The sequence below is a fragment of the Streptomyces sp. NPDC057307 genome, assembly GCF_042667665.1.
Classification (GTDB): Bacteria; Actinomycetota; Actinomycetes; order Streptomycetales; family Streptomycetaceae; genus Streptomyces.
The window spans coordinates 55,827-112,268 of the sequence record NZ_JBHUZM010000003.1 but is presented as its reverse complement, the minus strand read 5'-3'; the positions used below and the strand labels follow the sequence as shown (position 1 = coordinate 112,268).

Sequence of the window (56,442 nt, the reverse complement as noted above, 5' to 3'; positions counted from 1 at the left end):
GAGGAACGGCTGCGGACCCTGGAGCGCGCCTGCGACCTCAAGCTGAGGCTCGGCCGCTGCGGCGAGGCGCTGGTGGAGCTGTGGAGCGCCAGCCGGGCCCACCCCGGACACGAACGGTTCCGGGAACAGCTCATCGAGGCGCTGTACCGCACGGGCCGGCAGACCGAGGCGCTCGCCGAGTACCGGCTGGTCAAGGACTATCTGCACGACGAGTTGGGCGTGGACCCCTCGCCCGCGCTGCGCAGGCTGGAGATGGCCATCCTGCGCGGCGAGGACCTGGGACCCGCCGACGACCGGCACCCCGCCGGTCCCGCGTACGTCTCCGGCGGCGGCGAGCGGCAGCACCCGGCTGTCACCGCCACCACCGCCACGGCCGCCGTGACCACCACGAAGCGGGCCGCGCCGCCGACGGCCATGGTGGGGCCGGTCGCGGCCGTGCACTCCTTCACCGGGCGCACCGCCGAGACCGCCGCGCTGCTGGAGCGGCTGACCGCGCCCGGCCACGACCCCGTCACCCTCCTGGTGTCCGGGGCCCCCGGAATCGGGAAGTCCGCACTGGCCAGACACCTCGCGCACCAGGTCAAGGACGCCTTCCCCGGCGGGCTGTTCATGGTGCGGATGGTCGGCCCGGACGGTACGCCCCGCAGCCCCGACGACGCGGCGGCCGAGGTGGCCGACGCCCTGCGCGACCAGGTACGCGGCGAACGCGCACTGCTCCTGCTGGACGACGTGGTCGACGCCGACCAGGTCAGGCCACTGCTGCCGGCCGGCGCCGACGGCGCGGCGATCGTCACCAGCCGGCGCGGCCTCGCCGGTCTCGTCGCCACCCACGGCGGCTGGGTGCTGCGGCTCGGCACCTTCACCGAGGAGGAGTCGTACGCGCTGCTGCTCGCCGTCCTCGGTGCCGAACGCGTCGAGGCGGAGCCGGAGGCGGCCCGCGGTCTCGCCGACGCCTGCGGCCACCACCCGCTCGCCCTGCGCATCATGTCGGCCCGGCTGCTCACCCGGCCGGCGCTGCGGCTGGCCGACTCCGTGAGCTGGCTGGCCGAGGACCCGCTGGCGCGGCTCTCGCTCGCCGACTCGCCCGAACTGTCGGTGCACCGGGTGCTCGGCGGGGCGCTCGACCGGCTCGACCCCCGGCTCGCCGACGCCTTTCTGAAGGTCGCCGCGCAGATCCCCGACCACTTCACGGCCGAGGACAGCGTGCGCGTACTGGGGATGTCCCCCGTCGAGGCGGACGACGTACTGGACCGGCTCGCCGACGCCGGACTGCTGGAAGAAGGGCCGCCCGGCCCGTACCGGGTGCACGAACTGCTCCGTGTGTACGCGCGCAGAACAGCGCCGTATCGATCCCGACCGATACAGAAGGTGTGAATCCCATGGCTGCAGAAGCGACAGCGACCCCGACGGCCGTCGCGCCTCCGGCGGGTCAGGGAACGGCGGTTGAGGGAACGGCGGTTCACGAAGCGGCGGTTCACGAAGCGGCGGCGCAGGACACGGCCGCGACCGCCGTGTCCGCCTTCGACGCCCTGGCCGGCACCAGGCCCCGGGTCCGCCGGGACGTGCTCTTCACCGAGACGCCCGGCGGGGTCCTCTTCCACAACGCCGACGGCGGTTTCCACCTCACCGGCCGCACCGCCTACCGCTTCGCCTCGCTGATGGTGCCGCATCTCGCCGGCCACCACCGGCTCGCCGACATCTGCCAGGGCTTCGGCCCCGCGCAGCAGGCCATGGCCGCCGAACTGGTCAAGACGCTGTACGAGCGCGGCTTCGCCCGTGACATCCCCGAGGACGAGACCGCCGCCCCCGAGACCGCCACCCCCGAAACCTCCGACGCCCGCACCCCCGTCCCCAACAATCTCCCCCGCACTCTCCCCGACCCCCTCACCGACGCGGTCACCACCCGATTCGCCGCCCAGATCGCGTACGCCGACCACTACGCCGACGGCGCCCTCGCCCGCTTCCGCCGCTACCGCACCACCCGCGTCGCGATCCTCGGCACCGGACCCGTCGCCCGCTGGTGCGCGCTCAGCCTCGTCCGCAACGGCGGAGCCCATCTCGCCGTCGAGGGAGAAGCGGACAGCGACCGGACCCTGCTGGCCGAGATCGCCGAACTGGCCGCCCAGGACTGCCCGGTGACCGTCGACAGCCTCCCCGCCGACCCCGACTGGGCCGCGCTCGACGGCTACGACATCGTCGTCGTGACCGGCGCCGACGCCTCCGCCCGCACCCACGCCCTGCTGTCGGCGGGCGTGCCCGAGGGCATCACCCTCATCCCCGCCTGGACGTTCGGCCGCAGGTCGGTCACCGGGCCGCTCAGCAAGGCCGGTTCGACCGGCTGCTGGTCCTGCGCCGTGCTGCGCCTCGGCGGCAACACCGACGCCGGAACCGCCGCCGACATCTGGAGCGAGGTCGCGGGCGGCGCCACCGCCCGCGCCGCCGGACGCTCCCCGCTGACCGGCCCCGTCGCCGCGATGTCCGGCAACCTCCTCGGCTACGAGATCTTCCGCCTCACCACCGGCGTGCTGCCCGCCGAGACCGACGGACAAGTCCTCGTCCAGGACCTCGAATCGCTCGACGTCATGGCCGAACCCGTCCAGCCCCACCCACGCTGCGCGCTGTGCGCCCCCGCCACCGAGACCCCGCGCCCCGCCCTCCCCGGCGGACTGACCCTCCCCGTCACCCCGACCGTGGAGAGCGCGGGCGAGGCGGAGGCCCTGGTCGAAGGGCTCAACCGGATCAGTACGGCCCTGGTGCGCCCCTTCACCGGCATCTTCAGCCGCTACGAGGACGAGAGCCTCACCCAGACCCCGCTCAAGATCAGCCGTGTCGAACTGGCCGTCGGCCACGGACCGCGCAGGCGGATCGCCGCCTTCGACGTGCACCACCTGGCGGGCGCCCGGCTGCGCGCGCTGTACGCGGCGGCCGAGACGTACGTCGAGCACGTCGTGCCCGTGACGCCCGACACAGGACCGCCCGGAGCGGGTGCCGCCGCGCTCGCCCCCGACAGCCTGACCACGGGCAGCGGCACCGGCGCGGGCGTCGACACGGTGGGCGCCTGGCTCACCGCGACCTCGCTGCTCACCAAGGAGCCCGTGCGGGTACCGGCCGCCGCCGTACGGCCGTTCGGCCCGTACAACGCCGAGCGTCTGCACCAGGCGACCACCGCCGGCGCGGGCGCGGGCCCCAGCCCGCAGGAGGCGGCGGGCCGCGGCCTGCTGTCGGCGCTCGCCCACGGCGCGCTGCTGCGGGCGGTACGCGGCGAGGCGCGTGGCGCGCTCGTCACCTCCCCGGCGGCCGGCGAGCCGGACGCCGACCCGGAGCTGGTCTTCCTGCTCAAGTCCGTCCCGAACGTGGGGATACGGGCCGAGCTGGTCGACCTCGGCGAGCAGGAGCACTCCGGCGCCCATGTCGTCCTGGCCCGCGAGACGGGCGGCCCGGACACGGCCGGACCGGGAGCCGGACCGGGAGCCGCGGGAGCCGGACCCGAAGGGCGGGGACGCTGGGCCGTCGCCGCCGGGCTCTCCCGGACGACCGCCGCGTGCGCCGCGCTGCGCGACCTCATCGGCCAGGTGCAGCTCGACACCGAGGACCCGGACTCCACCGTCGACACCGGCGACCCGCTGATGGGTGAACTCGCCTCCGCCACCGTCCTGTTGACCGCCGAGCCGGTCGCCGCCGACGCGACCGCCACCACGTTCGACGCGGTCCTCGACCGGCTGCGCGCGGCCGGACGCGACGTGCTGTACGTCGCCACCACCCCGGCCGATCTGCCCGCCGGCGGCATCAGCACGGCACGCGTGCTGCTCACCACCGGCGCGGAGGGTGCCCCCGATGCCGGCTGAGCCCGAGCCCGAGCCCTGGGAGCGGTCCGCCCGCGACCTCGCCACGCTGATGCGCCGCAGCTTCGACGCGGCCGACGGCACCGCCCCCGCCCCCGCGCTCGACATCGCGCCGCTCGGCGTCCACGACGCCTTCGCGGACGCGGACCCGGGGGAGGCGTGGGCCGCAAGCGTGCCCGTACGGTTCTACGGCCGCCAAGCCGTCGTCGGACCCTTCCCGGACAACGCCGACAACGCTGACAACGCCGACAACGCCGAAAAAACCGTCGGCGCGGCCACCCACCGCCCCTGCGCCCGCTGTCTCGCCCGCCGTTGGCAGGGCGTGCGCTCCGTCGCGCTGCGCGAGGCCCTGGAGCTGGGCTCCGGCACCAGGGCCGCCGGGGAGTCGCCGTACATCACCCCGTTCACCGCCGACGCCCTCGCCGGGATCGTCGAGGCCCGACTCGCCGGGCAGGGGCCGTCGACCGGCTCCTTCCCGGCGGTTCACCTCGTGGACCTGCAGACCCTTCAGGTACGGCACTACCCGCTCGTGCCGGACCCCGAATGCCCCCGCTGCGGACGCGGCGAGGAGGACACGCCCGAGGCGGCCGTCCTCACCCTGAAGCCCGCGCCCAAACACAAGCCGGGCAGCTTCCGGCTCCGCGACATCAGCGCGTACGAGCTGCCCGTGGAGCCGTACGCCAATCCGGTCTGCGGCTCGCTGGGCCCCTCCGTCGTGCAGGACGTCTCCTCCACCTCCACCTCGGCGACCATCGGCTGCTTCTCGATGCGCTCCGGCGAGTATCTGCGCGAGACGTTCTGGGGCGGCCACGCCGACACCTTCGCGCAGAGCGTGCGCATCGGCGTCCTGGAGGGACTTGAGCGGTACGCCGGAATGCGCTCGCGCGCCAAGGCCGCGGGCACCCGTGGCTCGCTCAACGGCCTGCGGGCCGCCGGTGAACACGCACTGGATCCGCGTGAAGTCGGCCTGTACTCCGAGGAGTTCCACCGCGCCAACCCGCGCGTCACCCCGTTCCACCCCGACCGTGAACTCCCCTGGGTCTGGGGCTACTCGCTCCGCGACCACCGGCCCGTCCTCGTGCCGGAAGTGCTGACGTACTATCACGCGCCCGGCCTGGAGAACCGGTTCGTGCAGGAGAGCTCCAACGGCTGCGCGTCCGGCGGCTGTATGGAGGAGGCCGTCTACTTCGGCCTCATGGAGGTCGTGGAACGCGACGCCTTCCTCCTCACCTGGTACGGGCGGGCCGCCCTCCCCGAACTCGACCCGCGCACCAGCACCCGCGCCGCCACCCGGCAGATGGTCGACCGCCTGGAGATGTACGGGTACGAGGCCCGCTTCTTCGACACCCGGATCAGTTTCCCCATCCCCGTCATCACCGGCGTCGCCGTCCGTCCCGACGGCGGCCGGGGCCGGATGTGCTTCGGCGCGGGCGCCGGGCTCGACCCGGAGTCGGCACTGGCCGGGGCGCTGTGCGAGATCGCCACGGACGCCGTCAACCTCCAGGGCCGCACCGAGCGGGACGAGGTCCGGCTGCGCGCCATGGCCACCGACTACGACAAGGTCGCCGCGCTGCACGACCACCCGCTCGCCTACGGCATCCCGGAGATGGGGAACAACGCCCACTTCCTGATCGGCGAACCGGGCGCGCCCCGGCCGCGGAAGCGGTCACTCACGGAGGCGTACGGCGACGGCCAGGCCCACGCCCACGCCCACGCCCACGGCGACCGCCACGGCGACGGCCACAGCGCCGGATCCCCGCCGCCGCCCGTCTCCGACGATCTGCGCGACGACCTCATGCGATGCGTGAGTGCCGTCACCGACAAGGGATTCGACGTGGTCGTCGTCGACCAGACCATGCCCGAGCAGCGGGACCTCGGCCTGACGACGGTCTCGGTGATCGTCCCCGGCCTGCTGCCCATCGACTTCGGCTGGACCCGGCAGCGCGCGCTCGGCATGCCCCGGCTGCGTACCGCCCTGCGCGAGGCGGGGATGCGTGAACACGACCTGACCGACGCCGACTTGAACCTCGCGCCGCACCCGTTCCCCTGAGAGGAGCACCACCATGGGGTACGCCCATGACTACGCCGCCGCGATCATGCAGCGGGGCCGGGTCCCGATGCCTCCGGCCGATTTCGTGCCGAACTGGTCCGACGGGCCGCGCAAGGCGAAGTACTACCCGGGGGTCGACAGCCTGCCGCTGCCCGTCGCCGACTATCCGGCGGACGCGAGCCTGGACCGCGCCTTCGGCGACGGCGGGGGCACTGAGGGCACCGAGGGCGGGACGTTCGACCTGACGTCGCTCTCCGGGATGCTCCTCGACTCGTACGGCCTGACCGGCCGCCGGCTCGGCGTCCAGGCCAACACCGATCTGAGCGCCCTGCCCTTCTATCCGCTCGCCAACTGGTCGCGCGGCTCCGCCTCCGGCGGCGGCCTCTACCCCGTGAGCGTCTACTGGGTCTCCGGACCGAGCGGCCCCGTCACACCGGGCGTGCACTACTACTCGACCCGCCACCACACCATGCAGCGCCTGCTCACCGGAGACGTGTCCGGCGAGGTGCGCGAGTCGCTGGGCGGGCCCGGCGCGGACACCGACCAGTACCTGGTCCTGGGTATCAAGTACTGGCAGAACTCCTTCAAGTACAACAGCTTCTCCTTCCACGCCGTGAGCATGGACCTCGGCGCCGCCGTGCAGACGTGGCGCATGTGGGCGGGCGCGCGGGGGCTGGCCGTCGAGCCGGCGATGTGGTTCGACGAGGCGCGGCTCCAGAAGCTGCTCGGGGTCCGGGGCGAGGAGGAGGGCGTGTTCGCGGTCGTCCCCCTCAAGTGGGCCGGAACGTCTTGGAGTTCAGGTGCCGTGCCCACGGGGTCGGCCCCCGCGAACGTCTCCGTGCGGCGCCGTGACGTCGAGCGCTCGCGCGAGGTCTTCACCTTCGACGCGCTGCTGAAGATGCAGGCGACGACCTCCGCGCACGCCACCGAGCGGCCGGCCCCCGGGGCCCTCGCCCCGGCCGCCGCACCCCCGGCCGACCCGGACCGGCCGGTCGCGCCGCTGCCCGCCGCGCGGCCGATGCCCGGTGACGTACGGACCGTGCTGCGCCGCCGTCGCAGCAGCTTCGGCCGCTTCGACGCGAGCAGGCCCGTCACCGGCGAGCAACTGGCGGCCTGCCTCGCCGCGTCCAGCGCGGGCTCACGCCTCGGCGGCGACACCGGTACGGGTACGGGTACGGGCACCGGCACGGGTACGAGTGCGGAGGAGGGCGTGCGACTCGCGAAGCTGTACGCGTTCGTCAACCACGTCGAGGGCCTGGCGCCGGGCGCGTACGAGTACGACCCCGACGCCCATGAGCTGCGGCTGGTCAAGGCCGGGCGCCCCGGCGAGTTCCTGCAGCGCAACTACTTCCTCTCCAACTACAACCTGGAGCAGGCCGGCGCCGTACTGGTGCCCACCATCCGTACCGCCGCCGTCCTCGACGCCGTCGGCGACCGCGGCTACCGCCTCGTCAACGCGACCATCGGCGCCGTCGCCCAGTCCGTCTACACCGCGTGCAGCGCGCTGGACCTGGGCTGCGGCGTGGCCCTGGGCTTCGACAACGTCTCGTACATCGAGGAGTTGGGCCTCGACGCCACCGGCGAGGCCCCGCTCCTGATCATGATGGTCGGCAACGAGCGCCCCGCCCCCGCCGACTTCCGGTACGAGATCGCCTGAGCCGATCACCAGATGACCACCGGATGGGGGAGCAGGATGCCTGATCAGGACCCGCACGACCACGACCCGCACGACCAGAACTCGTACGACCAGAACTTGTACGACCAGGACCCGCACGACCACGACTCGCACAGCCACGACCCGCACCGCCAGGACCCGAGGCGCGCGTTCATGCTGCGCGTCGCCGGGCTGCCGATCGAGACCGTGCGCGCCCTGCGCTGCCCGGCGAGCCGCCGCTGGGCGGAGATCGTGCTCGCCGAGGACGAGCGCCTGCGGGCGGCGGGGGAGCGCGTCGGCGATCTGCTGCACGACCTCGTCGGCCGCACCGGCGACGGCGCGGGCGCCGCGCCCCGGGAGGCCGCCGACCGGCGCGCGCTGCTGAAGCTGCGCCGCGAGGTCTTCAACAACCGGCTGCCCGGACAGCCCGGCGTCGCCATCGCGTTGGTCGCCGGGCGCGACGCGGCGACGGGCGAAGCCCTGTCGCGCTGGCTGATCGACCGGCGGGAGCTGGCCGAACTGCGCGCCACCGGGGCGGAGTTGTTCGCGAGCGAGAGCGCCGAGGCGCGCGCCGCGCTCCGCGGGATCGCGGGGGAGGAGCGGTTGCGCAAGGGGCTGCTGCTGGCCTCGCCGACGCTCGACGCGCAGATCGACACGTATCTGCGGCAGGGCGGGGACGGCAAGGCCGACAAGCGGCGCAGGAAGATCGAGCGGTCGCTGCTGTCGTACCTCTACCGCACGGTCTGCAAGACCAGCCCGTTCTCGACGTTCACCGGTGTCGCACTCGGTGAGTTCGAGGAGGGCCGTCCGGCCGGCGGCGACGGCTTCGAGGTGCGGGTCGCCGAGAAGTGGACCGGTCACGCGCGGCTCAACGTCGTCGCACTCGGCCGCCTCGCCGAGTGCGTGATCGCCGACCCCGTACGCCGCGCGGATCTGCCCGTCGCCCCCGCCTCCGGCTGGGGCCGGGACGACGACCGGGTGCGTTACGTACGCCGCTGGGTCACCACCGGCGACGACGACACGGCCGTCACCTTCGACGCGGTGAAGGACCGGCTCTTCTTCCTGCGCCGCAGCGGCACCCTGGAGCGGCTGCTCGACTTCTTCGAGCGGCACCCGGCCCTGCGCTACGGCGAGTTGGCGGCCTGGCTGGCCGACGACGCGCAGGCCGGGGCCGACGAGGCGGAGCAGTATCTCGCCGCGCTGATGGACCTGGGTATGGTCCAAGTACCCGCGCTGCGTACGGCGGTTCATGACACCGACCCGCTGCGTGCCTTCCAGCGGTCGCTGCGCGAGCTGGGCCGGCCGTGGGCCACGGAGCTGGCCGGGCGGCTGGCGGAGGCGGTGGCGCTGACCGACCGGTTCGCCGGGGCGGAGCCCGCCGAGCGCCGCGAGGTGCTCGCCGCGCTCCGGACCACGCTCAGTGACGTCCAGTCGGAACTCGGTGCCGAGAAACCCCGTGTGCCGCAGACCCTGCTGTACGAGGACGCGGCGGCCGGACGCGAGACGGCGATGGGCCTCGGCGCCTGGCGTGAGCTGACGGCCGGGCCGCTCGGCCGGGTGGAGGGCGTACTGCCGGCCTTCGATCTGACGCTCCCTCAGCGCGTCACGTTCAAGGGCTTCTTCCTGGCCAGATACGGACAGGGCGGGCGCTGCGACGATCTGCTCAAGCTGGTGCACGACTTCCACGAGGACTTCTTCGACCAGTACATGACGTTCACCGCGAGCCGTACGACCTTCGACGCGGACGGGCGGTACGTGCCCGAGGTCAACTGGCTCGGGCTGCCGCAGCTCAAGGCGATCGACACGGCGCGGCAATTGTTCATCGAGCGGATGCGCGCCCTCTGGGCCGCGGAGGGCGACAGCGACGAGATCGACCTCGACGCCGGCTTCCTCGCCGACGTCGCCGCCGAACTCGCCCCGGCCGCACCGACGTTCGCGCCGATGAGCCACCACATCCAGCTCGCCGACCGCCCGCACGACCCGCTGGTCGTCCTCAACCGCTCCTACGGCGGTCTCTCCTTCCCCTTCAGCCGCTTCACGCAGTGCTTCGAGGGACTCGACACCGCTCTGCTGGCCGGGGCGGCCCAAGTGCAGCCGCCGGGAGCGGTGTTCGCCGAGGTCACGGGCGGACCCGTCACCAGCAATCTCAATCTGCACGGGCGACTCACCGAGTACGAGATCGTCTGCCCCGGCGAGACCGGCACGCTGCCGGAGGCGTACCGCCTGAGTCTCGACGACCTGTACGTCGAACACGACGAGACGGCCGACCGGCTGGTGCTGCGCTCGACCCGGCTCGGCCGCGAGGTCGTTCCCGTCTACCTCGGCTATCTCGTGCCGCTCGCGCTGCCCGAACTGCCCCGCACCCTGCTGCTCCTCTCGCCCACCTCGATGGCCCCGCTCAATGTGTGGGGCGGCGTCCCGGAGGGCGCGCCGGTCGGCGGAGTCACCCGCAGGCCGCGCGTGCGGCACGGCAGCGTCGTCCTGAGCAGGCGCAGTTGGAGCGCGCCCGCCGCCGGGCTTCCGCTGCACGCGCCGGGGGTCTCGGACGACGAATGGTTCCTCGGCTGGCACCGCTTCCGGCGCGCGACCGGGCTGCCCGACCGGGTCTTCGTGACCGTCTCGGACAGCGGGGCACGCGGGGCGACCGGCGCCAAGCCGCAGTATCTGGACTTCGACAGCGCGCTCTCGCTCACCGCGTTCGAGGCGCTGCTCAAGACGGACGGGGCGCGCGTCGTGTTCCGCGAGATGCTGCCCGACGAGGACGGGCTGCACGCCGTCTCCGCACGTGGCCGCCATGTCGCCGAGCTGGCCGTGGAAACACTGGCCGGCGCCCCTCCCACTCGTAAAGAACTCGTCTCCGCACGGAGGGATGCCCCATGACAGTCCCCGCCGACTGGCAGGCCACGCACGTCTTCTACGCCGCCAACCCCCGCCCCTTCCTGCTCCAGTGCGTGCGCCCGCTCGTCGCCGAGCTGGAGGCGGAGGGCCTGATCGACAACTACTTCTTCATGAACTACTGGCTGGAAGGCCCGCACGTACGGCTGCGCCTCAAGCCGGCCGACGAGGCGGCGGCGCCCGCCGTCCGCGCCCGCACCGAGCAGGCCGTCGACGCCTTCCTCGCCGAGCGGCCCGCGCTGTACGAGGTCGACTCCGGCTTCCTCAACGACTTCTACAACACGCTGTTCGAGATCGAGTTTCCCGGCAGCGAGCGCGGCCACTACATGGACGACCAGGGCCGGATGAATCTGCGCCCCAACAACTCGCGCAGCGCCGAGCCGTACGAGCCGGAGTACGGCAAGTACGGCGGGCCCGCCGGGATCGAGCTGGCAGAGTGGCACTTCCGGCACTCCAGCGATCTCGTCATCGAGGCGCTGCGCACCAAGAACCTGCATCTGCGGACCGTACTGCTGGGCACGTCCGCGCAGTTGATGATGGTCATGTCGGGGACCTTCCTGCCCGGCGACCGGGAGCTGACCGAGTATCTGGAGAGCTACTACGAGTTCTGGCACACGGCGTTCCCCGGCACCGGCTTCATCGGCACCGTCGAGTACGACAAGAACTACGCGGCAATGGCTCCCGGGCTCACCAGCCACTTCGCCCGTATCAGGGCCGCCGTCGGCGCCGGTGAGCCCGCCCGGCTGCCCGGTTTCCTCGCGGGCTGGGCCGAGCACTGCGCCGAACTGAACGACCGAGCGCGGAAGTTGACGCTCGACGGCGACCTGGTCTTCCGGTCCTGGGACGGTGAGCGGGACGAGCGGGTGACGGACCCGGCTGTCGCGCTGCCGCTGCTGCTCTCCCCGTACATGCATATGACGAACAACCGGCTGCATGTCACCATCCGCGACGAGGCGTATCTGTCGCACGTCCTGGGCCGGACACTGCGGGAGTCCGTCGTGCCGCCACAGACAGAGTCACAGCCGGGGCCGCAGCCGGAGCCGGAGTCACAGCCGGAGCCGGCGGCGGTGACCGCGCCATGACCGCCCCCACGGGCCGCGTCCCCGGAGGCGAAGCCCCCGCAGGCCAAGCCCCCACCGACCGGTACCGGCCCTGCCTGCGCCCCGACGTGCTGGTCAGCGACGCGTTCCTGCTCGGTCCCAGGACCGTGCACCTCGTCAAGAACCCGGGGAGCGGCAAGTCGTACGAGGTCGGGGTCAAGGAACACTTCCTGATCGCGCGCATGGACGGCACACGCGGTCTCGACGAGCTGGGCGCGGAGTACGCGGCGGCGTACGGCAAACGCCTGGGCGACGCCAACTGGCAGCAACTGCTGGGCCTGTTGGGCGTCCGGGGCCTGCTGGAAGGCGGCCCCGAGGTTCCCGCGACAACCGTTGCAGAGCTGCCGAGGCGCACCCTGCTGCGCGGCACCCTCCCCCTGGTCGCCGACGCGAACGCGACGGCCGAGCGGCTCCACCGCGCCGTCGGCTTCCTGCTCGCCGCGCCCTTCATGGTCCCGCTGCTCCTCCTGATCACCGCCATGGAGGTCGTGGCGGTGGCGCGCCTCGGCGAACTCGTTGACGGCGCGGTGGCGTTGTTCACCAACCCGGTCCTGCTCGCCGGCGCCGCCGCGCTGCTCTGGTTCAGCACGGCGCTGCACGAACTGGCCCACGGGGTGGTGGCGAGACGCTACGGCGGGCAGGTCGCCGAGATCGGACTGCGCTGGCGCCTGCCCGTCGTGATCATGTACTGCACGGTCGACAACTACCTCTATCTGCACACCCGTCGGGACCGTGTCGCGACAGCCGTCGCGGGCGCGGTGATGAACCTGGCCGTCCTGCTGCCGTTCTGCGCGGTCTGGCTGTTCGCCCCGGTGGACGACGCCACCGGCGAGGCGCTGGCCGGGCTGCTGTTCCTCGGCAGTGTGCAGGCGCTGGCCATGCTCGTACCGTTCCCGCCGCTCGACGGGTACAAGATCGCCGCGCAGCTGTGCGGCGCGACCGGACTCGCCGCGTCCAGCCGGGAGTACGTGCGCCTCGCCGTGCGCCGCGACCCGGCGGCGAAGGCGTACCCGCGCCGGGCCCGTACCGCCTACCTCGGCTACACGCTCGGCTCGCTGCTCGTCCTGGCCGGGATCGTCGCGGCCGTCGTCGCGCTCGTCGTCCACCTCCTCGCCACGTAAGTCCGCACGCCACGCACGCCATCCGCTCTCAGGGAGACCCGCATGACCCCCACACCCACCGACGGCCAGGCCGACGGCCCCGCCGTCGTCCTCGACACGATCCACAAGCGGTACGGGGAGAAGCACGCGGTCGACGGCATCTCGCTGACCGTCCCGCGCGGCGAGTTCTTCGGGCTGCTCGGCCCCAACGGCGCCGGCAAGACCACGCTGGTCGAGATCATGGAGGGCCTGCGCCGCCCCGACTCGGGCACGGTCACCGTCCTCGGCCGGCACCCCTGGCCGCGCGACCCCGAGCTGCTGCCCCGGCTCGGCGTCCAGACCCAGGCGTCCGCCTTCTTCGTACGGCTCACGGCGCGCGAGCACCTGGAGACGGTCGCCGCGCTCTACCGGGCCGACCGGGAGGCGCCGGCGCGCGGCCTCGCCGCCGTCGGTCTCACCGAACAGCGGGACGTGCGCGTGGACGACCTCTCCGGCGGCCAGCGCCAGCGTCTGGCCATCGCGTCCGCGCTCGTCCACGACCCCGAGCTGATCTTCCTGGACGAGCCGACGGCCGCGCTCGACCCGCAGGCCCGCCGCGCGCTGTGGCAGGTGCTGCGCGCGCTCAAGGGCGCCGGGCGGACCATCGTCTACACCACGCACCACCTGGACGAGGCCGAGGCGCTGTGCGACCGCGTCGCGATCGTCATCGACGGCCGGATCGTCGCGCTGGACACGCCGGGCAGGCTCGTCGCCGCCAGCAGCACGGTCACCCGACTGCTGGTCCCCGCCGACCGGCTCTCGCTCGCCGACGCCGAGGCCATCCCCGGTGTGCTGCGGGCCTCGGTGGACGGCGACCTGATCGTGCTGGAGACCGAGGACTCGGGCACGGTGCTGTCGGCGGTCGACGCGCTCGCCGGGCTCCACGGCGTACAGACCCGGACCGCCAGCCTGGAGGACGTGTACCTCGAACTGACCGGCAGCCCGCAGGCGTAGCCCGCCGCCCCCGGACCCTACGCCCGCCCCCGGACCCGACGCCCGCACTGAGAGACGGAGCACCGACACGATGAGCACCACGAGCACCCCGCCCGGTTCCGGTACGACCACGGCGCGCACGCGCCCCATGAGCGCCTACTCCGCGCTGAGCCGGGCCGGTTACCTGGCGTACACGCGTGACAGGACGACCCTCTTCTTCACCTTCGCCTTCCCGCTCCTCTTCCTGGTCGTCTTCGGCCTGATCTTCCACGGCATGACCGTCGAGGAGAGCGGTCGCCCGTACATCAACTACATCGCCCCCGGTGTGCTGTCGTGGGGCGTCGCCAACGCCGCCGTGTTCGGCGTCGGGTTCGTCATCATGCAGTGGCGCCGCGACGACATCCTGCGGCTGATCCGGATGACGCCGACCCCGCTGCCCACGATCCTCGGCTCGCGCTACGTCCTGGCCCTCGCCATCGGCACCGTGCAGGCGGCGATGTTCGTGCTCGTCGCGATGCTGCCGTTCTTCGGCCTCGAACCGGCGGGGAGCTGGCCGCTGGCGCTGCCCGTGCTGTTCCTCGGCATCACCGCGTTCCTCGCGGTCGGTGTGATCGTCGGCTCCTTCGCGAGGACGCCGGAAGCGGTCGCCGCCGTCGCCAACTGCCTGATGGTGCCGATGGCGTTCCTGTCCGGGTCGTTCTTCCCGCTGGACGCCATGCCGGGGTGGATGCAGAACGTGTCTCTCGTCCTGCCGCTGCGCTACTTCAACGACGGCATCTCCGCGGCCGTCACCGGTGACGGAGGCGGCGGCGACATCCTGGTGGCCTGCGGCGGCATCACCGCCTTCGCCGTCGTCTTCGGCGCGGTCGCGCTGAAGACCTTCCGCTGGAGCGACCAGTCATGACGACAGGGACAGTCGCGGGGGCGGCTGTGGTCCTCGCCGACGGCACCCTCGCCGACGGCACCCCGCTGGAGCGCGGTCGCGCACACCTCCAACAGGCCCTGACCGTACGGCACACGGCCCACGGCGCGGCGAGCGTGCCCGCCCCGCTCGTGGTGCCCCTCGGCGGCGCCGACGTCCTCGGCTTCGGGCACCCCGACCCGTACGCCGCCGTACGTCCACGGGCCAACGTCCAGCTCACCTCGCGCGCCGCCCTCGTCGGCCCCTGGGGCGGCACGACGGGCACCGCCACCGACACCGCCGCCCACTCCGCCTGCGGCCAGTGCCTCGCCATGCGCTGGCAGCGGCTGCGCAGCCGATCCGAGCGCGAGGCGCTGGAGCTGGGCCACGAACCGCACGGCGCGGCCGACTGGCCGCTGCTCACCGACTACGCGGTGGACGCGGTCTGGGCGGCGTATCTCGCCGTCCGTACGGGGGAGTTCACCCCGCCCGCCGCCACCGCCGCCGACCGTGAACTGCCGCAGGTCACCCGCGTCGACCTCGGCACCCTCGCCGTCGCGACCTTCCCGCTGCTGCCCGAACCGCTCTGCCCGTCCTGCGTCCCCCTGCGCCCCGACACCGCCGACGCCGCCCGCATGCGGCTGACGGCCCGGCCCAAGCCGGACCCCGACGGTTACCGCCTGCGTTCACTGGGCGCGTACCCGCTGCCGACCGCCGCGCTCGCCAACCCAGTCTGCGGCGCGCTCGGTTCGGACACCTGGATCAACCCGGCGTCCACGACGACGGCCCCCGTCGCGGGCACGCACTTCGTACGCGGTTACGCCGGCCTCAACGACGTCACCTGGAGCGGCCAGGCCAACAGCTACTCCACCAGCCGGACTCTGGCGTTCCTGGAGGGACTCGAGCGGTACGCGGGCACCCACCGCCGCCGTGGCACGACCCCGGTCGTCGACTCGTACAACAACCTCGCGGCCGACGCGCTGAACCCGGCGGACTGCGGCTTCTACGCGGACGTGACGTACGAGAAGGACCACCTGGTCAGCCCGTTCGACCCCGACCGGCCGATCCCCTGGGTGTGGGGCCACTCGCTGCGCGACGAGCGCCCGATCCTGATTCCCGCGCGCCTGGCGCACTACAGCGCGGGCGTGGACGCCGACAACTTCGTCTTCGAGTGCTCCAACGGCTGTGCCACCGGCGGGAGTCTGGAGGAGGCGATCCTCTTCGGCCTGCTGGAGCTGATCGAACGCGACGCGTTCCTGCTCGCCTGGTACGGCCGCGCCAAGCTCACCGAGATCGACCTCGGATCGTGCCGGGGCGGCACGATCCGCACGATGCTCGACCGGGCCGCGCTGCACGGCTACGACGTGCACGCCTTCGACACCCGGATGGATCTCGCGGTGCCCGTCGTCACGGCCCTCGCCGTGCGGCGCGACGGCGGTCTCGGCACGCTCTCCTTCAGCGCCGCCGCCGGCTTCGACCCGGAGGGCACGGTCGACGCCGCCCTCTCCGAAGTCCTCACCTACATACCGCACCTGCCCTACCAGGTCGCCGAACGCGAGCGCGAGCTGCGCGAGATGGCGGGCGACTACCGCAAGGTCCTGCACCTCAAGGACCACGCGCAGCTGTACGGCCTGCCGGAGATGACGCACCACGCGCGTGAGTATCTGGAGCCGACGGCCGTGCGTTCGCTCGACGAGACGTACGCCGACTGGGCGCCGCTGCGGCCGCGCACCGGTGACCTGCTGGACGATCTGCGGCTGCTGCGCGACGAGTTGGCGGGCGCCGGGTACGACGTGATCGCCGTCGACCAGACGACGCCGGAGCAGCGGCGGATGGGGCTGTACACGGTGAGTACGACCGTGCCCGGTCTGCTGCCGCTGGACTTCGGCTGGACCCGGCAGCGGGCCCTGCTGATGCCGAGACTGCGCACGGCGCTGCGGGCGGCCGGGCGGCGTACGGACGATCTGCCGGAGTCCGCGGTCAAGGCGGTCCCGCATCCGTTCCCGTAACACCCCGCGCGCGCCGGGCACGACGGCAGCCGGCCCCTCTCCCGGTGGGTGGTTCCCACGGGGGAAGGGGCCGGTTGCTCGCTGCGAAGCCGGATCAGGCGGAGCAGGAGGTGGTGCTGGTGGTGCTGGAGCAGGTGGAGGTCGAGGAGGACGACGTGGAACCGGCGAGGACGACCTCGACCGCGTCCGAGTAGTCCGAGATCTCGAAGGTCTCCGACTCGAGCTCCAGGATCTCGTCGGCGAGGGTGGCGAGTCCGGTCTTCGGGGCCATGGGGGTTCTCCTTCGTTCACCGGGGCTTCACCGGCTGGTCCGGCGGCGCTCCCTTGCGGTGGCTTCATTCCACCGGTGCCCGCTGTCAGTTCGGCCCGGCTTTCGCTGTCACACCGCTGACAGGTGGTGTCAGCGGAACGTGTGTCAGGTGCGCGTGTCCTGCCGCACCCTCGAACCTCAAGGAATGCTCAAGCAAGGAGGTGAGCGGCGCGTGATCGAGGCGCTGAACGGGGAATCACTCCGAGCCGGACCTGAAGCCGCGAACGAACCGGAAGCCGCAGCCCGGCCGGAAGCCGCGCGCGAACCGGAAACCACGACCGAAGCGGAAGCCGCAGCCCGACCGGATCCGGTACCGCTCGGGCCCGCCGCCGTACCGCGCGAGACCCTGCGGGACGCCCTCGGGCTCTATCTCGAACTGCACGCCCACCCGGAGCTGTCCGGCGCCGAGGCCCGGACCGCCGAGCGCTTCGCCGCCCGACTGGCGGGCGACGGCGCCACCGTCACCCGTGGCGTCGGCGGCCACGGCGTCGTCGGCGTCCTGCGCAACGGCGCGGGCCCCACCCTCATGCTGCGCGCCGAACTCGACGCCCTGCCCATCGAGGAACGCACCGGCCTGGCGTACGCGAGCACCGTCCCCGGCACCATGCACGCCTGCGGCCACGACCTCCATCTCGCCTCCGCCGCAGGCGCGTTCGCCCTGCTCGCACGGTCGGCGGAGAGCTGGAGCGGTACCCTCCTGGTCGTCGGCCAGCCCGCCGAGGAGACCCTGGAAGGGGCGGCCGCGCTGCTCGCCGACGGTCTCTACGAGCGGTTCGGCACCCCCGACGTCGTCCTCGCCCAGCACACCGCGCCCCTGCCGGCCGGGTCACTCGCGCACGGCCGGGGGCCGATGATGGCGGCGAGCGCCGCGCTGGACGTCGTGATCCACGGCTACGGCGGGCACGCCGGCACGCCGCAGCTCACCGTCGACCCCGTCGTCACCGCCGCCGCGACCGTCATGCGCCTCCAGACGGTCGTCTCCCGCGAGACGGCGCCGTCCGACCAGGTCGTCCTGACCGTCGGCTCCCTGCGCGCCGGCCGGCTCGGCAACGTCATCCCGGACGACGCCGAACTGAGCATCACCGTCCGCGCGGCGACCGACCAGGCCCTGGAGCGGGCCGTGGCCGCGGCGGAACGCATCGTACGAGCCGAGTGCGCCGCCTCGGGCTGCCCCCGGAACCCCGACGTCACGCTGGTCTCCCGCTCCCCGGCCCTGCTGCCCGACCCGGCGGCCACGGCGACCGTACGGGCCGCCCACGAGCGGGAGTTCGGCCCGCACCGGGTGACGGACTGGCCGGGCTCGATGGCCACCGAGGACTTCCCGCGCTTCGCCGTCGACGGTGTGCGGACGGCATACTGGATGGTCGGTACGGTGTCCCCGAGCCAGTGGCGCGCCGCGCGCTCGGCCGGCCGGCCGGTGCCGCCGAACCACTCGGCGGAGTTCGCCCCCGACGTACGGACCGCTCTGCCGGCGGGTATCGCGGCCATGGCGACGGCCGCCGGGCAGCTGTTCAAGGAGACAGGTTGATGATGACGGCCCAGTGGCACGGGTGCGCGGACATCGGGAACGCCCCCGGATACGTGGAGGTCGTGACGGTCCGCGAGGACAGCGCGGCCCCGTCCGCCGAGACGACGGTCATCCGCCTGCTGGGGCTGCTGCCGGGGCACTTGAGATGTGTCCCGGAGGTCGCCGAGGTCGCGGGCGACCGGGTGCGGTTGTGGATCGCGCGGGACGTCGCGACGACCGACACCGACATCCGCCGCGCGGTCCGGGCGGTCCTGGCGGACGCGGCGCTGTGGGGCTGGACGGAGCAGCGCTGACCCGCCCCTCCCGCCCGGCCGCCGTCAGATCCAGCCCGTCAGATCCAGCCCCGTTCGCGGGCCAGCAGCGCCCCCTGCGCGCGGCTCGCGGCGCCGAGCGCCTGAAGCAGATCGGCCACGTGTCTTCGGTACGTACGGACCGAGATCCCCAAGTCCCGGGCGCCCGCCTCGTCCTTGCCCACCGTGCACATCGAGATCAGCACCTGCTGCTCGATCTCGCTGAGCCCGCCCACCGCGTCGGCGGTCTCCTTCGTGACGGTGTGCAGGTCGTCCGCCTGCGTCCAGATCTTCTCGAACAGGGCGATGATGTTGGCGACGAGCCCGCTCTTGTGGGCCAGCAGCGCCCCGCGCGCGGTGTTCTGCGGGTCCACCGGCACCAGGGCCGTACGGCCGTCGTACACCAGGATCCGCTCCGTGATGTTCTCCGCGACCCGGATCTGGGCACCGCGCTTGACCAGTTCGCGCAGATAGTCACGGGTCGGCAGGTCGTCCAGCGCGGCGGCGAGCACCACATTGCGGATGCGCACCCCGCGCCGCAGACATCGCAGGTCCAGCGGCCGGGACCGTTCGATGTTCTCGGCCGAGAGCTTCGTGTACGGCTCCACGGACAGGATCTCGTCGCGCGCGAAGAACGCGAGGTCGTCGATCCGGTTCCGTATCTCTGTCAGGCCCTCCAACTGCTCGATGCCCTGCACCGGGGGCAGCCGCGAGCCCTGCTCGGCGCGCAGTCCGTCCACGAGGTCACGGGCCTGCATGACCCGGCGCAGCTCCTCGTGGAGCGCGTTGAGCCGCGCGTCGGTCAGCCGGCCGATGGCCACGCCGGGGTCGGCGGGGGAGACGCGGTCGTGACTGCTGTCGGGGTGGAGCAGGCCCAGCTTCCGCAGCCGGTCCAGGCTGAGCCTGGCGTCGTCCTGTTCGGTGTGCACCAGCAGATGGATGTCGTCCGCCGACGTGTCCGGATTGCGGAGAAAGTGCCGGTAGATCTCTTCCTCGGTCGGGGAGACACCGAAGACGGACATCTCGTTGTCGCCCAAGACTTGGCCTCCGCTACTTGGTCAGTTCACGCCGAGGAAGGGGTGGGTTGTCGGTGCCGGTGCGGTCCGCCGGGCTCGCGGCGCGGCTCGGTGGGGACCCTGCAGAGAGTAAAGGCAATGCCATGACTCTGTATCTGATCTTGCGAGGAACTGTGCCCTGGATATGGGTGAACCGTGGACGTCGTGACTGACCGCTGTCCGCCCGGCGCGCCGGGTTGCGAAACGGCTCGGCGGACTCACGTCAGTCTCCCCGTGGTCATGCCCGCCTACGCGGCGGGAGGCGCGTACGGCGGAACTCGTTGACCCGCGGCGTGCTCCATCGCGCCGGTGCGACCGAATGTACGTGCTCGGTAACGTGGTTGATGGCGACATCATGCGATGTCGCACCACAGGCCCGCTTGCTATCTGAGGGGATCGGAATGGGAAGCCACGGATCACCACCGCCACCGTCACCGCCGACCCCACCACCGTCGCCTCGTGATTCGGACGGCCAGCACCCGGATGTCTCCAAGCCCGGAGGCGGCACGCACCGCAAATGACCGGCCCCGATCTTGACGCGCTGAGCGTCCGCACCGCCGATGAACTGGACGCCGCCGGGGGCTTTCAACAGCCCTGGATGCGCGGCCTGTTCCTCAAAGTCCCGCGGCACGCGTTCGTGCCCGACCGGGTGTGGGTGTGGTCGACGGACGCCTACCGGCCGCTCGACCGGACCGTCGACCCGGTCGGCTGGGCGCAACTCGTAAGCGATGCGACCCGGTCGGTGGTGACGCAGGTCGACGACGGGCGTCCCGGCCCCGACGGCGGGACCCTGCCCACCAGTTCGATCAGCGCGCCGAACGCGGTGTTCACGATGCTCGCGGCAGCGGACCTGGAGTCCGGTCACCGGGTGGCGGAGATCGGCACCGGTACGGGATACAACGCGGCGTTGCTCTGCGAGCGGGTCGGGGCGCGGAACGTGGTCAGCGTCGAGATCGACCCCGTCGTGGCGGAGAGCGCGCGAAGAGCCCTGCGGGCGACCGGATACCGGCCCACTGTCGTCGTCGCGGACGGCGAGGCCGGGCACCCGGCCGGGGGGCCGTACGACAGGTTGCTCTCGACGGCATCGTCGCACCGCGTGCCGGGCGCGTGGGTCCGACAGGTGCGGCCGGGCGGGCTGATCGTGACTCCGTGGCGCACCACCCTCGCGACGTCCGGCATGGCGGTACTGCGCGTCACCGAAGACGGTCGGGCGCAGGGCCACTTCGGCCACCCGATGGCCTTCATGGACCTGCGGGGCCAGCGCCGTGACGACTGTTCGCCGCTGCGCGACGTCTACACCCACGACGCGTGGGAGGACAGCCGCGCGAGACCGGCCCGGTCGGCCCCACGCTGGCTGGACGACGACTACCACGCCCGATTCGCGGTGGGCCTGATGCTCCCGGGCGTACACGTCGACCGCCAGGACGCGGACTCCGGCGACGAATTCGCGTGGTGGCTGTCGACCCGTACGTCGTGGGCGTACGTGGCCGGCGGCACGGCCCGGCAATGGGGACCCCGCGACCTGCTGGACGAACTCGACCGGGCCCACGACCACTGGACGGGGGCCGGTCGCCCCGACCTCTACCGTTACGGACTGACGGTGACCCGCGACGGTACGCAACGGCCGTGGCTCGACACCCCGGACGCCCTGCTCCCGCGGCCGTTCAGTCGCGGGGTGACGCCGGCGCGGCGAAGTGGTCGAACTCGCCCGCTTTGACGCCGAGGATGAAGGCGCGGAGCTTTTCGGGGGTGGTGGTGACGACGGTGTCGGGGTCGTCGCTTTCGCGGAGCTTGATGGTGCCGTCGTCGGCGGCGGAGACGTAGACGCAACTGTTCGCCTTTGCGCTGAACGAGGATTTCCGCCAGTTGTGGACGGACATGGGTGACCCTTTTCGCAGATTTCTTCCGCGATCCGGCGGATCAGCACGCGAGACGCCGCTGGCTTGAGGCTGCAACCCTCCATGCGGTCCAGAAGGGCCTGATACTTCGCCAACTGCGGTGGGGCATCAAGGAACTCGGCACCATGTTCCGAATCGAGTCGAACCGTGTCGAGGGCGGAACCGTGTCGGCCATGTAGTGGATGTTCTGGCCCGAACCGGGGAGAGCGCCGACACCGAACGGGATCACCAGGATGGTGATGTGTCTCCGTTCGCTCATGTCGATGAGGCTGCGCAGTTGTGCACGAGCCACCTCCGATCCGCCGAAGCCCATACGTAGGGCGGCCTCATGGATGATCGCCGTGAGTGGTGTCGGATTCTCGCCCTAGAGCACGGCTTGTCGCTTGATGCGGTACGAGACGCGGTGTTCGACGTGCTCCAGCTCCGCGAGGTCGAGGGTGTCGGGCGGCAGCATGTCGCGGTACTCGTCCCACCAACCGCGGGTCCGTCCCCCGGTCATCTTCGCGAGCGCCTCGATCAGGGCCTCGTCCGCACACGTGTAGCTACGGGCCATGGAGCGGACCCGGTCCGCGCTCACGGCGAAGCGTCCCGTTTCGACGCTGCTGATCTGCGGCTGCGACGAGCCGAGGAGCGCGGCTGCCTTCGTCACGGACAGATCCATCTGCTCGCGCAGCCTGCGCACTTCGGTACCGAGGCGCCGCTGCCGCATCATGGGTATTAGCGGTTCGGCCACCGTGTGACTCAGGCCACTTCAACTGGCCTCGCCTCACGGCGCCTCACGGCGCCTTACTCGCCATGCCCAACGGCATCAGCCGGGCTGGCGTCACCCTCTCGCCGACAGGGGAAAACCATGACGACCGTATTGCCGCAGAGCCCTGCCCCGGAGCCGATCGACTTCGCCCGGGAGGTGTACGAACTCCTACGTGACACCGCACCACGCCTCTTCGCGGTCGTGGAGGAGTTCCGTCCAGTCACGGAAAAGCCCGATGCCTTCGTCGTCGCCTGGGGCCTCGCGTACGCGGACGGCGCTGCCGAGGCATGCGCCGCCTGATCGTCAAGGTCCCCGGACCTGCGCTGACGGTCAAATCCGTCCACCGCCAGTGCCCTTACGCGCTCCGCTCAGCGAGTCGTCGGCGCATGGCCGTCGCCCGGCTGTCGTCGTACAGGGCGATGAGCCGCAGCGCTTCGGTCTCCCCGGGGCCGGCGGGCTCGTCCAGTGCCGAGGCCAACGCTTCCAAGGCCAGCGCCTCGTGCCAGGAGTCGCCGAGGTCGTGGTGGACGGCAGCCGCCCGGCGGTGGAAGTGCGCCCCTTCGTCCGGCCTGCCGAGCGCGCCGTACGCCTCGCCCGTGCCGTACCACGCCATCGCCTCGCGGCTGCGGTTGCCGAGACGCCGGTGCAGGTCGGCCGAGCGCTGGTACGACGCTAGGGCGTCGGCGGGCCGGGCCTGGGCCAGTTGGGCATCGCCAAGGGTGAGCAGCCAGTAGCCCTCGTAGATCTGGTCGCGCAGGACAAGGGCGATGTCCATGGCCTGTTCGGCCAGGCGCAGCGCCTCGTCCAACTCGCCCCGTTCGCGGTGCAGACAGCTCAGGATGCGCAGCGCGTTCCCTTCGTTTCCGGGGTTTCCGAGAGCGCGGTGGGCGGCCAGTGCTTCTTGGGCGGAGACGACGGCTTCTTCCAACCGTCCCGCGTTGTACTGCGTGGTCGCCAGGTTCGACAGGGCCGAGGCCGCCCAGCCGTGGGAGTCCGCCGCCCGCCACAGTGTCGCGGCCTGTTCGAAATGGGTTGCCGCGTCTTTCAATTGACGTCGCCTCAGGTGAATGAGTCCGATCAGATTCAGTGAGTCCGCCTCACCGGCCCCATCTCCATTGGCTCGGCGGATCGCCAGCGCCCGCTGATGACAGTCCAGGCTCTCGTCCCACGCATTGATCCGGTGGTGGGCCATACCCAGACAGCTGAGAAGCTCCGCCTCGGCCGTGGGGTCACCCACCCGGTGAGCCGCTTCCAGCCCCGCAGTCCCCACGGCCACCCAGTCGGTCATCGACGCGGAAGGCGGCTGCATGTACCACAGGACCAACGCCAACTTCCATGCCAGCGTGTCGTGTTCGCCGGCGGTTGCGGCGCCGACCGTCCGGAGCAGGTTGGTCTGCTCGCGCTCAGCCCAGTCCATTGCCGCGTCGTAGTCCGCGAACTCCAACGGACTGACGGTCTGGGGCAGTTCCGGCAGCGACACGTGCTCCTCCGAGGGAGCAAGTATGACCCGCGCCGCCTCCGCGCTGCACAGGTACCAGCTCAGCACCCGCTGGAGGGCGGCTCGCCCCTCCTCCTGCGGCTTCTCCTGCCGGGTGAGCCCGGCGGCGTACGCGCGCAGCAGGTCGTGGAACTGGTAGCGGTCGGGCCCCGTCTGCTCCAGCAGGTGGGCCCCGACGAGGGAGTCGAGCAGTTGGCGGGTCTGTACGGCGGGCAGTGCGGCGAGCGCGGTGGCGGCAGGCAGGCCGAACTCGGGCCCGGGGTGCACGCCGAGCTGCCGGAAGAGCGTCGCGCCCGGTTCGGACAGGGCGCGGTACGACCACGCGAACACGGTGCGGACGGCCTCCGCCTCATCCGCGTCCCCGATGCTGAGTGCGTCCCAGAGGGCGGATTCGTCGCGCAGTTCAGCGATCAAATCGGCCAGGCGCAGATGTGGATTGCTCGCGGCGCGTTCACCGGCGATGCGCAGGGCCAGCGGCAACGCGGCGCACAGCCTGGCGAGTTCGGCGAGTTCGCGCTGGTCGTCCTCCGGTCGGTAGCCGGCGGTCACCGCCCGAAGAAGGGCGACGGCCTCGGGCTCGGGCAACGTGCCGAGTGTCAGCCGGTGCGCTCCGTCCCTTATGGCGAGCCCGGAGAGCCTGCTGCGGCTCGTCACCAGCGTCAGGCACTTCGAGCCGCCCGGCAGCAGCGGGCGGACCTGCGCGACCGTCGCCGCGTTGTCCAGGATGATCAGCATCGTCCGGTCGGCCAGCAGCGAGCGGTAGAGAGCTGCGGCGGCGTCGAGTTCCTGGGGCACGGAGTCGGCGTGCACCCCCAGGGCGGAGAGAAATCCGCGAAGGGCCTCGTGGGCGCTCAGCGGCTGACCGGGGTCGTAACCGCGCAGATTGACGTAAAGCTGTCCGTCGGGAAAATGCTCACGGACCTGGTGGGCCCAGTGCAGTACGAACGAGGTCTTGCCCGCACCGGCGGTGCCCGCGACGACGCAGACGGAGACGACGACGGGGGCGCCGCCCTCGCCGTCCTCGCCGGGCAGAACGGCGTGCAACTGGCCCAGTTCGGCGGTGCGGTTGACGAAGCGGTGAATATCCCCGGGTAACTGGCGTGGCACCGGCCCTTCGCGTCCCGCGTCGCCCGCAGCGTGCCGGTGAAAGTGGATCCCGCCGGTGACGCTCCCGGACTGGACGACGTCGTGGGACGTTCCCGACAGGTCGTTGTGCGAGCTGTCGGGAACGTCTGATGCACCGTTGTGCTCGTTGATGATGTGCTCCGGTTACGGGACAGGTGCGGGCAGGGGCGCGATCTCACGGGCGAAGTACGTGGCGATGTCCTCACCGATCTCGAAAAGCGATCGGATGTACTGTTCCCAGGAGTGGACGTGTTGCTGATCGGTGAAGCGGATCGAACCCATTGGTACGCCAGAGTCGCTGTAGATGACGTTGTAAAGGGTTTGGCCGCCGAGGACTACCATTTCCGGGAGTTTTTGGGCCGTCTCGGCGTCCGCCACTTGCTCTGCGGTGACGATCCGTACGCGGCTGCTGCCCAGTTCGTCCTCCTGAACCAGCGAATGCATTTCCCATTGCACGTACGGGGTGAAGGGATATTCGACAACGCGCACTCGGTGAAAGGTGTACCTACGACGCCTGTCCTCCGCCGCGTTGGCCAGCCAGGATTCCCTACGCTCGCCGAGGAGGCGAAGCGCTTCCTGCCAGTCGCCGCGAGTGAGTACGTCCCTGCTAGGGGAGTTCTGCTCCTCGAAGTACTGCCGCCGCTCCAGCTTCCATGATGTGCCGTCATGGATCGCTGCGTCGAGTTCCCTGAAGTCGCGCTTGTAGTCCTTGCTGACGAGGCGTTCACCCAGTTTGGGGTCGATCGTCGGCACGTTCAGATCAAGCATCCGGAATGTCTTTCTTCGCGGCGCTGAGCATATTTCCGGGGATGACGACGAGACGCTCGTCCGCCGCCAGGGAGACTCCGTCGGGAAGGTTCGCCGAATAGGATGCTGTCAGATCGCGGCCGATAACTGCGACATCGCCATTGCTGAGCTGCCAGATGTCCGGGCAGTCGTCTTTGTCCTGTGAATTTCCCAGTTCCCACGCTGTCTTGCCGAGGCGCCGCTCGAATAAGGCGGACGGATCTGCTTCCCAGGAACGGTCCATTTGCTACCTCCGAGTGTGAGGATTCCGGCGGACAGACATCACAGATTCTACTGGCCTTGATTACGCAGAGCAACGTCAGTCCGGCGGCGCCTTCTCGCCAACATCCCCGGGCCCCGCACCGGCCGTCGCCCCCGCCCCACCCGTCCCGCGCGACGCCCGCCCGCCCGGAGTCGTACGCTGGGGAGCCCCGGCCCGTGACACGTGTCGGGCCCTTCGCGTTGCTCCCGCAGCACCTCGCGTCGGTCGTCACCCCGCACCACCACCCCCGGAACCGGACGGAAACACCCTTCATGAGCCTGCACGGTCTGCTCGACGCCGTTGTACGAGACCCGGCGCTCGCCGAAGCGGTCGGCGCCGCCGCCGACGGGCATCGCACGCATGTCGATCTGGTCGGCCCGCCCGCCGCCCGCCCCTTCGCGGTCGCCGCCCTCGCGCGCGACGCGCGCCGTACCGTCCTCGCCGTCACCGCGACCGGACGCGAGGCCGAGGACCTGGCCGCCGCGCTGCGGTCCCTGCTGCCCGCCGACTCCGTCGCGGAGTTCCCGTCCTGGGAGACGCTGCCCCACGAGCGCCTGTCGCCCCGCAGCGACACCGTCGGCCGCCGGCTCGCCGTACTGCGCCGGCTCGCGCACCCCAGCGCCGACGACCCCGGTGCCGGGCCGGTCAGCGTCGTCGTCGCGCCCATCCGCTCCGTACTCCAGCCGCAGGTCAAGGGCCTCGGCGACCTGGAGCCCGTCTCGCTGCGCGGCGGCGGGACCGCCGACCTGAACGAGGTGACGCAGGCGCTGGCCGCCGCGGCGTACTCCCGCGTCGAACTGGTGGAGAAGCGCGGCGAGTTCGCCGTACGAGGCGGCATCCTGGACGTCTTCCCGCCCACCGAGGAGCACCCGCTGCGCGTGGAGTTCTGGGGCGACGACATCGAGGAGATCCGCTACTTCAAGGTCGCCGACCAGCGCTCACTCGAAGTGGCCGAGCACGGACTGTGGGCGCCGCCCTGCCGTGAACTGCTGCTCACACCGCAGGTACGGGAGCGGGCCGCCGCGCTCGCCGAGGTGCACCCCGAGCTGGCCGACATGCTCGGCAAGATCGCCGAGGGCATCGCGGTGGAGGGCATGGAGGCGCTGGCCCCGGTCCTCGTGGACGACATGGAGCTGCTGCTCGACGTACTGCCCAAGGGCTCGATGGCGCTGGTCTGCGACCCCGAGCGGGTCCGCACCCGGGCGTCCGACCTGGTCGCCACCAGCCAGGAGTTCCTCCAGGCGTCCTGGGCGGCCGGAGCCGGCGGCGGCGAGGCACCCATCGACGTCGGCGCGGCCTCGCTGTGGGGCATCGCGGACGTCCGCGACCGGGCCCGTGAGCTGGGAATGATGTGGTGGTCGGTGGCGCCGTTCGCCGCCGACGAGGAGCTGTCGGCCGACACCCTCAAGCTGGGCATGCGCGCCCCGGAGACCTACCGGGGCGACACCGCCCGCGCCCTCGCCGACACCAAGGGCTGGCTCGCCGACGGCTGGCGCACCGTCTATGTCACCGAGGGCCACGGCACCGCCGCCCGTACCGTCGAGGTACTGGGCGGCGAGGGCATCCCCGCCCGACTCGACACCCCCGAGGCGCACGGCGGCAAGGGCCTGGGCGAGATCACCCCGTCCGTCGTGCACGTCGCGTGCGGCTCGATCGAGTACGGCTTCGTGGACCGCGCGCTGGGACTGGCCGTCCTCACGGAGACCGACCTGTCCGGCCAGAAGGCGGCGGGCAAGGACGGCGTGCGGATGCCGACCAAGCGCCGCAAGACCATCGACCCGCTGACCCTGGAGGCGGGCGACTACATCGTCCACGAGCAGCACGGCGTCGGCCGGTACGTCGAGATGGTGCAGCGCACCGTCCAGGGCGCGACACGCGAGTACCTGCTCGTCGAGTACGCCCCCGCCAAGCGCGGCCAGCCCGGCGACCGCCTCTACATCCCCACCGACCAGCTCGAACAGGTCACCAAGTACGTCGGCGGCGAGGCCCCCACCCTGCACCGCCTCGGCGGCGCCGACTGGACCAAGACCAAGCAGCGCGCCAAGAAGGCGGTCAAGGAGATCGCCGCCGACCTCATCAAGCTCTACTCGGCCCGCATGGCGGCCCCCGGCCACGCCTTCGGCGCGGACACCCCCTGGCAGCGGGAGCTGGAGGACGCCTTCCCGTACGTGGAGACGCCCGACCAGCTCTCCACCATCGCCGAGGTCAAGGAGGACATGGAGAAGACGGTCCCCATGGACCGCCTGGTCTGCGGCGACGTCGGCTACGGCAAGACGGAGATCGCCGTACGCGCCGCCTTCAAGGCCGTCCAGGACGGCAAGCAGGTCGCCGTCCTCGTCCCGACGACGCTGCTCGTGCAGCAGCACTTCGGGACCTTCTCCGAGCGGTACGCACAATTCCCCGTCGTCGTGAAGGCCCTGTCCCGCTTCCAGAGCGACAGCGAGGCGAAAGCGACCCTCGAAGGGCTGCGGGAGGGGTCGGTCGACATCGTCATCGGCACGCACCGCCTCTTCTCCTCCGAGACCCGGTTCAAGGACCTCGGTCTGGTCATCGTGGACGAGGAGCAGCGCTTCGGCGTCGAGCACAAGGAGCAGCTGAAGAAGCTCCGCGCCAACGTCGACGTGCTGACGATGTCCGCGACACCGATCCCGCGCACCCTGGAGATGGCGGTGACCGGCATCCGCGAGATGTCGACCATCACCACCCCGCCCGAGGAGCGGCACCCGGTGCTGACCTTCGTCGGCCCGTACGAGGAGAAGCAGATCGGCGCGGCCATCCGCCGTGAACTGCTGCGCGAGGGCCAGGTCTTCTACATCCACAACCGCGTCGAGTCGATCGACCGCGCCACGGCGCGGCTGCGCCAGATCGTCCCCGAGGCGCGGATCGCGACCGCGCACGGCCAGATGTCCGAACAGGCCCTGGAACAGGTCGTGGTGGACTTCTGGGAGAAGAAGTTCGACGTCCTCGTCTCCACCACGATCGTGGAGTCCGGCATCGACATCGCCAACGCCAACACCCTCGTGGTGGAGCGCGGCGACAACTTCGGCCTGTCCCAACTCCACCAGTTGCGCGGCCGGGTGGGGCGCGGCCGGGAGCGCGGCTACGCGTACTTCCTCTACCCGCCGGAGAAGCCGCTCACCGAGACCGCGCACGAACGCCTCGCGACGATCGCCCAGCACACCGAGATGGGCGCCGGCATGTACGTCGCGATGAAGGACCTGGAGATCCGCGGCGCGGGCAACCTGCTCGGCGGCGAGCAGTCCGGGCACATCGCGGGCGTCGGCTTCGACCTGTACGTACGCATGGTCGGCGAGGCCGTCGCGGACTACCGCGCGGCCGTCGACGGCACGGTGCAGGAGGAGCCGCCGCTGGAGGTCAAGATCGAACTCCCGGTCGACGCGCACGTTCCGCACGACTACGCCCCCGGCGAGCGACTGCGCCTCCAGGCGTACCGCGCGATCGCCTCCGCCAACTCGGAGGCCGACATCACCGCCGTACGCGAGGAGCTGACGGACCGTTACGGCAAGCTCCCCGAGCCGGTGGAGAACCTGCTGCTGGTGGCGGGCCTGCGCATGCTGGCCCGCGCCTGCGGGGTCGGCGAGATCGTCCTCCAGGGCCCCAACATCCGCTTCGCGCCGGTGGAGTTGCGGGAGTCGCAGGAGCTGCGCCTCAAGCGCCTGCACCCCCGTACGGTGATCAAGCCGACGGCCCACCAGATCATGGTCCCCCGCCCGACGTCGGGCAAGATCGGCGGCAAGCCGGTGGTGGGCCGCGAACTGCTGTCATGGACGGGGGAGTTCCTGGCGACGATCCTGGGGTCGTGACCGCTCTCAGACGCAACTCCCCGCGCACCGCCGCCCGGCCGGTTCTTCTCGCCCTCGTCCTCGCCTCCGCGCTGCTCGCCGGGTGCGACGCCATCGATTCCGTCGACCCCGCGGCCTCCGGGACCTCCGGGACCTCCGAGTCCTCCGGGTCCTCCGACGGATCGGCCGACGCCGACGGCGGCGCCCCGGACGGGCGGGCGACCAGCCCCCTCAAGAACGAGGAGGGCACCGCGCCCGGCCTCGCGCCCCTCACCGGGGACGCGGACCGGGCGGCGGCGCGCAAGTTGATCGGGGCGCTGGAGGTGAAGGGGCGCGGTCCCAGGACCGGTTACGACCGGGACGAGTTCGGCTACGCGTGGATGGACTCCGCCGACGGCGTCCCGTTCGCCCGCAACGGCTGCGACACCCGTAACGACCTGCTGAAACGCGACGGCCAGGACATCGAGTTCCGGTCCGGCTCGAAGTGCGTGATCGTCTCGATGACGCTGCACGACCCGTACACCGGCAAGGACATCGCCTGGAAGAAGAAGCAGGCGACGGCCGTCCAGATAGACCACATGGTGCCGCTCTCCTACAGCTGGCAGATGGGCGCGGCCCGCTGGAACGAGGAAAAGCGCGAGCAGTTGGCGAACGATCCGCTGAATCTGCTGCCCGTCGACGGCCCCACCAACAGCGGCAAGCGCGACTCGGGCCCCGCCTCCTGGCTGCCGCCGAACAAGCCGGTCCGCTGCGCGTACGTGGTGCGGTTCGCGCAGGTCGCGGCCAAGTACGAACTCCCGGTGACCGCCGCCGACAGGAAGACGATGCTGACCCAGTGCGGCGGCTGACACCCGCCCTCTCCGGAAGGACACTCATGGGATCCTCCACCGCTCGCCGGATCAGGGTCGCGGCGGGCGTCGTCGCCGTGGTCGCCGGCGGCTTCGGCCTGCAGGCGGTCGGCTCGGGCGCAGACGCGGGGGACGGGGCGCCGTCCGCTCCCGACTCCGGGACCACCGGCGTACGGACGAACCAGGACCCGGCGGATGTCGAGGAGTACTGGACACCCGAGCGCATGGAGAACGCGGAGCCGGCACCCATGCCCGAGGACGACTGACCGCCGCGACTGACCGCGCCGGCAGAGGGCGGTCAGCTGCCCGCGCGCGCGACCGGCCGCGCGCAAAAGCAGTGGGAGCATCCCGCCGCGCGCCGCTAACGTGCCCGCATGGATCTCACCGCCACCAACCTGACCGCCACCAACCTCACCGTCACCACCCTCGCCGAACGCCCCGAGCTGGTCGACCCGATGTGGCGGATGCTCGACACCTGGCCGGAGTTCATGCTTCACGACCCCGTGGGGTGGGCGAACATCGGCCGGATCGTCAGTGAGCTGCCCGAGTTCGCGCTCGTCGGCACGGACGAGGCGGGCACTGTCGTGGCCCGCGCCTTCAGCGTCCCGTTCCGGCTCCACACCGAGGGACGCGGGACGCTGCCGGCGACCGGCTGGGACCAGGCGCTGCTGTGGGCGTTCTCCGATCTGCGGCACGGCAGGAAACCGGACACCGTCAGCGCGATCGAGATCACGGTCGCCACCGACCGGCAGGGGCGGGGCCTGTCCGGCACGATGCTGGCGGCGATGCGCGCGAACACCGCGCGCCACGGCTTCGCCGAACTGCTCGCGCCGGTACGGCCCAGCGCCAAGCACCAGGAGCCGCACACCGCGATGGAGGAGTACGCCCATCGCGTACGGGACGAGGACGGACTGCCGTACGACCCCTGGCTCCGCGTCCACGTACGCGCGGGCGGTGTCATCGACTCGGTGGCGCCCGCTTCCATGACGGTCACCGGATCGGTCGCCCAGTGGCGCGAGTGGACGGGGCTCCCGTTCGACACGGACGGGCCCGTCGTCGTACCCGGAGCCCTCATGCCCGTGCACTGCGAGGCCACACGCGGCTACGGTGTCTACGTCGAACCCAACGTGTGGGTGCGTCACCGGATCTGACGTTGGGGACAGATGCGGGGGCAGGGGGAATCCACCCGAAAGGGTTCGGCGGCGGTGCCGCTGTATACCCCGATACGCTTTCGCCGACGTCCCCCCTGGCCTGTCAGGAGCAGCATGCACGGCCCCGGAATAGCGCACCCGCAGTCGCCCCGCACACCGACGCCGGGGATGCTCGCGCTCCTGCGGGTGCTCTTTGTGGTGCTGCCGCTGCTGACCTGCGGTTTCCTCTCCTGGGCGGCGACGCTGCGGGTGGCGGTCGTGACCCGGTCCGTCCTGAACTGGTGGCTGTTCGTCGGGAACGTGGCCCTCAGCATCCTGTGGATCGTCTATCTCGCCCAGGACAACACCAACGACTTCAGCAGCGCCGAAGGCAACATCGGCATGATCGGCATGCTGTCGACCGGCGCCGCCGCCATCTCCTACTTCCTGTACGCGGACTTCAAGCACTACCGGGTCCCGGCGGGGGCGTACGCGGGCTACTACCCGCCGCCCGGCCCGCAGCACGGCTACCAGCCGCCCGCCAACGCCGGTTACGGCTACGGCGGTCCCACCCGGCCCGTGGCCGCCCCGGAGCAGCCGTATCAGCAGCCCGGCCCCGGCCCCGCGGCCCCCGTCCGGGCGCAGCGCAACCACGCCACGCCGCCGCCCCGGATCGACCAGGTGCGCGCCGAGCTGGACGAGCTGAGCGACCTCCTCCGCCGTGACAGCGGCAACGGCCGCGACAGCGGTAACAGCGACGGCGGGGGCGGGAACAGCGGCGAGGGCGACAAGCGGTGAACGCCCGCGTCGTGGCGGGCCGTTACGAGATGGCCGGCCTCATCGGCCAGGGCGGCATGGGCCAGGTCTGGACGGCGTACGACCAGCGCCTCGGCCGCCGCGTCGCCGTGAAACTGCTGCGCCCCGACAAGATGGCCGCCGACGCCGGCGCCGAGGACCTGCGCCGCAGGTTCATCCGCGAATGCCGGGTCACCGCCCAGGTCAACCACCCCGGTCTGGTCACCGTCCACGACGCGGGCAGCGACGGCGACGAGCTGTACCTGGTCATGCAGTACGTCGAAGGCACCGACCTCGCCGCCCACTTCACCGGACACGCGCCCTACCCGTGGCAGTGGGCGGCCTCGGTCGCCGCCCAACTGTGCGGCGTCCTCGCCGCCGTACACGCGGTGCCCATCGTGCACCGCGACCTCAAGCCGCGGAACGTGATGGTCAAGCCCGACGGCACCGTCCTCGTGCTCGACCTCGGCGTCGCCTCCGTCATCGACACCGACACCACCCGCCTCACCCACACCGGATCGGTCATCGGCAGCCCCGCCTACATGGCCCCCGAGCAGGTGATGGGCGGCGCCGTCGGCCCGTACACCGACCTCTACGCACTCGGCGTGGTCCTGCACGAACTCCTCAGCGGCACCGTCCCGTTCCCCGGGACGACCGCCCTCGGCGTACTGCACCGGCATCTGTACGAGCCGCCCGTCCCGGTCCGCCGGATCCGCCCGGAGATCCCCGAGACGCTGGAGGCGCTCGTCCTGCGCCTGCTCGCCAAGGATCCGCAGCACCGGCCGGCCGGAGCGCAGGAGGTGTACGAGGCACTCGCCCCGCTGCTCCCCACGCGCGGCGTGGTCGGCGCGCCCCACTCCGGCCGGGCCGGCACACCGCTCGACCCGAGCCGCCCGTTCCTGCGCCCGCACGCGCCCTGGCCCGACCGCGCCACCGCCCCGCCGTCCGCGCCGGTGCCGGTGCCGAAGCCGGAGCACGTCCCCGCCCGGCGACCCGACGTCGCGGCGGCCGTGGACGAGGCCAAGCGCCTCCTCGGCGAGGGCAGCATCACGCAGGCCGTGGACATCCTCGGCGGGATCCTCCCGGCGGCGGCGGCCGAGCACGGCGAACGCTCACCGGTCGTCCGTATCCTGCGCAAGCAGTACGCGACGACGCTGATGGACGACGGCCAGTACCGCCGCGCCCTGCCCGAGCTGCGCCGTCTCGCCGACGACCGCGCGGCCGAGGCCGGCCCCGGCGACCCGCAGACGCTCCAGTTCCGCTACGACGCCGCGCAGTGCCTGGAACAGCTCGGCGAGGCGGGCGCGGCGCTCGACGAGTACCGCGCGGTGCTGCCCTTCTACGAAGGCGTCGGACAGCCGGGCGCCGACCAGTCGCGTGCCTTCGACATCAGACACCGCATCGGGCATCTGCTGCTCGCGGTCGGCGACCACTCGGGGGCGCAGCAGCAGTTGCAGTACCTGCTGTACGACGCGGAGCGCGTGTACGGCCCCTACCACCCGCTGCCCGTCGAACTACGGCGTGGGCTCGACCGAAGGCAGCAGTTCCGGGGCACCACCCGGGGCAGATAGGGCCCCTGCCGGGCCGGGCTCTTCGCGACCTCCCGGCAGTTCGCGCCCCTCGGACTCTTCGCGGTCTCCCGGCTGTTCGCCACCTCCCGGCCGTTCGTGACGTCGCCTCCGTACGGAGAGCGCCGCGATGCCCAGCAGCACGAGCAGCGACACGCCTCCCAGGGCGGCGCCCGACCGCAGCCCCGGCGGCCGGAAGGAGCAGTCGACCGAGGTCGTCGTGCCGTCCGGGTCCAGCGGGACGGCGACCAGGCCGAGGGACGAGTCGGCGGGCTTCCCGGCGCAGCTCCAGCCGGCGATCCGGGGTGCGGCGAGGACGGCCGTTCCCGTGCTGCCGGGCGGCAGTTGGGCCCGTACGCCATGGTCCGAGACCTGTACGGACACGGCGCCGGTCCTCTTCATCCGGTCCACGGCGGCGTCGAGGCGGGTCCGGTCGAGGCAGGCCACCGTCCGCGTCGTCGGCGCCTTCCGGTCGAACGTGATCCGCTCACCGGCGCGTTCGGCCGTTCCGAGCGAGGTCACGGCCGCGCGCCAGCGGGGCTTGTCGCCGCGCAGCATGACCGGCGGGGCGTCGCCGAGCCGGGCGGTGCCGTAGTAGTCGGGCGCCCAGAGGAAGACCTCGCGGCCGACGGGGCAGGCGCCCGCCACGGGGGCGGAGTAGACGCGCGAGCCCAGCAGCAGTTCCTGGTTGCGGAAGGGCGAGGGGCCGTAGTGGGGCGGCGTCCGTTCCGGCGGCCGTACGGTCACCAGCGGCGGCACCTCCGCGCGGCTCACCTCCGGCGACCCGCCCGCCGTGGACGCCCCGGCCGGTGATCCGCCCTCCTCCGTACGGAGGCGCGCGCCGACCGCGAACACCGCGTCCACGACCGGGTTGTCCAGGCTCTGCACCGCCCGCCCGTTCGACGTCCAGCCGGCGCCCAGCGCGCCGAGCGTGCGCGTCAGCACGTCGGGTGTGTGACTGCTGTAGTAGGAGGAGCCTTGCCCGCCCAGCAGCAGCGGATCGTTCGCGGTGATCTGCGTACGCCCCGGATCGGTGCGGTAGTTCGGCCACCCGTCCACTTCCGCGATCGCGTCGGCGCGCTTCTCGTGCGCCTCGTCCCACGCCGGGTAGTGGTCGAGCCGGTCCAGCCGCGCCCGGTCGGCGTACGCGGTGGTCGCCGCCGCCTGCCCCGCGAGCCCGCCCACCAGCAACAGGGCGGCCAGCGCCGTGTGACGGCGCCGGGGGAGCCGTACCACCAGCAGCGCCGCCACGGCCGCCGCGAGCCCGCACGCGAAGAGCGCGAGGGCGCGCCGCCCGGTCAGCGCGTCGGTGGCGGCGACGAGCCCGACCACGACGAGCAGACCGGTGCCGGCGAGCAGCGGGCGGCGGTCCGGCCAGCCGTACGCCAGACACCGCCAGGCCGCGATCACCAGCAGTCCTGACAGCACGAACGTCTGCCGGAACGGGCTGCCGTTGGGCGTCGCGAACGCGTGCCACACCAGATGCGTGGGTCCCCACTGCAAGGACAGCGCGACCGCGCCGGCGAGCCCGGCCCACGCCAGGCGCTCCCGGCCGGGGACCTTGCCGTTGAACGGCAGCACGACGGCGAGCAGCAGGGCGCCGCCGCCCAGGAAGACGGCGGGGGTGAAGAAGTCGTACGTCGCGGGCAGCGCCCGCGCGAACACCTCGCTCCAGCCGGCCGCCTCGAACTCCGTGGTCCAGCCCGGATACGCGTGCCGCGTCCCCAGCACGACCGGCAGCAGCACGGGCGCGGCGAGCCCGATCCCGAGGAGCACAGTGACCGCGCCGCGCACCAGGACGCGCAGCCGATCGCGCAACACCCCGCCGTCGAGAAGGAGTTGGACGCAGAGCACGAGTACGGCGCCGAGGGTCGCCATGTACGCGGTGTAGAAGTTGGCGATCCAGGCGAGGGCGACGACGAGCGGGCCGAGGACCGGCCGACGCCCCGCCCGTACCCACTCGCCGACCAGGCATAGCAGGGGGAAGGCGATGAGCCCGTCGAGCCACATCGGGTTGTACGACGCCTCGATGACCGACCAGCCGCAGAGCGCGTACGTGGCGCCGAGCACCCCGGCGACCCACCACGACGTGGAGACCTGCCCCGGTCGCCACGACGTGGGGACCCGCTCCGGTCTCCACGTCGTGGGGACCGAGGCAGGCCGCCTGTTCACGAAGGACAGCAGCAGCCACGCCATCGCCGCGCCCGCCGCCGCCATCTTGAGCACGGTGATCACATACACGGCGAGATCGATCCGGTCCCGTGGAAACAGCCCCACCAGCAGGGCGAACGGACTGGTCAGATACGTGCCGAGGTCGGGCAGGAACGCCGTGCCGTACCCCGACTGCCAGTTGAGCAGCAGCCCGCCGTCCCCACGCCCGTGCAGCAGGTCCCACAGCTTGGCGTGGAAGGGGACGAACTGATTGCCCAGGTCGTTGACGCTCCGGGTGCCGGAGCCGTACGGGAAGCTCCCGGCCACGGCGTCACCCGCGCAGACGGCGGTCACGGTGATGAGGGCGGCGAACGCGGCTGCCCGGCCACGCACGGATTCCAGGGTCGGCATAGTGATCGAATATGTCAGCGTGCATCCCGACAAAAGGGTCGTTGGTGATTCAGTTCATGCGATGGCCGCCCGCAATTCACGTGGGGACTCCAACGCTGACATTCCTGTCGGATGTGGTTCTACGGTGCTGATCTCGATAGTGGTCCCGTGCTTCAACGAAGAGGAGATCGTCGACCGCTTCCACGACCATGTGACCGATGAACTCGCGCTGCTCGAAGGGGAACTCGGGCATGAATTCGAGCTGGTCTATGTGGACGACGGAAGCCGGGACGGCACTCTGCGGCGGCTGGAGAAGATCGCCGCGGGCGACTCCCGCACCCGTTACGTCTCCTTCAGCCGCAACTTCGGCAAGGAGGCGGCGATGCTCGCCGGCCTCCAGTACGCGAAGGGCGAGGCCGTGGTCATCATGGACGCGGACCTGCAGCACCCGCCGGAGCTGGTCCGGCGCATGCTCGCCCTCCACGAGGAGGGCTACGAGCAGGTCATCGCCCGCCGCACCCGCAAGGGCGACCGGGTCACCCGCACCCTGGCGGCCCGCGTCTACTACCGGCTGATCAACCGCCTGATCGATGTGGAACTGGTCGACGGCGTCGGGGACTTCCGGCTGCTCTCCCGCCGCGCGGTCGACGCGGTGCTCGGCCTCGCCGAGTACAACCGCTTCTCCAAGGGAATCTTCGCCTGGGTCGGATTCCGCTCCACCACATTCGAGTACGAGAACGCGGTGCGTGAGCAGGGCCGCTCCAAATGGAGCTTCGGAAAGCTGCTCAACTACGGGCTCGACGGCATGCTCTCCTTCAACAACAAACCGCTGCGGGCCGCGCTCTACCTCGGACTGATGCTGGTCACGCTCGCCTCCCTGTACGCGGCGTGGATTGTCGGCGACGCCATGGTGAACGGGGTCGAGTCCCCCGGCTATGTCACACTTCTGGTGGCCGTCACGGCGCTGTCGGGCGTGCAGATGGTGATGGTGGGAGTCGTCGGAGAGTACGTCGGCCGCATCTATTACGAGGTGAAGCGGCGCCCCCACTATCTGGTGGCGGCGACTGACGCGGACCGCCCGCGCCGGACACTTTCCACCTCGGAGCAGGAGCAGGAGCTCGTAGGCACATGACGGTCCGGGGCCAGCTGATCAGATTCGCGCTCGTCGGCGTCGTCAACACCGGTTCGTACTACGCCTGTTATCTGGTGCTGCTGACCTGGCTCCCGTACGTCGCGGCGCATGTCGTCGCCTTCGTGCTCAGCATGATCGGCTCCTTCTTCCTCAACTCACACTTCACCTACCGCACCCGGCCGACCTGGCGGAAGTTCCTGCTGTTCCCGCTCACCAACGCGGCGAACTTCACCATCACCACGTGCGGCGTCTATCTGCTGGTCGATGTGCTCCACCTCGGCAGGACGTACGCGCCGCTGATCGCGGCGGCGGCGGCGATCCCGATCACGTTCGTGGTCTCGCGCACGATCATGCTGCGCCCGGAGCCGGCCGCCTACACCGAACCGTCGCCGGCCCCCGCCCCCGTCCCGAGCCGCGCGGCCCGTATCGACAAGTAGCGGTGCTCGGGCGTGCTCGTCGTACGCGCGGCGGCGGCCCGGTAGTTCTCCGCCGCCGCCTCCCGGTCGCCCGCCATCTCCAGCAGATGCGCCCTGACCACATACAGCCGGTGATGCCCGGCGAGGCGTCCAGCCGCTTCGAGCCCGTCCACGGCGGCGAGCCCCGCCGCCGGACCCCGCACCATCGCCAGCGCGACCGCGCGGTTCAACGAGACCACCGGATTGTCGACGAGCGCGTCGAGCACCCCGTACAGCGCCAGGATCTGCGGCCAGTCCGTCCCGTCCGCCGACCCCGCCTCGTCATGGACGGCGGCGATCGCCGCCTGCACCTGATACGGGCCCACCGGGCCGTACGGCAGCGCCGCCGTGATCAGCGCGACGCCCTCGGCGATCGCCGCGCCGTCCCACCGCCCCCGGTCCTGCTCGGCCAGCGGGATCAGCTCACCACCCGGCCCCGTACGGGCCGCGCTGCGGGCCTGGGTGAGCAGCATCAGCGCCAGAAGCCCGGTGATCTCACCGTCGTCCGGCAGGAGTTCATGGACGGCGCGGGTCAGCCGGATCGCCTCCTGGGACAGCTCGACCCGCTGGAGTTCGGGCCCGGCACTCGTCGCGTACCCCTCGCTGAAGATCAGATACAGAACGTGCAGTACGGCTCCGAGCCGGCGCGCCCATTCCTCGTCGTCCGGCCCCGGCATCCCGAACGGCACCCCGGACGCCCTGATCCGCTGCTTCGCCCGGCTGATCCTCTGTCCCATCGTCGCCTCGGGCACCATGAAGGCGCGGGCGATCTCCCCCGTACCGAGACCGCCCACGCACCGCAGCGTCAGCGCGACGGCGGCGGCCGGCGACAGCGCCGGATGGCAGCACAGGAACAGGACGGTCAACGAGTCGTCCCGGTCGGCCGGTTCGTCCGCGTCGGCGGGCGGGGCCACCAGCCGGTCGGCCGGCTCCCGCCCCGTCGCCAGGTCCTCACGCCGCCGCCGCGCCTGCTCGGCGCGTACCAGCTCGGTCATCCGGCGGCTCGCGACCTGGATCAGCCAGCCTCGCGGATTGCCGGGCACGCCCTCGTCCGGCCACTGCGTCGCCGCCGCCAGCAGCGCCTCCTGCACGGCGTCCTCGGCGGCGGCGAAGTCCCCGAAGCGCCGCGTGAGCACGCCGACGACCTGCGGCGCGAGCGTGCGCAGCAGGTCCTCGTCGTAGAAGGTGATACGGCTCAACGCGGGCTCCCCGGAATTCCCCCGGAACTCCGCACTCCGCCGGAACTCCCCACGGCCCCAGAACTCCTCACCCCTCCGGAACTCCCCACGGCTCTAGAACTCCTCGGGCGGTCCGGCCATGATCTGGCGGGCCTCGATCGCCATGTTCAGCGGTCTGCCGCCGGGGCCGGGGGCCGCCGAGATGTGCGCGGCGATCTCGTCCACCCGCTCGGGCGTCTCGCAGTCCACGAACCAGAACCCGGCCAGGAACTCCTTCGTCTCCGGGAACGGCCCCTCCGTCACGACGGGCGTGCCGCCGCTCCCGGCCCGCACGATCCGCGCCGTGTCCGGCCCCGCGAGGCCCTGCGCGTCCACGAATTCGCCCGCGTCCTTGAGCATCTGATTCGTGTCGCCCATGAAGGCGATGTGCGCCCGGATCTCCTCGGGGGTCCACGTCGAGATCTCCGGGAAATCCGTGGTCGCCGCGCTGAACTGCATCAGCAGCATGTACTTCATGGCTCGCTCCTCTTCGTAACCGCCCAGTGGTGCTCTCACACACTGGTAGAAGCCGCCGCCGCGATTTCGACACCCCGGCCGACCGTTCGGCGAAGTTTTCGAAAAAAGTCAGGCCGACTGGATCGGATCCGCCGCCACTGCCTAACATCGATCAACGCACGGTCGTTGTCACGATCCAGGAGGCACCCTTTGCACCGCCGCCGTCGCACAGCGCTCACCCTCTCAGCCGCGCTTCTCACAGCGGCCCCGCTCCTCACCGCCTGCGGCAACGACGCCCACCCCGGCGCGGCGGCCGTCGTCGGCGGCGAGCGCATCGACACGTCCTCGCTGCAGGCCCAGGTCCGCGACGTACGCGACGCGCAGCAGGCGTCTCCGCAGGCTGCCGAGCTGATCAAGAACACCGGCCAGCTCAGCCAGGTCAAGCTCAACAGCATGATCTTCGACGAGATCCTGGAGAAGGCCGCGGACGACGCGGGGGTGAAGGCGTCCCGCAAGGACATCCAGAGCACCCGCCAGGCGGCGGCCCAGCAGTCCGGCGGCGAGGACCAGTTGGCGGCGATGCTCCTCCAGCAGGGCGCGCTCACCCCGGACCAGATCGACACCGCGATCCGCCGCGAGGTGCTGATGTCGAAGCTGGCCCAGTCGCTGGGCGCCAACACCACCACGCCGGAGGGCCAGCAGCAGGTCCTCGCCGTGCTGGTCAAGACGTCCGAGGAACTGGGCATCGACGTCAACCCGCGCTACGGCGCGTGGGACACCAAGCAGGTCAGGCTCGGCGAGGCGAAGACGCCGTGGCTCACCCAGGTCACGAAGGAAGCCCCGCCGGAGCAGGCCCCGACGGGCGCGTGAGACGAGGCCGGGGCCCGGAGGTAGGTTTCTTCGGTGACCGAAGAACCTGTCGTCGCCTCTGACTCCGTCGCCCCCGGCCGAATCGTCCTCCTCACCACCAGCCACCGGGTCGCGCCCGGTGTGCTGTCCTGGCCCGCCTGGCAGACGCTGCGCGAGGCCGACCAGGTGCTGTGCGCGGACGCCGCGCACCCGCAGCTGCCGTATCTGCGCGAGGCCGGCGTCACCGTCGACCACTCCGCGCCCACCGCGGCCGAGCTGGTCGACGCCTGCGCCGGCGGCCGTACGGTCGTGGTCCTGCCCTCGGGCGAGGGCGACCAGGCCCTCACCGACGGCCTCTCCCGCCTCGCGGGCTCCGGCCGCGTCCAGATGCCCGACCTGGAACTGCTCCCCGGCTCGTACGACCTCCCCGGCGCCCGGCTCCTCGACCTCGTCCAGGTCATGGACCGCGTCCGCGCCGAATGCCCGTGGTCGTCCACCCAGACGCACACGGGCCTCGCCAAGTACGCCATCGAGGAGTCGTACGAACTGGTCGAGGCGATCGAGAGCGGCGACCGCGACGAGTTGCGCGAGGAGCTGGGCGACGTACTGCTCCAGGTGGTCTTCCACGCCCGTATCGCGGAGGAGGAGGACGAACCCTTCTCGATCGACGACGTCGCGGCCACGATCGTCGAGAAGCTGATCCACCGCCACCCCCACGTCTTCGGCGACGAGACGGCCGAGACCCCGGCCGACGTCCACGCCCACTGGCTGCGCACCAAGGCGGCGGAGAAACAACGCGACTCGATCACGGACGGCATCCCCCTGGCCCAGCCGGCCCTCGCCCTGGCCGCCAAACTCACCTCCCGCGTCGCGGCCGCCCCCCTGGACGTCCCGCTCCCACAGGGCGACGACATCGGCTACGAACTCCTCGCCCTGGCCTCCCGCGCGGACGCCGCGGGCATCGACCCGGAGTCGGCCCTCCGCGCGGCGGCCCGCACCTACCGCGACGCGATCCACGCGGCGGAGCGGCCCGACTCGGACGGCTGACCGAGAACCACCCGCTCAACCGACCGGCCACCGGGGGCCCGTGACCGGGTCCGCGCACCACACGTACCGCCGGTGGGGCTCCACGGTCATGCCGTAGTCGTACAGCGCCGGGCTGCCGTCACCGAGCCACCGCCCCCAGGCGACGTCCAGTTCGTCGGCCAGCCGGCGGGGCCCGCCCTGGTACGCGACGGTCTCGCCGCCACCCACAGCGGACAGGGCCGCCCAGGAACTGCCGTCGTGCAGCCAGGTGTTGAGGCCGTCACCGTCCTCCGCCGTGGTGATCTGCACGTCGGGCAGGGCCACCCGCAGCGCGAAGCGGAGGTGGATGTCGTCGCGCAGCGGCCCCAGCCGGCGACCGACAGGCCGTTCGGCCCCGGCGGGCCCGGCCGCCGCCGCCCGTACCTGCTGGAAGGAGCCACGCCACTGAGCGGTGCCCCGCGCGGGCATGAACTGGGCAAGCCCCTGCATCCAACCGGTCGCCGAACGCCCGTCCTCGGCGACGGTGAGCGCGACGTGCCCCAGCCGCCCCCACGGGGTGACGATCCGCCCGCCCGGCCGGGTACGGGCCACCCACGACCACGGCACCTCATCGACGGCGAAGGTGGCCATCACACGGTCGTACGGTACGGCGACGGGCGGCACGTCTCGCCCGTCGGCGACCTCGACACGTACGTCGGTCCCCGCCTCCCGGAGCCGTACCCGCGCCAGGGCGGCCAGTTCGGGGTCCACCTCCACACTGGTGACCCGCCCGGCCCCGGCCCGCCACGCCAGCAGCGCGGCGTTACGGCCGGTTCCCGTCCCCAACTCCAGTACCTGGTGGCCGGGTTCGAGAAGCAACGAATCGAGCATGTCGACCACCACGGCCTCGCACGAGAGGCTTGAGGACGGCAGCCCCTCGGTGACCTGCGTGACGGCCGCCGCGTCCGGGTCCCCGTACACCTCGGCGGCCCACCGATCGGGATCGGCCGCGCGGTCGACGGGGACATAGTCGTGCCCGTCCCACCGCCACACCCGCTCGGGCGCGAACCGATCCCGCGCCACGGCGTCGACAGCCTGGCGCACCCACGGAGACCGCGCGGGCCAGTCGCCACGCCGCTCCATCGCGTCCGCCAAACGGCGACGCCACTCGTCGAACGAGACCACGGAGTCCCCTACTTCTTGTGCTTGCCGTCGGGCTCGGGCTGCTTCGGTACCTGCCCGTCCGCGTTTCCGGGCGGCGGCGTGCCCTGCCCGGTGTCGGGCGGCGGCTTCTCGTGCTTGGCCATGGTGTCCCTCTCTCGGTCATCTGCTGCGACTCCGGCAACGGTGGCATCGCCCGGAACCCTTCTCGACCGACTTGCAGCAGTTTGCACGCCAATCCTGGCTCCGAGGCCCCGAACCGACAGCCGCTCCGCTTAACTACGAAGCGCACGCAGAAAGAAACAAGGAGCAACGGTCCGGAGGCCGGCCATGTCCGTAGAGTTCATCGGCATCGATCCCCACACCGATCGTGACCACTGCCCGACGGTATGGGTGGACCCCGAGGCACGAGAAATCCTCTTCCAGGGTTGGAAGCCCGATTCCTCCACGACGACAGCTGAGTGTGAGGCGACGAGCCCGGCGAACGGTCCCATGCCGGCGAGCGAAGCGCTCGTCAGGATTCCGGCACGTATGGTGCCCCTGATCAGGGAGGCGTGCGATGCCGTCGAGCGTGCCGGGATTCGGTGAGTTGCTGGGCCGATGCCGCACATCCGCCGTGCACTTGGAGCTGCGTGACTCGTACGCTCCGACGGAACGGTTCGACGCGTGGCGGCGCGGCGAGCGCGTCGACTGGGCCGACCGGCAATCCTGGTGGCACCCGTACGACCAGCTCATCGCCGACACCGTGGCCCGAGGCGTCACGATCCGCCGGGCCCGTATCGTCTCCGAACCGGTGAGCGAGTACATCCGGTGGGAGCACGACGTCACCCGCGCCAACGTCACCGCCGGCGAGCAAGTCCGGTGGCTGCCACGCAGGTCGGCCAACGGGATCGCCCTCCCGGCGAACGACTTCTGGGCGTTCGACGGCGCCTTCCTCCGGGTGCACCACTTCTCGGGTGACGGCGTGGTGGTCGAGGACGAGATCACCGAAGACCCGGCGACGCTGGACCTCTGTGTCGCGGCATTCGAAAGTGTGTGGGAACGTGCTGTCCCGCACGAGCACTACAAGATCTGACCGGAACGGCCTCGCCCCCTCATGTATCCGCATCCGTCGGCCGACGTCCAGCAGGCTCGGGACGCGGTAGCGGCGCGGCTGCGCGAACTGAGGCTCGACGCCGGGCTCTCCGGGCGTGAACTGGCCGCCAGGTGCGGATGGTCGGAGTCGAAATCGTCTCGTATCGAGAACGCGCGGACTCTTCCCTCGGACGCCGACCTCCGCGCCTGGTGCGCCGCCTGCCACGCCGACGACCAGTCGGCCGACCTCGTCGCGGCCCATCGGCAGTCCGCCGAGGCGTACGTGCGGTGGAGACGCCTTCAGCGGACCGGTCTGCGCCGACTGCAGGAATCCGGCGCGACGCTCTACGAACGCACCGCGCACTTCCGCGTGTACTGCTCCGACGTGATGCCGGGCTTTCTCCAGACCCCCGAGTACGCGACCGCGCTGCTCGCCTCCATCGCCGCCTTTCGGGGCACCCCCGACGACGTGCAGGAGGCCGCCGCGGCACGGGTGAGACGCAACCGTGTCGTGCGCGACGGCAAGCACCGGTTCTCCATCCTCCTGGAGGAGGCGGTACTCCGTCACCGCATCGGCGGACCGCACACGATGGCCGCGCAGCTCGACCACCTCCGTGACGCCACGACGTTCACGCACGTCGCCCTGGGGGTGATTCCGTTCTCCGCCGAGCGCACCGTCTGGCCGTTGCCCACGTTCACCATCTTCGACGCGGCGCGGGTGCATGCGGACTCCCTGGACGCGGCGGTGACATTGGTGCAGCCGAGCCAGGTCGAGCTGTACTCCAGGGCGTTCGACGGGCTCGCACGCGATGCGGTACGTGGCGGGGCTGCCCGCTTGCTGATCTCCGACGCGGCGGAGTCGATCGCCGGCCACCGCCCCCCGGACAGGACCTAGACCTCTCGCAGGTCGGGTCGCGCGCGGGGAACTGGCCCGTGCGGAGGTGGGCGTTGGCGCGCCGGTCGACGCAGGCGTTGCCGTACTTGTCGTACAGGCCGTACTGGCGGGTGCCCACGGTGAGCAGGCGGGACGTCGTTGCCGACCGCCCGCCAGTAGCTCCCGGCGCCGCGCCGCTGTGTCCACCTCGGCACAGCCGACGACGGCTCCATCAAGATCCAGGAGAGCGACCAGCCCGTCACCATCGTCACCACCACCCCCGAGAAGCTCCGCGCCTTCATTCTCGGCGTCGAAGCGGGCGAGTTCGACCACTTCGCCGGCCTCGAGGGCGACACGGAATCCGCCACTCCGGCGTCGTGGCGTTTCTCCGCGAACCTCAGTTGCTTCGCAGGTTCCCGTCGAACCTGCCGCCGGCAACCGTGCTCTGTCGTCGCTTGTCACGTCACCGAGATCGTGGCCTTGATGAGGTCGCGCGCGTCCTGGCCGTACACGGCCGACGGTTGGAGGAGCGCGAACGCCGCGCGGAACACCTGGAGCCGGGCGGGGTCGGTGATCGTTTCGGCGCCGCGGTAGCCCTCCACCTCGGCTCGGCGGTCGTCGAAGAGAGAGAAGCCGTCGCCGGGATAGATGTGGAGTGGGGCGCGCGCGGGAATGATGCCCAAGGTGAGCCCGGGAAGCGCGGTGGCTTTCAGCAGGTGCTGGAGCTGGCTTCGCATGACGTCCGCGCCGCCGATGTTCGTCAGCAGAGCCTGCTCTCCGAGCAGTACGTGGTAGCTCCTGCCGTCCTGCCCGATGTACTGGGCTCGTGCCGTCCGTGCAGCGACACCGGCCTCGACGTCGTCGGGGAGCTCATGGAAACCGACGACGAGGCGCAGCATGGCCTCGGCGTACCGCGGGGTCTGGAGATCTCCCCAGACGACGTTGGGGTGGTAGCCGACGTAGTCACGGGTGTCTCTCACCAGGTCCAGGAAGCTCTGCTGCACGGGACCGGTGCCTTGCTGGAGTAAGTCGTTCCAGTCGTGGTCTGCGGGAGAGGTAGACGCGTTCATAGCTGGGATTTTCGCAGTACGCGGTGGTTCTGTCCTCGCCTTCGGGAGAGCCGGGGAGACGGCTGACTGTGCTCCAGCGCGGCCCCGAAGGCGATCACGGACCGAGTACCCGACCTCGACCCCGCGGTCCTGGGGAACGCACAGGCGCCGGTTACTGTCGGGCGCATGTCCGAGCTGTCACCCCCCGCCCCCGAACTCTTCACCTGGGAGTTCGCCACCGACCCCTACCCCGCCTACGCCTGGCTGCGCGAGCACGCGCCCGTGCACCGGACCCGGCTGCCCAGTGGGGTCGACGCGTGGCTCGTGACGCGGTACGTGGATGCCAAGCGGGCCCTCGCCGATCCCCGGCTGTCCAAGAATCCCGTGCATCACGCCGAGCAGGCGCACGCCAAGGGGAAGACGGGGATCCCGGGGGAGCGGGGCGCGGAGTTGATGACGCATCTGCTGAACATCGATCCGCCCGACCACACCCGGCTGCGGCGCCTGGTGTCGCAGGCGTTCACCCCGCGCCGGGTGGCCGAATTCGCGCCCCGTGTGCAGGAGTTGACGGACGGGCTGATCGACGCCTTCGCGGCGAAGGGGGAGGCCGACCTCATCCATGACTTCGCCTTCCCGCTCCCCATCTACGCGATCTGCGATCTGCTCGGGGTCCCGCGCGAGGACCAGGACGACTTCCGCGACTGGGCCGGGATGATGATCCGGCACGGCGGCGGGCCGCGGGGTGGGGTCGCGCGGTCCGTGAAGAAGATGCGGGGGTATCTCGCCGAACTCATCCACCGCAAGAGGGACGCCCCCGGCGACGACCTGATCTCCGGGCTGATCCGCGCGAGCGACGACGGCGAGCACCTCACCGAGAACGAGGCCGCCGCCATGGCGTTCATCCTGCTCTTCGCGGGGTTCGAGACGACCGTCAATCTGGTGGGCAACGGGGTCTACGCGCTGCTTCGCAACCCCGACCAGCGCGAACGCCTTCAACGCTCCCTCGACGCAGGCGAGACCGGGCTGCTCGCCACCGGGATCGAGGAACTGCTGCGCTACGACGGGCCGGTGGAGCTGGCCACCTGGCGCTACGCCACCGAGCCCGTCCAACTCGGCGGGCAGAGCGTCGCGGTGGGCGACCCCGTCCTCGTCGTACTGGCCGCCGCCGACCGCGACCCGGAGCGGTTCGCCGATCCGGACCGGCTCGATCTGTCGCGGAGTGACAACAAACACCTCGGATACGGCCACGGCATCCACTACTGTCTCGGCGCACCGCTCGCCCGCCTGGAAGGACAGGCCGCGCTCGGGACACTCCTGACCCGCCTGCCCGACTTGCGACTTGCGGTCGATCCATCCGATTTGCGGTGGCGTGGCGGGCTCATCATGCGTGGACTGCGTACGCTCCCGGTGCAGTTCACAGCGGTGCGTGACTGAGTGATCGTCAACACTGTGACTTTCACGTGATCTCCGCTGTATCGACTTGTGACAGACGTTGGAGTACGGCTACGTTCACGACCGTCCCAGCAGTCACCTGTTCGGAATTCACGTTCGGAACCCGTGTTCGGGATTCACGTTTCAGCAGTCTCACGGAAGGCAATCGCATGCGCTCCGGGAACGGCCGGCACCGTCGGCCCCGTCAAGCCCCCGCCCTCGTCGTCGCGGCAGGGGTGACAGGCTCGGCGATCGCCATCCCGCTGCTCGGCGCGACCGGCGCCAGCGCGGCCGACGCCGCCACCTGGGACCGTGTCGCCGAGTGCGAGAGCGGCGGCATGTGGAGCGCCGACTTCGGCAACGGGCACTACGGCGGGCTCCAGATCGCCCAGGAGACCTGGGCCGACTTCGGCGGTACGGCGTACGCGCCCACCGCCGACCAGGCCAGCCGCAGCCAGCAGATAGCCGTGGCCGAGAAGATCCTCGACGCGCAGGGGCCGACCGCGTGGCCGACCTGCGCGCTGGTCACCGGGCTCACGGCGGACGACGGTGCGTCGCCGGATGGCGAGCCCTCCGGCGACGCCACCCAGCAGCCCGAGACGTCCGCGGAGCCCGCGCCCGAGTCGAGCGAGGAGGCCGTGCTGCCGCCCGCTCCCGAGTCGACGCCGTCGTCCGGGCAGTTCGGCCGTGATTCGGCCTCCGGTGGCGAGAAGCCCAGCGCGGAGCCGAGTACGGAGTCGAGTACGGAGTCGGGTACCGGGTCCGGTACGACGCCGAGCGCGGAGCCCGGCACCGAGGCCGACGCCGGCCAGGGCACCGGCAAGCACCGCGGCGAGGCGGACGCCGGAACGGGCGCCACCGACGGGTCGACCGAAGCAGGCAAGACGGGCAACGCGGACGAAGAGCGTGAAAGTGGCCGTCATGCCTCGCGGGGTGACGGTTCGGCACGTAACGGTGACACCGCCGCCGAGGACACGGCCGCCGCCGACGGCTCGTACACCGTCCAGGCCGGCGACAACCTGTGGGCCATCGCCGACGAGCAGAAGGTGGAGGGCGGCTGGTCCGCGCTCTACGCGGCGAACCGCGAGGTCGTGGGCTCCGACGCCGACCTGATCCTGCCGGGCCAGAGCCTCGATCTGACCGCGAAGTAGGGGTAGTTAAACGGTCTATGTCCGTATCTGCGCAAGTGAGACAAGGGTCTCTTCGTCCCAACTGATGCGGTCTGACCGGCACGTCGCCTCGCTTCCGTCCCGACCTGCGTAAACAGAGGTTTCCTCGGGGCGGGATGGGCGAATCATCCCGGATGTTCCTTCTTTGAACATCCGGGATGTCTGTGTTTACGGTCTGAACCGCTCGCACCGCGGGCACCGTCGACCGTCACGCCGAATCCTGCCGTCGGTCGGGGGGAGTAGTCGTCGCGTCAAGCGCCGAAGGCAGGAGCGGGGGACCCAAAGGTAAGTGCCGGCCAGTACGGCCGGCTCGGGGTGCAGCCGTGTGCAGGGGGACGTGAAGACGTTCCCGGGTCGCACGGCCGGGCAACTCACTTGGCCCGAACCCGACAGCTCACCTCGTAGGCGTCGGTGAGGAGATTTCGCATGCTGTTTTCCAGCAAGTCCGGCAAGGCCAAGCACCGCCGCCCCTCCAAGGCCGTCCGCTACGCCACGCTCGCCGGCATCACCGGTGCCGCTGTCGCGGCCCCGCTGATCGGCGCCACCTCCGCCTCCGCGGCCACCACCGCCGAGTGGGACGCCGTCGCCCAGTGCGAGTCCGGCGGCAACTGGTCCATCAACACCGGCAACGGCTACTCCGGCGGCCTCCAGTTCTCGCCCTCCACCTGGGCCGCGTACGGCGGCACCGCCTTCGCCTCCAGCGCCGACCAGGCGTCGAAGTCGCAGCAGATACAGATCGCCGAGAAGGTCCTCGCGGGCCAGGGCAAGGGTGCCTGGCCGAGCTGTGGTGTCGGCCTGTCCAACGCCTCCAACAACGCCGGCTCGGACGACAGCGCCCAGCAGCAGGCCCCTGCCCCGAAGGCCGCCCCGAAGCAGGAGTCCGCCCCGCGCGCCGCGCAGGAGCAGCCCGCCTCGCGTAGTGAGACGCGCGGCCCGATCAAGAAGGGCGACGGCGAGTACAAGGTCAAGGCCGGCGACACGCTCTCCAAGATCGCGGACGCCAAGAAGGTCGAAGGTGGCTGGAAGAAGCTCTTCGACCTGAACAAGGACATCGTCGAGAACGCCGACGAGATCTTCCCGGGTCAGCAGCTCCACCTGAGCTGACCCTTCCCTCCCTGAGCCCCGGCACGGCGCGCCTCACTCCCCCCGGACGCGCCGTACCGGGGCTCGGGCCCTGTCCGAGGTGCTGCGGTACGGGGCTCGGGCCCTGTCCGAGGTGCTGCGGTACGACGCCCGGGTCCGCCCGGCCGCCGGTCCACGGACCCCAGGACATTCGCGGCTGAACGGGCATTCAGGACTCTTTTCGTCCCAGCGGGCGGGCATCTGCCGACCGCCGACCGGGAGCCGGTTAGGCTCATGCCGCAAGGCCAACGAGGCCCTGCACTCCACGCGTCACATCCCAGAAGGAGATGCTCGTGCCGTCCATCGACGTCGTCGTAGCCCGGGAAATCCTTGACTCCCGAGGCAACCCCACGGTCGAGGTCGAGGTCGGCCTCGACGACGGCAGCACCGGCCGTGCTGCTGTCCCCTCCGGTGCGTCCACCGGTGCGTTCGAGGCCCTCGAGCTCCGCGACGGTGACCAGAACCGCTACCAGGGCAAGGGTGTCGAGAAGGCCGTCCTCGCCGTCATCGAGCAGATCGGCCCGGAGCTCGTCGGCTACGACGCCACCGAGCAGCGCCTCATCGACCAGGCGATGTTCGACCTGGACGCCACGCCGGACAAGTCCTCGCTCGGCGCCAACGCCATCCTCGGTGTCTCCCTGGCCGTGGCGCACGCCGCGTCCGAAGCCTCGGACCTGCCGCTGTTCCGCTACCTCGGCGGCCCGAACGCGCACCTGCTGCCCGTTCCGATGATGAACATCCTCAACGGCGGGTCGCACGCCGACTCCAACGTGGACATCCAGGAGTTCATGATCGCGCCGATCGGCGCCGAGTCGTTCTCCGAGGCCCTGCGCTGGGGCGCCGAGGTCTACCACACGCTGAAGAAGGTCCTGAAGGAGAAGGGGCTCTCCACGGGCCTCGGCGACGAGGGCGGCTTCGCGCCGAACCTGGAGTCCAACCGCGCCGCGCTCGACCTGATCCTCGTGGCCATCAAGGAAGCCGGCTACGCCCCGGGCAAGGACATCGCGCTCGCGCTCGACGTGGCGGCCTCCGAGTTCTACAAGGACGGCTCCTACGAGTTCGAGGGCAAGTCCCGCTCGGCCGCCGAGATGACCGAGTACTACGAGGAGCTTGTCGCCTCGTACCCGCTGGTCTCCATCGAGGACCCGCTCTTCGAGGACGACTGGGCCGGCTGGAAGGTCCTCAACGACAAGCTGGGCTCCAAGGTCCAGATCGTCGGCGACGACCTCTTCGTCACCAACCCCGAGCGCCTGGCCCGTGGCATCGAGGAGGGCTCGGCCAACGCCCTGCTCGTCAAGGTCAACCAGATCGGTTCGCTGACCGAGACCCTGGACGCCGTCGAGCTGGCGCAGCGCAGCGGCTTCAAGTGCATGATGTCGCACCGTTCCGGCGAGACCGAGGACGTCACGATCGCCGACCTGGCCGTCGCCACCAACTGCGGCCAGATCAAGACCGGCGCCCCGGCCCGCTCCGAGCGCGTCGCCAAGTACAACCAACTGCTGCGTATCGAGGAGATCCTCGACGACGCGGCGGTGTACGCGGGCCGCAGCGCGTTCCCCCGCTTCAAGGACTGACCTCTTGAAGGACTGACCACCGTGCCCGTCCTACGGCCGTCCCCGGCCACGGTCCCGTACCGTGTCCGGGGACGTACGCGCGTACAGAGGCAGTACGCCGGTACAGAGGTACGAGGGGTCCGCCGGGCCTCCAGGGAGGCGGGACCATGGCCGCGAACCGGGACCGGTTCTCCACCGCGACCAAGATCAGGATCCTGGGCGAGCAGACCGCCGCCCGTGTCTACCGCTCGCAGACCCGCAGGCAGGCCCGCCGCTCCCGGCTCACCGGACGCGCGGCCTTCCTCGTGCTCGTCGTCTGCTCGCTGATCGTGGCGCTCGCCTATCCGATGCGGCAGTACGTGTCGCAGCGCGGCGACATCGCGGAGCAGGAGCAGTTGACGCGTGAGGCGGCGCAGCGGGTCGAGGAGCTGCGGGACGAGAAGGCCCGCCTCCAGGACGACGCGTACGTCCAGCGCCTGGCGCGCGAGCATCTGCACTACGTGATGCCGGGGGAGACCGGCTACATCATGGCCGACCCCCGGGCGGCCGAGGAGCGCCGCACCGACCAGGGCGCGGCCGACCGGCCCTGGTACTCCAATCTCCTGGACGGCGTCGACAACGCCGACCGGACGGACAGATAGACATCAAGGAAACCGACGCAGGTATGCAAACGCCCCCTCCGCAGACGACACGCACCGAACCCACCGAGGCGGACGTCGCGGCGTTCAAGCAACAGCTCGGCCGGCCCCCGCGCGGTCTGCGCGCCATCGCGCACCGCTGCCCCTGCGGGCAGCCCGATGTGGTGGAGACCGCCCCGCGTCTCCCGGACGGCACGCCGTTCCCGACGCTCTACTACCTGACCTGCCCGCGCGCGGCCTCGGCCATCGGCACGCTGGAGGCGAACGGTGTCATGAAGGAGATGACCGAACGCCTGGCGACCGACCCGGAGTTGGCCGCCGCGTACCGCAAGGCGCACGAGGACTACATCGCGCGCCGCGACACCATCGACGTACTGGCGGGCTTCCCGAGCGCCGGCGGGATGCCGGACCGGGTGAAGTGCCTGCACGTGCTGGTCGGCCACTCGCTCGCGGCGGGTCCGGGAGTGAACCCGCTGGGCGACGAGGCGTTGGCGATGCTGCCCGAGTGGTGGCGCAAGGGCCCCTGTGTGATCCCGTTCACAAACGACGGCCCCGCTGTGGGAGACGAGGGAGACACCGAATGACCAGGATCGCGGCCGTCGACTGCGGTACGAACTCCATCCGCCTCCTGGTGGCCGACGCCGACCCCGCCACCGGCGAACTCGTCGACCTCGACCGGCGCATGACGATCGTGCGGCTCGGCCAGGACGTCGACCGGACGGGCCGGCTCGCCCCCGAGGCGCTGGAGCGCACCTTCGCGGCCTGCCGTGAGTACGCCGACGTCATCAAGGCGCACGGCGTGGACCGCACCCGCTTCGTGGCCACCTCCGCGTCCCGCGACGCCGAGAACCGCGACGAGTTCGTGCGTGGCGTCCTCGGCATCCTCGGTGTCGAACCCGAGGTGATCACCGGCGACCAGGAGGCGGAGTTCTCCTTCACCGGCGCCACCAAGGAGCTGACCGGCCGCACCGACCTGGCGAAGCCCTACCTGGTCGTGGACATCGGCGGCGGCTCCACGGAGTTCGTCGTCGGCGCCGACCGGGTCACCGCCGCGCGCTCGGTGGACATCGGCTGCGTACGGCTGACCGAACGCCACCGCCCGGCCGACCCGGCCACCCAGGCCGACATCACCGCCCTGCGCGCGGACATCGCCGCCGCGCTCGACAAGGCCGAGGAGAGCGTCCCGCTGGGCGAGGCCCGCACCCTCGTCGGCCTGGCCGGCTCCGTCACCACGGTCGCGGCGATCGCGCTGGGGCTGACGACGTACGACTCGGAGGCGATCCACCACGCGCGCATCCCCTTCGAGATGGTCCGGGAGATCACCACGACGCTGCTGTCCTCCACCCACGCCGAACGCGCGACGATCCCGGTCATGCATCCGGGGCGGGTCGACGTGATCGGGGCGGGTGCGCTGATCCTGCTCACGATCATGGAGCGGACCGGCGCGGAGGAGGTCGTGGTGAGCGAGCACGACATCCTCGACGGCATCGGCTGGTCGATCGCCTGAGCCGGCGTAGGACTTTCGGCGACGATCGCTCCGGGCACTCAGATGTCGCGGTGGACGTCACGACGGTCGCCGACTTTGACGACGAGGACGACGAGCTCGCCGTCCAGGACCTGATAGGCGATCCGGTAGCTGCCGACCCGAAGACGGTAGAGACCGGACGGCCCGGTCAGTTTCTTGATGTCGGCGTCCTCGCGGTACGGGTCGTCGCCGAGTGCGGTCAGCGCGGCGAGGATGCGCATGGCGGCAGGCCGGTCGATTGCCCGGAGTTGCCGCTGTGCCGCCGTGGTGAACCGGAACGCGTACTTCACGCCGCGCCCTCGTCGCGCTCGGTGAACAGGTCGGCCAGCAGCTCGGCCATGGTCACGGTCGGGCCGCCTTCGGCCAACGTCGCCTCGGCCTCGCGCGCGAGCAATTCGTCCGCCGCTTCTTCCAGCGCGTTGAAATCCGCGATGGGTACGAGGGCGGCCACGGCGGCACCGTTGCGCGTGATTATCGTCGGGGTGCCCCGTTCGGCACGGTTGATGTGGTCCGCAAGGTGAGCGCGGGCCTCACGTACGGTCACAGCGTTCTCATCCATGGCTGAAGTGTACGCGAGTGTGTGTACACCGCCCCGGCCGACTCGGACCGACCCGGATCAAGGCCGGGTCGAGGCCGGGTCGAGACTGGATCGAGGCCGCTCGGCCGGGCGGGTGAACCGGGCGTGTTCCAGGGGCTCCTGGGGCGGTCCCGAGCGTCCCCCGAGCGCCTTTACGGGGGTCTTACGGGGTCTCTGTGCCGGGTCCCGGAACGAAGTTCGTGAAGTTCTTCACAAGAGAAACCGCCGGGTTGGGCGCACATCACTCCCCAGGGGCCGCCGGCATCGCCCCGGCGCCTCTGTACGGCCGGTCAACGGGCCGTTCCGGCGGTATTGCGGGCGTGTGAACCACCCGGTGGTCCACCCCTGGGAAAGGTCTCAAGGTCCAGCTCACGAGGGGTGCGGAACGTCTCGCGACACCGCTTGGTTCCACTGCGGGAGCATGATGTGGATCATGGGGGCCGCGCAGTGTAGCAGAGGTGTGGGGGGTGCTTGTGAAGGGGCTCACGAGCACCCCCTCCAAGGCAGGTGGATACTCGATGGCATGAGCACCACGGAGCGTCCCAGGATCCTTGTTGTAGGCGGAGGGTACGTAGGCCTGTACGCGGCTCGTCGCATTCTGAAGAAGATGCGCTACGGGGAGGCGACGGTCACTGTCGTCGACCCCCGCTCGTACATGACGTACCAGCCCTTCCTCCCCGAAGCCGCCGCCGGGAACATCTCGCCTCGGCACGTCGTCGTACCGCTGCGACGCGTGTTGCCCAAGGCTGAGGTGCTCACCGGCCGAGTCACGACCATCGACCAGGACCGCAAGGTCGCCACGGTCTCGCCGCTCGTCGGTGAGGCCTACGAGCTGCCCTTCGACTACCTGATCGTCGCGCTCGGCGCCGTCTCCCGTACCTTCCCGATCCCCGGCCTCGCCGAGCAGGGCATCGGTATGAAGGGCATCGAGGAAGCGATCGGTCTCCGTAACCACGTGCTCGAACAGCTCGACAAGGCCGACTCGACGACCGACGAGGACGTCCGCCGCAAGGCGTTGACCTTCGTCTTCGTCGGCGGTGGCTTCGCCGGCGCCGAGACCGTCGGTGAGGTCGAGGACCTGGCGCGCGACGCCGCGAAGTACTACACGAGCGTCAAGCGCGAGGACATGCGCTTCCTGCTGGTCGACGTCGCCGACAAGATCCTTCCCGAGGTCGGCCCGAAGCTGGGCAGCTGGGGCAAGGAGCACCTGGAGAGCCGCGGCGTCGAGGTCTACCTCAAGACCGGTATGGACTCCTGCGTCGACGGCCGCGTCGTGCTGGGCAACGGCCTCGAGGTCGACTCCAACACCATCGTGTGGACCGCGGGCGTCAAGCCCAACCCGGCGCTCGCCCGCTACGGTCTGCCGCTCGGCCCGCGTGGTCACGTCGACACCAACGCCAAGCTCCAGGTGCAGGGCACCGACTACGTCTGGGCCGCCGGTGACAACGCCCAGGTCCCGGACATGGCCGCCCGCAAGGCCGGCGTCGAGAACGCCTGGTGCCCGCCGAACGCCCAGCACGCGCTGCGTCAGTCGAAGGTCCTCGGCGACAACGTGATCTCCGGCCTGCGGGGCTTCCCGCAGAAGGAGTACAGCCACGCCAACAAGGGCGCGGTCGCGGGTCTCGGCATGCACAAGGGTGTCGCGATGATCGTCGTCGGCAAGATGAAGATCAAGTTCCGTGGCCGGCTGGCCTGGTACATGCACCGCGGCTACCACGGCATGGCGATGCCGACCTGGAACCGTAAGATCCGGGTCTTCGCCGACTGGACGCTCTCGGCGTTCCTCAAGCGCGAGGTCGTCTCGCTCGGCGCGATGGAGACACCGCGCGAGGAGTTCTACGAGGCGGCCAAGCCCGCCCCGGCGCGTCAGACCGCCGCCCCCGCGCCCGCCTCCGTCCCCGCCGGGGAGTCGGAGTCCGGCTCGGAGCAGGTGAAGGCCGAGGCCGGTTCGACGGTGAAGGCTTCCTGAGCCGCCGCCGGCGCCCGTAGCGCTCATACCGACCCGAAAGGGCCGCCCGCCATCCGTGGTGCGGGCGGCCCTTTCGCGTGCGCCCGGCGCCGAAGTTGGGTACGACATGCCAGGCAAGGGTGCGCAGTGGTGGATTTCACCACAAAATGCGTGGCCCGTGCAGCTATTTTTGCCCACCCATTGCGTGCTGTCGGGACTGTCAGACCTTCCCGGCGGTGTTTACGTATGTGTTGAGCATTTCTGGGATCCACCATCACGGAGATCCACCATCACGGAGGTGTGCGCCATGGCCGATGCCGCACTGCGGCTGAGCACTCTTGCCGAGGAACTGCTGGGAGCCCCGCTCCCCGTACGTATCCGCGCCTGGGACGGCAGCGAGTCGGGTCCGCCCGGCGCGCCGACTTTCGTCCTCCGGCACCGCCGGGCCCTGCGCCGACTGCTCTGGAAGCCGGGCGAGCTGGGCCTCGCCCGTGCC

49 protein-coding genes, 1 pseudogene and 1 riboswitch (2 of these 51 running past the window's edge) are annotated in these 56,442 nt (G+C 71.2%); of the genes and pseudogenes, 36 read left to right on the top strand and 14 right to left on the bottom strand.

All coding sequences use genetic code 11. The annotated features are described in order from the left end of the window. From ACFUN8_RS02295 to ACFUN8_RS02250, 10 genes are all read left to right on the top strand, one after another. Positions 1-1,374, top strand: partial view of a BTAD domain-containing putative transcriptional regulator gene (locus ACFUN8_RS02295; RefSeq protein ID WP_383630244.1) — the 3' portion only. 459 nt of this gene lie to the left of the window's left edge; the window shows 1,374 of its 1,833 coding nt (coding positions 460-1,833); the start codon falls outside the window, past its left edge; the stop codon is at positions 1,372-1,374. A gap of 5 nt (positions 1,375-1,379) precedes the next feature. Further along, positions 1,380-3,845, top strand: a complete 2,466-nt coding sequence (locus ACFUN8_RS02290) for a TOMM precursor leader peptide-binding protein (RefSeq protein WP_383630242.1) — start codon at positions 1,380-1,382, stop codon at positions 3,843-3,845. Positions 3,846-3,894: 49 nt separating this feature from the next. Beyond that, positions 3,895-5,892: a TOMM precursor leader peptide-binding protein gene (locus tag ACFUN8_RS02285; RefSeq protein WP_383630320.1), complete on the top strand. Its 1,998-nt coding sequence runs from the start codon at positions 3,895-3,897 to the stop codon at positions 5,890-5,892. A gap of 13 nt (positions 5,893-5,905) precedes the next feature. Continuing rightward, positions 5,906-7,549 carry a nitroreductase family protein gene (locus tag ACFUN8_RS02280; protein WP_383630240.1) on the top strand — a complete coding sequence of 548 codons (1,644 nt, stop codon included), beginning with the start codon at positions 5,906-5,908 and terminating at the stop codon, positions 7,547-7,549. Between the two features lie 171 nt (positions 7,550-7,720). Then, positions 7,721-10,426, top strand: a complete 2,706-nt coding sequence (locus tag ACFUN8_RS02275; protein WP_383630318.1) for a lantibiotic dehydratase — start codon at positions 7,721-7,723, stop codon at positions 10,424-10,426. Further along, positions 10,423-11,523 (top strand): lantibiotic dehydratase C-terminal domain-containing protein, encoded by a 1,101-nt coding sequence (locus ACFUN8_RS02270; protein ID WP_383630238.1) that lies wholly within the window; start codon positions 10,423-10,425, stop codon positions 11,521-11,523. The genes ACFUN8_RS02275 and ACFUN8_RS02270 overlap by 4 nt, the downstream gene beginning before the upstream one ends. Beyond that, the gene (locus ACFUN8_RS02265; protein WP_383630236.1) at positions 11,520-12,662 is read left to right on the top strand and encodes a metalloprotease; all 1,143 of its coding nucleotides are present in this window, start codon (positions 11,520-11,522) and stop codon (positions 12,660-12,662) included. The genes ACFUN8_RS02270 and ACFUN8_RS02265 overlap by 4 nt, the downstream gene beginning before the upstream one ends. A 42-nt stretch (positions 12,663-12,704) precedes the next feature. After that, a complete protein-coding gene (locus ACFUN8_RS02260; RefSeq protein ID WP_383630234.1) occupies positions 12,705-13,634 on the top strand; it encodes an ABC transporter ATP-binding protein in 930 nt (309 codons plus the stop codon). Between the two features lie 127 nt (positions 13,635-13,761). Continuing rightward, complete coding sequence (locus tag ACFUN8_RS02255) at positions 13,762-14,517, top strand: ABC transporter permease (RefSeq protein ID WP_383630316.1); 756 nt, start codon at positions 13,762-13,764, stop codon at positions 14,515-14,517. Continuing rightward, the gene (locus tag ACFUN8_RS02250; RefSeq protein WP_383630232.1) at positions 14,514-16,523 is read left to right on the top strand and encodes a TOMM precursor leader peptide-binding protein; all 2,010 of its coding nucleotides are present in this window, start codon (positions 14,514-14,516) and stop codon (positions 16,521-16,523) included. Before ACFUN8_RS02255 ends, ACFUN8_RS02250 begins: the two co-directional genes overlap by 4 nt. Positions 16,524-16,617: 94 nt before the next feature. Here ACFUN8_RS02250 and ACFUN8_RS02245 read toward each other — a convergent pair whose 3' ends face one another. After that, entirely contained in the window at positions 16,618-16,794 is a 177-nt protein-coding gene (locus ACFUN8_RS02245; RefSeq protein ID WP_189109547.1) for a thiazolylpeptide-type bacteriocin, read from the bottom strand. Positions 16,795-16,978: 184 nt separating this feature from the next. Here ACFUN8_RS02245 and ACFUN8_RS02240 point away from each other — a divergent pair, with 184 nt between their 5' ends. Next, positions 16,979-18,361 (top strand): amidohydrolase, encoded by a 1,383-nt coding sequence (locus ACFUN8_RS02240; protein ID WP_383630230.1) that lies wholly within the window; start codon positions 16,979-16,981, stop codon positions 18,359-18,361. Beyond that, positions 18,361-18,654 carry a hypothetical protein gene (locus tag ACFUN8_RS02235; protein WP_383630228.1) on the top strand — a complete coding sequence of 98 codons (294 nt, stop codon included), beginning with the start codon at positions 18,361-18,363 and terminating at the stop codon, positions 18,652-18,654. The genes ACFUN8_RS02240 and ACFUN8_RS02235 overlap by 1 nt, the downstream gene beginning before the upstream one ends. Positions 18,655-18,692: 38 nt before the next feature. Here ACFUN8_RS02235 and ACFUN8_RS02230 read toward each other — a convergent pair whose 3' ends face one another. Beyond that, positions 18,693-19,673: a helix-turn-helix transcriptional regulator gene (locus ACFUN8_RS02230; protein ID WP_383630314.1), complete on the bottom strand. Its 981-nt coding sequence runs from the start codon at positions 19,671-19,673 to the stop codon at positions 18,693-18,695. 550 nt (positions 19,674-20,223) lie between these two features. On the opposite strand from ACFUN8_RS02230, the gene ACFUN8_RS02225 reads away from it, so the two are divergent. Further along, complete coding sequence (locus ACFUN8_RS02225) at positions 20,224-21,423, top strand: methyltransferase domain-containing protein (protein ID WP_383630226.1); 1,200 nt, start codon at positions 20,224-20,226, stop codon at positions 21,421-21,423. On the opposite strand, the gene ACFUN8_RS02220 is transcribed toward ACFUN8_RS02225, so the two are convergent. Then, positions 21,371-21,586, bottom strand: coding sequence for a DUF397 domain-containing protein (locus ACFUN8_RS02220; protein WP_383630224.1), 216 nt, complete (start codon positions 21,584-21,586; stop codon positions 21,371-21,373). The genes ACFUN8_RS02225 and ACFUN8_RS02220 overlap by 53 nt on opposite strands. Before the next feature lie 17 nt (positions 21,587-21,603). Next, positions 21,604-22,316, bottom strand: a pseudogene (locus ACFUN8_RS02215) (helix-turn-helix domain-containing protein); the annotation flags it as partial. Positions 22,317-22,454: 138 nt separating this feature from the next. Between ACFUN8_RS02215 and ACFUN8_RS02210 the strand changes: the two are divergent. Continuing rightward, positions 22,455-22,655 (top strand): hypothetical protein, encoded by a 201-nt coding sequence (locus ACFUN8_RS02210; protein WP_383630222.1) that lies wholly within the window; start codon positions 22,455-22,457, stop codon positions 22,653-22,655. A 55-nt stretch (positions 22,656-22,710) separates the two neighbouring features. On the opposite strand, the gene ACFUN8_RS02205 is transcribed toward ACFUN8_RS02210, so the two are convergent. The 3 genes from ACFUN8_RS02205 to ACFUN8_RS02195 all read right to left on the bottom strand — a co-directional run bounded on the left by ACFUN8_RS02205 (position 22,711) and on the right by ACFUN8_RS02195 (position 26,008). Beyond that, positions 22,711-24,960, bottom strand: coding sequence for an ATP-binding protein (locus ACFUN8_RS02205; protein ID WP_383630220.1), 2,250 nt, complete (start codon positions 24,958-24,960; stop codon positions 22,711-22,713). Positions 24,961-25,122: 162 nt separating this feature from the next. Continuing rightward, positions 25,123-25,746, bottom strand: a complete 624-nt coding sequence (locus tag ACFUN8_RS02200) for a DUF6879 family protein (protein WP_383630218.1) — start codon at positions 25,744-25,746, stop codon at positions 25,123-25,125. After that, positions 25,739-26,008 carry a hypothetical protein gene (locus ACFUN8_RS02195; protein WP_383630216.1) on the bottom strand — a complete coding sequence of 90 codons (270 nt, stop codon included), beginning with the start codon at positions 26,006-26,008 and terminating at the stop codon, positions 25,739-25,741. Before ACFUN8_RS02195 ends, ACFUN8_RS02200 begins: the two co-directional genes overlap by 8 nt. 290 nt (positions 26,009-26,298) lie before the next feature. On the opposite strand from ACFUN8_RS02195, the gene mfd reads away from it, so the two are divergent. The 6 genes from mfd (at position 26,299) to ACFUN8_RS02165 (ending at position 34,173) form a co-directional block, all read left to right on the top strand. After that, on the top strand, positions 26,299-29,850 hold the full coding sequence (mfd, locus tag ACFUN8_RS02190) for a transcription-repair coupling factor (protein WP_383630312.1): 3,552 nt from the start codon (positions 26,299-26,301) through the stop codon (positions 29,848-29,850). Next, complete coding sequence (locus ACFUN8_RS02185; RefSeq protein WP_383630214.1) at positions 29,847-30,677, top strand: HNH endonuclease family protein; 831 nt, start codon at positions 29,847-29,849, stop codon at positions 30,675-30,677. The genes mfd and ACFUN8_RS02185 overlap by 4 nt, the downstream gene beginning before the upstream one ends. Positions 30,678-30,703: 26 nt before the next feature. Further along, a complete protein-coding gene (locus tag ACFUN8_RS02180; RefSeq protein WP_383630212.1) occupies positions 30,704-30,943 on the top strand; it encodes a hypothetical protein in 240 nt (79 codons plus the stop codon). A 108-nt stretch (positions 30,944-31,051) separates the two neighbouring features. After that, a complete protein-coding gene (locus ACFUN8_RS02175) occupies positions 31,052-31,828 on the top strand; it encodes an N-acetyltransferase (RefSeq protein ID WP_383630210.1) in 777 nt (258 codons plus the stop codon). Between the two features lie 114 nt (positions 31,829-31,942). Next, a complete protein-coding gene (locus ACFUN8_RS02170) occupies positions 31,943-32,605 on the top strand; it encodes a hypothetical protein (protein ID WP_383630208.1) in 663 nt (220 codons plus the stop codon). After that, positions 32,602-34,173, top strand: coding sequence for a serine/threonine-protein kinase (locus tag ACFUN8_RS02165; RefSeq protein ID WP_383630206.1), 1,572 nt, complete (start codon positions 32,602-32,604; stop codon positions 34,171-34,173). The genes ACFUN8_RS02170 and ACFUN8_RS02165 overlap by 4 nt, the downstream gene beginning before the upstream one ends. On the opposite strand, the gene ACFUN8_RS02160 is transcribed toward ACFUN8_RS02165, so the two are convergent. Beyond that, entirely contained in the window at positions 34,117-36,732 is a 2,616-nt protein-coding gene (locus ACFUN8_RS02160; protein WP_383630204.1) for a YfhO family protein, read from the bottom strand. The two genes, ACFUN8_RS02165 and ACFUN8_RS02160, sit on opposite strands and share 57 nt — an antisense overlap. Before the next feature lie 124 nt (positions 36,733-36,856). On the opposite strand from ACFUN8_RS02160, the gene ACFUN8_RS02155 reads away from it, so the two are divergent. After that, positions 36,857-37,843: a glycosyltransferase family 2 protein gene (locus tag ACFUN8_RS02155; protein WP_383630202.1), complete on the top strand. Its 987-nt coding sequence runs from the start codon at positions 36,857-36,859 to the stop codon at positions 37,841-37,843. After that, positions 37,840-38,280 (top strand): GtrA family protein, encoded by a 441-nt coding sequence (locus ACFUN8_RS02150; RefSeq protein WP_383630200.1) that lies wholly within the window; start codon positions 37,840-37,842, stop codon positions 38,278-38,280. The genes ACFUN8_RS02155 and ACFUN8_RS02150 overlap by 4 nt, the downstream gene beginning before the upstream one ends. Here ACFUN8_RS02150 and ACFUN8_RS02145 read toward each other — a convergent pair. Together ACFUN8_RS02145 and ACFUN8_RS02140 are read right to left on the bottom strand one after the other, a co-directional pair. Next, the gene (locus ACFUN8_RS02145; protein ID WP_383630198.1) at positions 38,217-39,497 is read right to left on the bottom strand and encodes an RNA polymerase sigma factor; all 1,281 of its coding nucleotides are present in this window, start codon (positions 39,495-39,497) and stop codon (positions 38,217-38,219) included. The genes ACFUN8_RS02150 and ACFUN8_RS02145 overlap by 64 nt on opposite strands. A gap of 93 nt (positions 39,498-39,590) precedes the next feature. Further along, positions 39,591-39,992, bottom strand: coding sequence for a YciI family protein (locus ACFUN8_RS02140; RefSeq protein WP_382560910.1), 402 nt, complete (start codon positions 39,990-39,992; stop codon positions 39,591-39,593). A 189-nt stretch (positions 39,993-40,181) separates the two neighbouring features. Between ACFUN8_RS02140 and ACFUN8_RS02135 the strand changes: the two genes are divergently transcribed. Together ACFUN8_RS02135 and ACFUN8_RS02130 are read left to right on the top strand one after the other, a co-directional pair. Continuing rightward, positions 40,182-40,841: a SurA N-terminal domain-containing protein gene (locus ACFUN8_RS02135; protein ID WP_383630196.1), complete on the top strand. Its 660-nt coding sequence runs from the start codon at positions 40,182-40,184 to the stop codon at positions 40,839-40,841. 33 nt (positions 40,842-40,874) lie between these two features. Further along, a complete protein-coding gene (locus ACFUN8_RS02130) occupies positions 40,875-41,867 on the top strand; it encodes a nucleoside triphosphate pyrophosphohydrolase (RefSeq protein WP_383630194.1) in 993 nt (330 codons plus the stop codon). Between the two features lie 15 nt (positions 41,868-41,882). On the opposite strand, the gene ACFUN8_RS02125 is transcribed toward ACFUN8_RS02130, so the two are convergent. Further along, positions 41,883-43,010: a methyltransferase domain-containing protein gene (locus ACFUN8_RS02125; protein WP_383630192.1), complete on the bottom strand. Its 1,128-nt coding sequence runs from the start codon at positions 43,008-43,010 to the stop codon at positions 41,883-41,885. A gap of 306 nt (positions 43,011-43,316) precedes the next feature. Between ACFUN8_RS02125 and ACFUN8_RS02120 the strand changes: the two genes are divergently transcribed. The 3 genes from ACFUN8_RS02120 to ACFUN8_RS02110 are packed head-to-tail and all read left to right on the top strand — an operon-like array spanning position 43,317 to position 44,955. Continuing rightward, complete coding sequence (locus tag ACFUN8_RS02120; protein WP_383630190.1) at positions 43,317-43,574, top strand: hypothetical protein; 258 nt, start codon at positions 43,317-43,319, stop codon at positions 43,572-43,574. Beyond that, on the top strand, positions 43,546-44,061 hold the full coding sequence (locus tag ACFUN8_RS02115) for a DUF6879 family protein (RefSeq protein ID WP_383630188.1): 516 nt from the start codon (positions 43,546-43,548) through the stop codon (positions 44,059-44,061). The genes ACFUN8_RS02120 and ACFUN8_RS02115 overlap by 29 nt, the downstream gene beginning before the upstream one ends. A gap of 21 nt (positions 44,062-44,082) precedes the next feature. Then, positions 44,083-44,955 carry a helix-turn-helix domain-containing protein gene (locus tag ACFUN8_RS02110; RefSeq protein WP_383630186.1) on the top strand — a complete coding sequence of 291 codons (873 nt, stop codon included), beginning with the start codon at positions 44,083-44,085 and terminating at the stop codon, positions 44,953-44,955. Positions 44,956-45,392: 437 nt separating this feature from the next. Here the strand turns inward: ACFUN8_RS02110 and ACFUN8_RS02105 are convergent, their stop codons facing one another. Then, positions 45,393-46,004, bottom strand: a complete 612-nt coding sequence (locus tag ACFUN8_RS02105) for a DUF5753 domain-containing protein (protein WP_383630184.1) — start codon at positions 46,002-46,004, stop codon at positions 45,393-45,395. A gap of 165 nt (positions 46,005-46,169) precedes the next feature. Between ACFUN8_RS02105 and ACFUN8_RS02100 the strand changes: the two genes are divergently transcribed. From ACFUN8_RS02100 to ACFUN8_RS02070, 7 genes are all read left to right on the top strand, one after another. Further along, positions 46,170-47,417, top strand: a complete 1,248-nt coding sequence (locus ACFUN8_RS02100) for a cytochrome P450 (protein ID WP_383630182.1) — start codon at positions 46,170-46,172, stop codon at positions 47,415-47,417. Positions 47,418-47,584: 167 nt separating this feature from the next. Beyond that, positions 47,585-48,565, top strand: coding sequence for a transglycosylase family protein (locus ACFUN8_RS02095; protein WP_383630180.1), 981 nt, complete (start codon positions 47,585-47,587; stop codon positions 48,563-48,565). A gap of 264 nt (positions 48,566-48,829) precedes the next feature. Beyond that, positions 48,830-49,006, top strand: a riboswitch (cyclic di-AMP (ydaO/yuaA leader). A gap of 3 nt (positions 49,007-49,009) precedes the next feature. Then, a complete protein-coding gene (locus tag ACFUN8_RS02090) occupies positions 49,010-49,687 on the top strand; it encodes a transglycosylase family protein (protein ID WP_383630178.1) in 678 nt (225 codons plus the stop codon). A gap of 305 nt (positions 49,688-49,992) precedes the next feature. Continuing rightward, a complete protein-coding gene (gene eno, locus ACFUN8_RS02085; protein ID WP_189109532.1) occupies positions 49,993-51,279 on the top strand; it encodes a phosphopyruvate hydratase in 1,287 nt (428 codons plus the stop codon). A 146-nt stretch (positions 51,280-51,425) separates the two neighbouring features. After that, complete coding sequence (locus ACFUN8_RS02080) at positions 51,426-51,899, top strand: septum formation initiator family protein (protein ID WP_383630176.1); 474 nt, start codon at positions 51,426-51,428, stop codon at positions 51,897-51,899. 23 nt (positions 51,900-51,922) lie between these two features. Then, positions 51,923-52,480 (top strand): DUF501 domain-containing protein, encoded by a 558-nt coding sequence (locus ACFUN8_RS02075; RefSeq protein WP_383630174.1) that lies wholly within the window; start codon positions 51,923-51,925, stop codon positions 52,478-52,480. Then, positions 52,477-53,403, top strand: a complete 927-nt coding sequence (locus ACFUN8_RS02070; protein WP_383630172.1) for an exopolyphosphatase — start codon at positions 52,477-52,479, stop codon at positions 53,401-53,403. Before ACFUN8_RS02075 ends, ACFUN8_RS02070 begins: the two co-directional genes overlap by 4 nt. Before the next feature lie 38 nt (positions 53,404-53,441). Here ACFUN8_RS02070 and ACFUN8_RS02065 read toward each other — a convergent pair whose 3' ends face one another. Beyond that, positions 53,442-53,711, bottom strand: coding sequence for a type II toxin-antitoxin system RelE/ParE family toxin (locus tag ACFUN8_RS02065; RefSeq protein WP_383630170.1), 270 nt, complete (start codon positions 53,709-53,711; stop codon positions 53,442-53,444). Further along, entirely contained in the window at positions 53,708-53,980 is a 273-nt protein-coding gene (locus ACFUN8_RS02060) for a type II toxin-antitoxin system Phd/YefM family antitoxin (protein WP_383630168.1), read from the bottom strand. The genes ACFUN8_RS02065 and ACFUN8_RS02060 overlap by 4 nt, the downstream gene beginning before the upstream one ends. Positions 53,981-54,521: 541 nt before the next feature. Here ACFUN8_RS02060 and ACFUN8_RS02055 point away from each other — a divergent pair. Both ACFUN8_RS02055 and ACFUN8_RS02050 read left to right on the top strand, forming a co-directional pair. Next, positions 54,522-55,967: an NAD(P)/FAD-dependent oxidoreductase gene (locus tag ACFUN8_RS02055; RefSeq protein WP_383630166.1), complete on the top strand. Its 1,446-nt coding sequence runs from the start codon at positions 54,522-54,524 to the stop codon at positions 55,965-55,967. A gap of 286 nt (positions 55,968-56,253) precedes the next feature. Continuing rightward, a protein-coding gene (locus ACFUN8_RS02050) for a class I SAM-dependent methyltransferase (RefSeq protein ID WP_383630164.1) crosses the window boundary here: on the top strand, positions 56,254-56,442 show its start. 1,104 nt of this gene lie beyond the right edge of the window; the window shows 189 of its 1,293 coding nt (coding positions 1-189); its start codon is at positions 56,254-56,256; its stop codon lies beyond the right edge, outside the window.

Excerpts from the sequence above, each read along its gene's own strand:
- ACFUN8_RS02290 (WP_383630242.1), top strand. The coding sequence starts at position 1,380 with ATGGCTGCAGAAGCGACAGCGACCCCGACGGCCGTCGCGCCTCCGGCG.
- ACFUN8_RS02285 (WP_383630320.1), top strand. The coding sequence starts at position 3,895 with ATGCGCCGCAGCTTCGACGCGGCCGACGGCACCGCCCCCGCCCCCGCG.
- ACFUN8_RS02280 (WP_383630240.1), top strand. The coding sequence starts at position 5,906 with ATGGGGTACGCCCATGACTACGCCGCCGCGATCATGCAGCGGGGCCGG.
- ACFUN8_RS02275 (WP_383630318.1), top strand. The coding sequence starts at position 7,721 with ATGCTGCGCGTCGCCGGGCTGCCGATCGAGACCGTGCGCGCCCTGCGC.
- ACFUN8_RS02270 (WP_383630238.1), top strand. The coding sequence starts at position 10,423 with ATGACAGTCCCCGCCGACTGGCAGGCCACGCACGTCTTCTACGCCGCC.
- ACFUN8_RS02265 (WP_383630236.1), top strand. The coding sequence starts at position 11,520 with ATGACCGCCCCCACGGGCCGCGTCCCCGGAGGCGAAGCCCCCGCAGGC.
- ACFUN8_RS02260 (WP_383630234.1), top strand. The coding sequence starts at position 12,705 with ATGACCCCCACACCCACCGACGGCCAGGCCGACGGCCCCGCCGTCGTC.
- ACFUN8_RS02255 (WP_383630316.1), top strand. The coding sequence starts at position 13,762 with ATGAGCGCCTACTCCGCGCTGAGCCGGGCCGGTTACCTGGCGTACACG.
- ACFUN8_RS02250 (WP_383630232.1), top strand. The coding sequence starts at position 14,514 with ATGACGACAGGGACAGTCGCGGGGGCGGCTGTGGTCCTCGCCGACGGC.
- ACFUN8_RS02245 (WP_189109547.1), bottom strand. The coding sequence starts at position 16,794 with ATGGCCCCGAAGACCGGACTCGCCACCCTCGCCGACGAGATCCTGGAG.
- ACFUN8_RS02240 (WP_383630230.1), top strand. The coding sequence starts at position 16,979 with ATGCTCAAGCAAGGAGGTGAGCGGCGCGTGATCGAGGCGCTGAACGGG.
- ACFUN8_RS02235 (WP_383630228.1), top strand. The coding sequence starts at position 18,361 with ATGATGACGGCCCAGTGGCACGGGTGCGCGGACATCGGGAACGCCCCC.
- ACFUN8_RS02230 (WP_383630314.1), bottom strand. The coding sequence starts at position 19,673 with ATGTCCGTCTTCGGTGTCTCCCCGACCGAGGAAGAGATCTACCGGCAC.
- ACFUN8_RS02225 (WP_383630226.1), top strand. The coding sequence starts at position 20,224 with ATGACCGGCCCCGATCTTGACGCGCTGAGCGTCCGCACCGCCGATGAA.
- ACFUN8_RS02220 (WP_383630224.1), bottom strand. The coding sequence starts at position 21,586 with ATGTCCGTCCACAACTGGCGGAAATCCTCGTTCAGCGCAAAGGCGAAC.
- ACFUN8_RS02210 (WP_383630222.1), top strand. The coding sequence starts at position 22,455 with ATGACGACCGTATTGCCGCAGAGCCCTGCCCCGGAGCCGATCGACTTC.
- ACFUN8_RS02200 (WP_383630218.1), bottom strand. The coding sequence starts at position 25,746 with ATGCTTGATCTGAACGTGCCGACGATCGACCCCAAACTGGGTGAACGC.
- ACFUN8_RS02195 (WP_383630216.1), bottom strand. The coding sequence starts at position 26,008 with ATGGACCGTTCCTGGGAAGCAGATCCGTCCGCCTTATTCGAGCGGCGC.
- mfd (WP_383630312.1), top strand. The coding sequence starts at position 26,299 with ATGAGCCTGCACGGTCTGCTCGACGCCGTTGTACGAGACCCGGCGCTC.
- ACFUN8_RS02180 (WP_383630212.1), top strand. The coding sequence starts at position 30,704 with ATGGGATCCTCCACCGCTCGCCGGATCAGGGTCGCGGCGGGCGTCGTC.
- ACFUN8_RS02175 (WP_383630210.1), top strand. The coding sequence starts at position 31,052 with ATGGATCTCACCGCCACCAACCTGACCGCCACCAACCTCACCGTCACC.
- ACFUN8_RS02170 (WP_383630208.1), top strand. The coding sequence starts at position 31,943 with ATGCACGGCCCCGGAATAGCGCACCCGCAGTCGCCCCGCACACCGACG.
- ACFUN8_RS02160 (WP_383630204.1), bottom strand. The coding sequence starts at position 36,732 with ATGCCGACCCTGGAATCCGTGCGTGGCCGGGCAGCCGCGTTCGCCGCC.
- ACFUN8_RS02150 (WP_383630200.1), top strand. The coding sequence starts at position 37,840 with ATGACGGTCCGGGGCCAGCTGATCAGATTCGCGCTCGTCGGCGTCGTC.
- ACFUN8_RS02140 (WP_382560910.1), bottom strand. The coding sequence starts at position 39,992 with ATGAAGTACATGCTGCTGATGCAGTTCAGCGCGGCGACCACGGATTTC.
- ACFUN8_RS02120 (WP_383630190.1), top strand. The coding sequence starts at position 43,317 with ATGTCCGTAGAGTTCATCGGCATCGATCCCCACACCGATCGTGACCAC.
- ACFUN8_RS02115 (WP_383630188.1), top strand. The coding sequence starts at position 43,546 with ATGCCGTCGAGCGTGCCGGGATTCGGTGAGTTGCTGGGCCGATGCCGC.
- ACFUN8_RS02110 (WP_383630186.1), top strand. The coding sequence starts at position 44,083 with ATGTATCCGCATCCGTCGGCCGACGTCCAGCAGGCTCGGGACGCGGTA.
- ACFUN8_RS02105 (WP_383630184.1), bottom strand. The coding sequence starts at position 46,004 with ATGAACGCGTCTACCTCTCCCGCAGACCACGACTGGAACGACTTACTC.
- ACFUN8_RS02100 (WP_383630182.1), top strand. The coding sequence starts at position 46,170 with ATGTCCGAGCTGTCACCCCCCGCCCCCGAACTCTTCACCTGGGAGTTC.
- ACFUN8_RS02095 (WP_383630180.1), top strand. The coding sequence starts at position 47,585 with ATGCGCTCCGGGAACGGCCGGCACCGTCGGCCCCGTCAAGCCCCCGCC.
- ACFUN8_RS02090 (WP_383630178.1), top strand. The coding sequence starts at position 49,010 with ATGCTGTTTTCCAGCAAGTCCGGCAAGGCCAAGCACCGCCGCCCCTCC.
- eno (WP_189109532.1), top strand. The coding sequence starts at position 49,993 with ATGCTCGTGCCGTCCATCGACGTCGTCGTAGCCCGGGAAATCCTTGAC.
- ACFUN8_RS02080 (WP_383630176.1), top strand. The coding sequence starts at position 51,426 with ATGGCCGCGAACCGGGACCGGTTCTCCACCGCGACCAAGATCAGGATC.
- ACFUN8_RS02075 (WP_383630174.1), top strand. The coding sequence starts at position 51,923 with ATGCAAACGCCCCCTCCGCAGACGACACGCACCGAACCCACCGAGGCG.
- ACFUN8_RS02070 (WP_383630172.1), top strand. The coding sequence starts at position 52,477 with ATGACCAGGATCGCGGCCGTCGACTGCGGTACGAACTCCATCCGCCTC.
- ACFUN8_RS02060 (WP_383630168.1), bottom strand. The coding sequence starts at position 53,980 with ATGGATGAGAACGCTGTGACCGTACGTGAGGCCCGCGCTCACCTTGCG.
- ACFUN8_RS02055 (WP_383630166.1), top strand. The coding sequence starts at position 54,522 with ATGAGCACCACGGAGCGTCCCAGGATCCTTGTTGTAGGCGGAGGGTAC.